Annotated in this window: 49 protein-coding genes, 1 pseudogene and 2 riboswitches; of the genes and pseudogenes, 27 read left to right on the plus strand and 23 right to left on the minus strand. The window is 37.6% G+C overall.

Annotated elements, in window-relative coordinates; translation table 11 throughout:
• Positions 1-52: 52 nt before the first annotated feature.
• Positions 53-478, minus strand: a complete 426-nt coding sequence (locus ACOMCU_RS22660) for a hypothetical protein (RefSeq protein WP_421051492.1) — start codon at positions 476-478, stop codon at positions 53-55.
• Between the two features lie 379 nt (positions 479-857).
• On the opposite strand from ACOMCU_RS22660, the gene ACOMCU_RS22665 reads away from it, so the two are divergent.
• Both ACOMCU_RS22665 and ACOMCU_RS22670 read left to right on the plus strand, forming a co-directional pair.
• Entirely contained in the window at positions 858-2,315 is a 1,458-nt protein-coding gene (locus tag ACOMCU_RS22665; RefSeq protein ID WP_421051493.1) for a PLP-dependent aminotransferase family protein, read from the plus strand.
• Between the two features lie 392 nt (positions 2,316-2,707).
• Positions 2,708-3,883, plus strand: coding sequence for an oxalate decarboxylase family bicupin (locus tag ACOMCU_RS22670; protein WP_421051527.1), 1,176 nt, complete (start codon positions 2,708-2,710; stop codon positions 3,881-3,883).
• Positions 3,884-3,937: 54 nt separating this feature from the next.
• Here ACOMCU_RS22670 and ACOMCU_RS22675 read toward each other — a convergent pair whose 3' ends face one another.
• Positions 3,938-5,089 carry an MFS transporter gene (locus ACOMCU_RS22675; RefSeq protein ID WP_421051494.1) on the minus strand — a complete coding sequence of 384 codons (1,152 nt, stop codon included), beginning with the start codon at positions 5,087-5,089 and terminating at the stop codon, positions 3,938-3,940.
• Between the two features lie 97 nt (positions 5,090-5,186).
• Here ACOMCU_RS22675 and yeiL point away from each other — a divergent pair, with 97 nt between their 5' ends.
• Together yeiL and ACOMCU_RS22685 are read left to right on the plus strand one after the other, a co-directional pair.
• Positions 5,187-5,852, plus strand: coding sequence for a transcriptional regulator YeiL (gene yeiL / locus ACOMCU_RS22680; RefSeq protein WP_010859401.1), 666 nt, complete (start codon positions 5,187-5,189; stop codon positions 5,850-5,852).
• Between the two features lie 389 nt (positions 5,853-6,241).
• Entirely contained in the window at positions 6,242-7,462 is a 1,221-nt protein-coding gene (locus ACOMCU_RS22685) for a DUF418 domain-containing protein (RefSeq protein ID WP_421051495.1), read from the plus strand.
• A gap of 183 nt (positions 7,463-7,645) precedes the next feature.
• On the opposite strand, the gene ACOMCU_RS22690 is transcribed toward ACOMCU_RS22685, so the two are convergent.
• Positions 7,646-7,966 (minus strand): hypothetical protein, encoded by a 321-nt coding sequence (locus ACOMCU_RS22690; protein ID WP_421051496.1) that lies wholly within the window; start codon positions 7,964-7,966, stop codon positions 7,646-7,648.
• Positions 7,967-8,248: 282 nt separating this feature from the next.
• Here ACOMCU_RS22690 and ACOMCU_RS22695 point away from each other — a divergent pair, with 282 nt between their 5' ends.
• Together ACOMCU_RS22695 and ACOMCU_RS22700 are read left to right on the plus strand one after the other, a co-directional pair.
• The gene (locus ACOMCU_RS22695; RefSeq protein ID WP_010859399.1) at positions 8,249-9,229 is read left to right on the plus strand and encodes a diaminopimelate dehydrogenase; all 981 of its coding nucleotides are present in this window, start codon (positions 8,249-8,251) and stop codon (positions 9,227-9,229) included.
• Positions 9,230-9,542: 313 nt separating this feature from the next.
• Positions 9,543-12,731, plus strand: coding sequence for a BTAD domain-containing putative transcriptional regulator (locus ACOMCU_RS22700; protein WP_421051497.1), 3,189 nt, complete (start codon positions 9,543-9,545; stop codon positions 12,729-12,731).
• Positions 12,732-12,786: 55 nt separating this feature from the next.
• Here the strand turns inward: ACOMCU_RS22700 and ACOMCU_RS22705 are convergent, their stop codons facing one another.
• Together ACOMCU_RS22705 and ACOMCU_RS22710 are read right to left on the minus strand one after the other, a co-directional pair.
• Positions 12,787-13,797, minus strand: coding sequence for a DUF4179 domain-containing protein (locus ACOMCU_RS22705; protein WP_421051498.1), 1,011 nt, complete (start codon positions 13,795-13,797; stop codon positions 12,787-12,789).
• Entirely contained in the window at positions 13,794-14,345 is a 552-nt protein-coding gene (locus ACOMCU_RS22710) for a sigma-70 family RNA polymerase sigma factor (RefSeq protein WP_421051499.1), read from the minus strand. Before ACOMCU_RS22710 ends, ACOMCU_RS22705 begins: the two co-directional genes overlap by 4 nt.
• A 344-nt stretch (positions 14,346-14,689) precedes the next feature.
• On the opposite strand from ACOMCU_RS22710, the gene ACOMCU_RS22715 reads away from it, so the two are divergent.
• The 12 genes from ACOMCU_RS22715 (at position 14,690) to panF (ending at position 26,367) form a co-directional block, all read left to right on the plus strand.
• On the plus strand, positions 14,690-15,889 hold the full coding sequence (locus ACOMCU_RS22715) for a substrate-binding domain-containing protein (RefSeq protein WP_421051528.1): 1,200 nt from the start codon (positions 14,690-14,692) through the stop codon (positions 15,887-15,889).
• Positions 15,890-15,990: 101 nt separating this feature from the next.
• The gene (locus ACOMCU_RS22720) at positions 15,991-16,767 is read left to right on the plus strand and encodes an ABC transporter ATP-binding protein (RefSeq protein WP_421051501.1); all 777 of its coding nucleotides are present in this window, start codon (positions 15,991-15,993) and stop codon (positions 16,765-16,767) included.
• Positions 16,742-17,449 carry an ABC transporter ATP-binding protein gene (locus tag ACOMCU_RS22725; protein ID WP_421051502.1) on the plus strand — a complete coding sequence of 236 codons (708 nt, stop codon included), beginning with the start codon at positions 16,742-16,744 and terminating at the stop codon, positions 17,447-17,449. Before ACOMCU_RS22720 ends, ACOMCU_RS22725 begins: the two co-directional genes overlap by 26 nt.
• A gap of 14 nt (positions 17,450-17,463) precedes the next feature.
• Positions 17,464-18,336: a branched-chain amino acid ABC transporter permease gene (locus tag ACOMCU_RS22730; RefSeq protein WP_421051503.1), complete on the plus strand. Its 873-nt coding sequence runs from the start codon at positions 17,464-17,466 to the stop codon at positions 18,334-18,336.
• Complete coding sequence (locus ACOMCU_RS22735; protein ID WP_421051505.1) at positions 18,333-19,346, plus strand: branched-chain amino acid ABC transporter permease; 1,014 nt, start codon at positions 18,333-18,335, stop codon at positions 19,344-19,346. The genes ACOMCU_RS22730 and ACOMCU_RS22735 overlap by 4 nt, the downstream gene beginning before the upstream one ends.
• Entirely contained in the window at positions 19,343-20,347 is a 1,005-nt protein-coding gene (locus tag ACOMCU_RS22740) for a 3-oxoacyl-ACP synthase (RefSeq protein ID WP_421051506.1), read from the plus strand. Before ACOMCU_RS22735 ends, ACOMCU_RS22740 begins: the two co-directional genes overlap by 4 nt.
• Before the next feature lie 12 nt (positions 20,348-20,359).
• A complete protein-coding gene (locus ACOMCU_RS22745) occupies positions 20,360-21,271 on the plus strand; it encodes an alpha/beta fold hydrolase (RefSeq protein ID WP_421051507.1) in 912 nt (303 codons plus the stop codon).
• Complete coding sequence (gene fabG, locus ACOMCU_RS22750) at positions 21,255-21,986, plus strand: 3-oxoacyl-ACP reductase FabG (protein ID WP_421051508.1); 732 nt, start codon at positions 21,255-21,257, stop codon at positions 21,984-21,986. The genes ACOMCU_RS22745 and fabG overlap by 17 nt, the downstream gene beginning before the upstream one ends.
• Before the next feature lie 18 nt (positions 21,987-22,004).
• The gene (locus tag ACOMCU_RS22755; protein WP_010859387.1) at positions 22,005-23,471 is read left to right on the plus strand and encodes an AMP-binding protein; all 1,467 of its coding nucleotides are present in this window, start codon (positions 22,005-22,007) and stop codon (positions 23,469-23,471) included.
• A gap of 136 nt (positions 23,472-23,607) precedes the next feature.
• The gene (locus tag ACOMCU_RS22760) at positions 23,608-24,123 is read left to right on the plus strand and encodes a DinB family protein (RefSeq protein ID WP_421051509.1); all 516 of its coding nucleotides are present in this window, start codon (positions 23,608-23,610) and stop codon (positions 24,121-24,123) included.
• Positions 24,124-24,658: 535 nt separating this feature from the next.
• Positions 24,659-24,922, plus strand: a complete 264-nt coding sequence (locus ACOMCU_RS22765) for a YhdT family protein (RefSeq protein ID WP_421051510.1) — start codon at positions 24,659-24,661, stop codon at positions 24,920-24,922.
• A complete protein-coding gene (panF, locus tag ACOMCU_RS22770) occupies positions 24,922-26,367 on the plus strand; it encodes a sodium/pantothenate symporter (RefSeq protein WP_421051511.1) in 1,446 nt (481 codons plus the stop codon). Before ACOMCU_RS22765 ends, panF begins: the two co-directional genes overlap by 1 nt.
• Positions 26,368-26,485: 118 nt before the next feature.
• Here panF and ACOMCU_RS22775 read toward each other — a convergent pair whose 3' ends face one another.
• Entirely contained in the window at positions 26,486-26,860 is a 375-nt protein-coding gene (locus ACOMCU_RS22775) for a nucleotide excision repair endonuclease (protein WP_010859383.1), read from the minus strand.
• A gap of 464 nt (positions 26,861-27,324) precedes the next feature.
• Positions 27,325-27,434: riboswitch (SAM riboswitch) on the plus strand.
• Between the two features lie 109 nt (positions 27,435-27,543).
• Here ACOMCU_RS22775 and metA point away from each other — a divergent pair.
• Complete coding sequence (metA, locus tag ACOMCU_RS22780; RefSeq protein ID WP_421051512.1) at positions 27,544-28,482, plus strand: homoserine O-acetyltransferase MetA; 939 nt, start codon at positions 27,544-27,546, stop codon at positions 28,480-28,482.
• A 155-nt stretch (positions 28,483-28,637) separates the two neighbouring features.
• On the opposite strand, the gene ACOMCU_RS22785 is transcribed toward metA, so the two are convergent.
• From ACOMCU_RS22785 to plsY, 6 genes are all read right to left on the minus strand, one after another.
• Positions 28,638-29,729 (minus strand): GerAB/ArcD/ProY family transporter, encoded by a 1,092-nt coding sequence (locus tag ACOMCU_RS22785; protein WP_421051513.1) that lies wholly within the window; start codon positions 29,727-29,729, stop codon positions 28,638-28,640.
• 33 nt (positions 29,730-29,762) lie between these two features.
• Positions 29,763-29,996: a hypothetical protein gene (locus ACOMCU_RS22790; protein ID WP_010859380.1), complete on the minus strand. Its 234-nt coding sequence runs from the start codon at positions 29,994-29,996 to the stop codon at positions 29,763-29,765.
• A gap of 6 nt (positions 29,997-30,002) precedes the next feature.
• Positions 30,003-31,199 carry a Ger(x)C family spore germination protein gene (locus tag ACOMCU_RS22795; protein WP_010859379.1) on the minus strand — a complete coding sequence of 399 codons (1,197 nt, stop codon included), beginning with the start codon at positions 31,197-31,199 and terminating at the stop codon, positions 30,003-30,005.
• Between the two features lie 21 nt (positions 31,200-31,220).
• A complete protein-coding gene (locus ACOMCU_RS22800) occupies positions 31,221-32,771 on the minus strand; it encodes a spore germination protein (RefSeq protein WP_010859378.1) in 1,551 nt (516 codons plus the stop codon).
• A gap of 152 nt (positions 32,772-32,923) precedes the next feature.
• Positions 32,924-33,214, minus strand: a complete 291-nt coding sequence (locus ACOMCU_RS22805; RefSeq protein WP_421051514.1) for a HesB/YadR/YfhF family protein — start codon at positions 33,212-33,214, stop codon at positions 32,924-32,926.
• A gap of 17 nt (positions 33,215-33,231) precedes the next feature.
• Positions 33,232-33,834 carry a glycerol-3-phosphate 1-O-acyltransferase PlsY gene (gene plsY, locus ACOMCU_RS22810; RefSeq protein ID WP_421051516.1) on the minus strand — a complete coding sequence of 201 codons (603 nt, stop codon included), beginning with the start codon at positions 33,832-33,834 and terminating at the stop codon, positions 33,232-33,234.
• A gap of 431 nt (positions 33,835-34,265) precedes the next feature.
• On the opposite strand from plsY, the gene parE reads away from it, so the two are divergent.
• From parE to ACOMCU_RS22845, 7 genes are all read left to right on the plus strand, one after another.
• Positions 34,266-36,242: a DNA topoisomerase IV subunit B gene (gene parE, locus ACOMCU_RS22815; RefSeq protein WP_010859375.1), complete on the plus strand. Its 1,977-nt coding sequence runs from the start codon at positions 34,266-34,268 to the stop codon at positions 36,240-36,242.
• A complete protein-coding gene (parC, locus tag ACOMCU_RS22820; RefSeq protein ID WP_421051517.1) occupies positions 36,239-38,668 on the plus strand; it encodes a DNA topoisomerase IV subunit A in 2,430 nt (809 codons plus the stop codon). The genes parE and parC overlap by 4 nt, the downstream gene beginning before the upstream one ends.
• 143 nt (positions 38,669-38,811) lie before the next feature.
• A riboswitch (TPP riboswitch) is annotated at positions 38,812-38,923 on the plus strand.
• Positions 38,924-39,167: 244 nt separating this feature from the next.
• Positions 39,168-40,163 carry an ABC transporter substrate-binding protein gene (locus ACOMCU_RS22825; protein ID WP_421051518.1) on the plus strand — a complete coding sequence of 332 codons (996 nt, stop codon included), beginning with the start codon at positions 39,168-39,170 and terminating at the stop codon, positions 40,161-40,163.
• Complete coding sequence (locus tag ACOMCU_RS22830; RefSeq protein WP_010859372.1) at positions 40,164-40,457, plus strand: thiamine-binding protein; 294 nt, start codon at positions 40,164-40,166, stop codon at positions 40,455-40,457.
• A complete protein-coding gene (locus tag ACOMCU_RS22835) occupies positions 40,454-41,224 on the plus strand; it encodes an ABC transporter permease (RefSeq protein ID WP_421051519.1) in 771 nt (256 codons plus the stop codon). Before ACOMCU_RS22830 ends, ACOMCU_RS22835 begins: the two co-directional genes overlap by 4 nt.
• Complete coding sequence (locus ACOMCU_RS22840) at positions 41,202-41,951, plus strand: ABC transporter ATP-binding protein (RefSeq protein WP_421051520.1); 750 nt, start codon at positions 41,202-41,204, stop codon at positions 41,949-41,951. The genes ACOMCU_RS22835 and ACOMCU_RS22840 overlap by 23 nt, the downstream gene beginning before the upstream one ends.
• The gene (locus tag ACOMCU_RS22845; protein ID WP_080647655.1) at positions 41,941-42,690 is read left to right on the plus strand and encodes a TatD family hydrolase; all 750 of its coding nucleotides are present in this window, start codon (positions 41,941-41,943) and stop codon (positions 42,688-42,690) included. Before ACOMCU_RS22840 ends, ACOMCU_RS22845 begins: the two co-directional genes overlap by 11 nt.
• Positions 42,691-42,727: 37 nt before the next feature.
• On the opposite strand, the gene ACOMCU_RS22850 is transcribed toward ACOMCU_RS22845, so the two are convergent.
• The 5 genes from ACOMCU_RS22850 to ACOMCU_RS22870 form a co-directional block, all read right to left on the minus strand.
• The gene (locus ACOMCU_RS22850) at positions 42,728-42,907 is read right to left on the minus strand and encodes a hypothetical protein (protein WP_010859368.1); all 180 of its coding nucleotides are present in this window, start codon (positions 42,905-42,907) and stop codon (positions 42,728-42,730) included.
• A 100-nt stretch (positions 42,908-43,007) separates the two neighbouring features.
• Complete coding sequence (locus ACOMCU_RS22855) at positions 43,008-44,552, minus strand: cation acetate symporter (RefSeq protein ID WP_421051521.1); 1,545 nt, start codon at positions 44,550-44,552, stop codon at positions 43,008-43,010.
• Positions 44,549-44,887: a DUF485 domain-containing protein gene (locus tag ACOMCU_RS22860; RefSeq protein WP_010859366.1), complete on the minus strand. Its 339-nt coding sequence runs from the start codon at positions 44,885-44,887 to the stop codon at positions 44,549-44,551. The genes ACOMCU_RS22855 and ACOMCU_RS22860 overlap by 4 nt, the downstream gene beginning before the upstream one ends.
• A 469-nt stretch (positions 44,888-45,356) precedes the next feature.
• Complete coding sequence (locus tag ACOMCU_RS22865) at positions 45,357-46,910, minus strand: cation acetate symporter (RefSeq protein ID WP_421051522.1); 1,554 nt, start codon at positions 46,908-46,910, stop codon at positions 45,357-45,359.
• Positions 46,911-47,246 (minus strand): DUF485 domain-containing protein, encoded by a 336-nt coding sequence (locus ACOMCU_RS22870; RefSeq protein ID WP_010859364.1) that lies wholly within the window; start codon positions 47,244-47,246, stop codon positions 46,911-46,913.
• 578 nt (positions 47,247-47,824) lie between these two features.
• On the opposite strand from ACOMCU_RS22870, the gene ACOMCU_RS22875 reads away from it, so the two are divergent.
• The gene (locus ACOMCU_RS22875; RefSeq protein ID WP_421051523.1) at positions 47,825-48,412 is read left to right on the plus strand and encodes an SCO family protein; all 588 of its coding nucleotides are present in this window, start codon (positions 47,825-47,827) and stop codon (positions 48,410-48,412) included.
• Between the two features lie 597 nt (positions 48,413-49,009).
• Here the strand turns inward: ACOMCU_RS22875 and ACOMCU_RS22880 are convergent.
• The 6 genes and pseudogenes from ACOMCU_RS22880 to ACOMCU_RS22905 all read right to left on the minus strand — a co-directional run bounded on the left by ACOMCU_RS22880 (position 49,010) and on the right by ACOMCU_RS22905 (position 55,362).
• Positions 49,010-49,966: an acetyl-CoA carboxylase carboxyltransferase subunit alpha gene (locus ACOMCU_RS22880; RefSeq protein ID WP_421051524.1), complete on the minus strand. Its 957-nt coding sequence runs from the start codon at positions 49,964-49,966 to the stop codon at positions 49,010-49,012.
• Positions 49,959-50,807 (minus strand): acetyl-CoA carboxylase, carboxyltransferase subunit beta, encoded by an 849-nt coding sequence (accD, locus tag ACOMCU_RS22885; protein ID WP_421051525.1) that lies wholly within the window; start codon positions 50,805-50,807, stop codon positions 49,959-49,961. The genes ACOMCU_RS22880 and accD overlap by 8 nt, the downstream gene beginning before the upstream one ends.
• 21 nt (positions 50,808-50,828) lie before the next feature.
• Positions 50,829-51,467 (minus strand): annotated as a pseudogene (locus ACOMCU_RS22890) (FadR/GntR family transcriptional regulator).
• Positions 51,468-51,769: 302 nt separating this feature from the next.
• Complete coding sequence (locus ACOMCU_RS22895; protein ID WP_157059193.1) at positions 51,770-51,943, minus strand: hypothetical protein; 174 nt, start codon at positions 51,941-51,943, stop codon at positions 51,770-51,772.
• A gap of 928 nt (positions 51,944-52,871) precedes the next feature.
• On the minus strand, positions 52,872-54,737 hold the full coding sequence (locus ACOMCU_RS22900) for an alpha/beta fold hydrolase (protein WP_421051526.1): 1,866 nt from the start codon (positions 54,735-54,737) through the stop codon (positions 52,872-52,874).
• A gap of 58 nt (positions 54,738-54,795) precedes the next feature.
• On the minus strand, positions 54,796-55,362 hold the full coding sequence (locus tag ACOMCU_RS22905) for a TetR/AcrR family transcriptional regulator (protein ID WP_036130195.1): 567 nt from the start codon (positions 55,360-55,362) through the stop codon (positions 54,796-54,798).
• Between the last annotated feature and the right edge of the window lie 72 nt (positions 55,363-55,434).

The raw sequence follows: 55,434 nt of genomic DNA on the forward strand, positions 1-55,434 counted from the left end.
ACTAAAAGAAGTAATATTGTAAATAAAAAGCTATTAGGATGAGTGAATTAATTTATTCTACTAAAGTTGCTGTGATAGTAGGAATACCCAAATTATTCATGCCATTATATGTACCGTAAACTGTAATTTCAGCACCATATTTTGTGTCAGTTAACGCGTAATTTTCAATGCCGTACATACCAGTCTCTTCACCTTCTGTAGTAAGTACAAATTCAAAATCAACACTTTTTTCCGTTACTAATCCAGATACTATGCCTTTAGCAAAAACTTTAGTATCAGCTTTAACTTTATTTTCGTTAACAGCAACAATATCTAATTCAATTGCTTCACTTTTCATTTTTGCGTTTAATTCTTCTTGTGTTGATTCAGTTGTCACCAACCCTGTTTCAACTTCTGTAGGTTCTGTGGCTGGTTTTTCTTCTTCGCAAGCTGTAAGTAGTATTGCTGATAATGCCCCTAAATATAATAATTTTTTCATATATAAACACTTCCTTTCTTTTACCATTTTAGGATATTTATTACCTAATGTACATAAAAAGAGAATGTTTAATGTATTCACTTCTCTAAACTTTAAACTATTTAGTAGCTAAAGCTTATTGAACTAACGAGGTGTTTTAATTAAATAATCCATAATAAGACCACTCTGTGATGTGTGGTCTTATTCTTATCTATAATAGAGAAATACCACCTTTTTACGGGTGGTATGCTACACAAAACACTACACAAGTGTAGTTGGGAAATAAGATTGAACCGTTGGTGTATAAGTGTTTTGTGTAAAATCCAAAAGGTTGTGCTATAACTAAAAGAAAACGACCAATTGGATGGTTTTTTACCCAACCAATTTAAGAGGTGACTACATGAGCTGGCAACCAACAAGACAGGGAGAGCTGACGTTACAACAACAAATTTCGACATGGATTACAGAACATATTGAGCGAGGCGATTGGGTTGCTGGCACAAAGCTGCCAACACAGCGGCAACTTGCCATGCAATTTGGTGTAAATCGAAGTACAATTCAGCAAGCATTAGAGGAGTTAAAGTCAGCTGGAATACTGGAGGCGAAGGTGGGCTCAGGAATATATGTCTCACATGATTCCTGGCATTCATTGATTAAACAAACCCAACCAAATTGGCAAAGTTATATTGATACAAGCCTTCATAAGCCGAATTATCATACCATTCAAATAATCAATGAATACGAACAACGCGATGATATTATACGGTTAGGCACTGGGGAGTTAGCACCGAGTTTATTGCCCACTGCTGAAATTGAAGCGTCATTGAAGGCGCTTTCCTTAAAGCCTAAAACTTTAGGCTACTCATCGCCCCAAGGCAACGATAGACTGCGAAAAGCTGTTTGCGATTATGTTGAAAAAAGAGGTATACATGCACAACCACACAATGTTTGTATCGTTTCGGGTGCACTACAAGCATTGCAGCTTATTGCGGTTGGCCTGCTTGAACAGGGTTCAATAGTGTTTCAGGAAAAAACATCTTACTTAAATTCAGTTCATCCATTTCAATCTGTAGGTATGCAGATGATGGCTATCGATCGTGATGAACAGCTTACTCAAACATTGGCGCAAAAGAAAAGAAAAAGACAGGCTGTATTTTATGCCGTGCCAACGTTAAATAATCCTACTGGCAGAGTTTGGACGACACGAGAAAAAAAGCACCTATATGAAGCATGTAAACAGTCTCGTATTCCCATTATTGAAGATGACGTTTATCATGAATTGCTCTTTCGTGAAGTAACGCCTCCAATAAAATCAATAGATGATAGTGGGCAAGTACTTTACATTGGCAGTGTATCGAAAACATTAAGTCCAGGACTACGCATTGGCTGGTTAATAGGACCAACAACCGTCATTGAACGGTTAGCGGATATAAAAATGCAAACAGATTATGGTTCAAGTGCCATCTCACAAGAAATTGTGTTGCATTGGCTACAATCTGGAAAGTATGAACAGTATATCGTGAGCTTACGCCAAAAATTACAACAAAGAGCAGATTTAGTAGAGGCTATTTTAATGGAGAAATTTGGTGATATTGCTGAATGGAATAAGCCAAAGGGAGGCTTCTATATTTGGCTAAAGTTTCATGCACCAATCGTTGATAAAGAGTTATTTACCAAGCTATTACATCGACTAGTCCTAATAAATCCAGGCTACATTTACAATCCACAAGATACCCAACACATTCGCTTATCGTATGCCTATGCAACAGACGAAGAATTAAAAAGCGGCTTACAAATATTACATGAAACTGTGGATGAAGCGATTGTAAAACATAAAAAACAAAACCTAGAGAAATAACTTTTTTAGAAAATGGCTCATTAGATTTTTGGTTAAATCATAATGGATTAATCGCAACAGAAATTTGTTTAACACCAAAATCTCTGCAATACATGACAAGAGTTTTAGTTAAAAAAGAGTTGAAAAAACAAGCATCTATTGATTCATCTTTTTGAACATGCGCTTCAGTTGTATTCTTCCAAATCAAGGGCGCAATCTAAATTTATTACACAACAATAGCGGCTACTTGCCCGCTAGTATGCCACAACAAATTGCTTGCCATTAAAGTAATAGAATAATTCACCTGTCGTTTCCATACATTTTAAAATGAGTATTCTTAAATACACAACGACTATGTTTGCTGCTAAAAGCAGTAAATTAATTTTTTAAAAAGAGGTGAATCATTGGAGAAAATGCCACAAGGCTATTATTACATTCCACAGCCCATTCGTGATGATGGTACTGGGGGTGTGGATAAAGGACCTAGAGATATTATGAGAGATATGCAAAATCCTGATATGCTAGTCCCTCCTAAAACAGATGCTGGACTTATTCCAAATCTTAGATTCTCATATTCCGATACCCATATGACATTAAATAAAGGTGGTTGGTCCCGAGAAATTACCGTTCGTGAACTTCCTATTGCCACAACATTGGCAGGTGTCAATATGAGCTTGACACCTGGTGGCGTACGGGAACTTCATTGGCATCAACAAGCAGAGTGGTCTTATATGTTACTTGGTCATGCTCGAATAACAGCGGTAGATCAAAATGGTCACAATTTTATTGCTGATGTCGGGCCCGGTGATTTATGGTATTTTCCACCAGGAATTCCTCATTCCATTCAGGGTCTCGAAGACGGGTGTGAATTTCTGCTTGTGTTTGACGATGGGAATTTCTCAGATCTTAATACATTTTCTATATCCGATTGGTTTGCTCATACGCCCAAAGACGTGCTTTCATCAAATTTTGGCGTTCCGATAAACGCTTTTAATCATATCCCTACTGAACAGGTATATATTTATCAAGACAGGGTACCAGGACCAATCGAAACGCAGGAAGTTCAATCACCTTATGGTAAAGTCCCTCGAAACTTCAAACATCGACTGCTTGCCCAAGCTCCTATGAAAACACCGGGTGGTAGTGTAAGAATTGTAGATTCCTCAAACTTTCCCATTTCACAAAATATCGCTGCAGCTCTTGTTGAGGTTGAACCTGGCGCAATGCGAGAAATGCATTGGCACCCAAATAATGATGAATGGCAATATTATCTAAAAGGAAAAGGACGCATGACGGTGTTTGCAGCTAACGGTGCTGCTCGAACATTTGATTATCGTGCAGGTGATGTAGGATATGTGCCATTTGCAAATGGTCATTACATTGAGAACACGGGAACAGAAACATTATGGTTCCTTGAAATATTTAAAAGTGATCGTTTTCAAGATGTGTCATTAAATCAATGGATGGCTTTAACCCCATCTGAGCTAGTACAACGCAACTTATGTGTAGGTCCTGAACTCCTCAACGTTTTAAGAAAGGAAAAATGGCCGGTTGTAAAATATCCTGGATTTTCTTATTATCCTAGGTGAACATAACAAAGCAGGTGGAAGAAGACAAATAGTCTTTCCCACCTGCTTATTTTTTTAAAATTTATAGTTATTTCTAGTCACCAGCAAGATACCGATTGCTGGAACGGTACAAATAAGCATGGCTGCAAAGGATAGTCCCGGCGAAATTTCATATAAATAGCCACCTAAAAACGTCAGGATTGCGGTACTTAACCCCATTGCTAATGCAGAATAGAGTCCCTGTGCATTTGGAATTTGTTCCTTTGGTAATGTTTTGGTTAAATAACCGATAAAGGCAAAATGTGCCAGTGCAAACGATAAAGCATGCAAGGTTTGAGAGGCGATAAACACCCAAACATTTGGGAACAAATAAATAAGTAACCAGCGTAAGGAAGACCCACTTGCTGCTAACAGTAATAATGAGGAAGGACGCCATTTTGTAAATAATGTATCAGCCTTCATAAAATATAAGATTTCACAAATCACGGCGATGTTAATAATTATCCCCATATAGAATGGATCAACCTGCAGATCCTCTAAATAGATATAGCCATAGCTGTAATACGAGGCATGTGCGCCTTGTAGTAAAATGACAATGAATAACACAATAGGGAAGCCTTTAATCTGCCATAATGTTTTCATCGATAATGATTTTGCACGCTGTTCTTTTGTAGGTACAACGAGTAATTCCTTCGGTGTCGCTAATTGCTGCATCAACAGCATACCAATAAGACCGATAATCATGCTCCAAAAGATTACGTTTTTACCAAGGACACCAGTTAACATACTGATAATTAACACCGCTATAACGAATCCAACTGAACCATAGGAGCGGCTTTTTCCATAGTGGACATTGCCATGCTGCACAAGTGTTGCTGCGCTACTTTCAACGGCAGGTAAAAGAGCAGGGTAAAAGACACTAAATAATATTGTCACGACAAGGAGCATGATGAAACTTGTACTCGGTATGTAAAGTAATGTTGTCATCAAAGCCCCAACTGCTAAAATCGTAATAAGTCTTTTGTTGTGTACATATTTTGCTAGCGTTGGGAAGAAAAAGAGGTTAGAAGTGGCCCTTGCTAAAAGACCACAGCCCATCACAACGCTTGCCTGAGAGACCGTTAGTTGTTTGGCGTCCACCAGCCAACCTGTCCAATAAGGTAAGAAAATACCCCACGTAATAAAAAATGTAAAGAAATTTTGAGAAAGCCATCGTTGATTGTTCATAAAATTATGTACCTCCATTAACTATGTTGAATGATAGCACGATAGTCGTTACAATAATGTGAGATATCTCATATTTTGAATAGGAGAGAATAAAAAGATGCAAATACTGACAGGGGAAATACGCCAATATTATATAGATAATTATCCGATTAATGATTTTTTCTCTTTCAACATCTATCCATTTTTAGAAGTCCGTCAATTCGATAAAGGGGAATGGATTTTTCAAGAAGGATCATACCCAGATACGATGTATTACATGATCGAGGGGAAAACAAAGCTCTATATGACGCATAAGAATGGAAAAGTATCGCTCATTGAATATTTAGAAGCACCACGGTTTATGGGGGAAATAGAATTGCTCAATGAGGCTAGATATACAAAGGGGATTCAAACGGTGACAAAAACAGTTTGTCTATCAATTGCAACACAGCCATGTAAAGAAAGGCTACTCGCCGATGCACTTTTTTTACGCAGATTATGTGTATTTTTAGGAGAAAAAGCCACTACTATGACTTCGAAATACACACAAAATCAGGCATATCCACTGGAAAACCGTCTAGCTGCCTTTATCCAATTATCATCAGATCAAGGTATCTATAAAGAAAAGCATACGGAAATCTGCGAATATTTAGGCGTTTCCTATCGCCATTTATTATATGTCCTCGCCCAATTTTGTGAAGAAAACATCCTTGAAAAGCAAAAGAATGGCTACCACATTATCGATGTGCAACGCCTTAACCAATTGGCGCAGGAGATTCAATAAAGATGGAGGATGCTGCGCCATTTATCCTGTTAGATATTCCAATAGGTTCTATCATCTCGTCATAAGTATCGTTGTCTATTATTTTAGTTCCTTTTTGATAGTTTTTTAAAGAGGCTTAACATCGAGGTCATTAGAAGTCGTTGAAACAACGGGTCTTAAGGACTAAAATGGATGTCCAACTTAAAGACAAGCACTTTATTTTTTCTAGTTCTACATAAATACATAAAGAAAGATGAAATTTTTCTAAGGAAATATTTTATAAAATTATAATATTTTAGTTTTCCTTATAAAATCTTGATAATTATAATTTAAAGTTTTATTAGTAAAGTTTTATCAGCAATAACCAAGTTGTTGAAGAAACTAAATAACAATCAAAAGGATGAATATATATGAAACAAAAGCTTTCACCCATTTCTGCCAAAGAGCGGATAGAAACACTCGATATATTAAGGGGTTTCGCATTATTCGGAATCATACTAGCAAATATTGTTTGGTTCCTTTATCCTGTCTACATGCAAGAAGATCCAAGTTTTAAAAATGAATGGACTTCTTTTTGGAATCAAGCTGATTACACCGTCAAAACTCTTCTTTCTATGTTTGTCGATGGGAAATTTGTCATGCTCTTTTCCATGCTGTTCGGTTTTGGAATGGTTATCATGCAGGAAAGAGCAGCTGCAAAGCAATTAAACTTCTGGGGAATATATTCTCGACGACTTTTTGCTTTATTTATTTTCGGTTGTATCCATGCCTATTTCATTTGGTTCGGAGATATTTTAACAGACTACGCAATTTTAGGATTATTACTCCTTGCCATGCATAAGTTAAAATCTAATGCCATGTTAATCATTAGCATTACTTTATATTGCTTATTTTTCGGACTATTAACATTAGGAGCGCTAACCTCCGATTCTACGATGACCATGACAATGTCAGAGGAAAATCGTCAGCTCACGCAAGCTACGATAGAGGCCCATCAAAATGGAGGCATTCAAGAATTAATGGATGCAAATTTTATGGAAAGAACTTTTTATACAATGCGTAATGGGTTGTACGTCCTTTATTTAGGTAACCCTATATTTTATTTATTGACAAATCTTCCGTTCTTACTAATGTTTTTATTCGGGTCAGCTATTGCGAAGAAAAAATGGATTCATCGTTTTGAAGAATATCGAAAAGGCTTTTTCATTACTTGGTTATTGACATTGATTTTTGGTGGAACGTTAAGCTGGATACTACCTTTCTTTTTAGAAAATTCATCAGCTGCTCAACTAATTCAATATATTAGCTCACCACTTCTGACCATCTCTTATGCTATTAGCTTAATCTTTATCTATCACACGGTTAAAGGAAAGAAAGTTTTACAGTGGTTAGCGTTCCCAGGAAGAATGGCATTTACAAACTATATTGGTCAATCTATCATTTGTACATTTTTATTTGGGCCGTTTGCATTGGGCGTATACGGGAAGCTACATTTAACAACAGCCATCATCATCGCCATTGGCATTTTTGCGCTCCAAATAATTATGAGTAAATTATGGCTATCGAAATTTCGCTTTGGACCATTAGAATATGTTTGGAGATCCATCACTTATTTAGGCATAAAAAAATAATTTATTAACTAGGTTTCAAAGTGGAAAAAGAGAGATTCCATACCTACATCGACAAAAGTGCATCAATTGGGAGCACATATCATTTGTAAAAATTCAAACACCGAATAAATAATTCAATCATGATAGGATGCATATCGAGGATGCAGAAGCGCAATAAAAAGGTTAAATTCATTATGACAGACTTCAAATAAAGAAGTCTGGACGAGGCTTGTTATATTCACTTTTTTTAATGAACCAGCGTGCAATTTCCTTGCCACTATGGTAGTAGTCAATCGCATTGACCTTGTGTTTTTTGATGGAGATGTCTAGGGTTTCTTGCATAACGTCAAAAGGTAAAATCCCAATACATAGGTGTTTGTAGGGTGAATATCTTTGGTGTTTTACCTCATCTGGAATTAAATTACTGTTGGCACTATGAGCTTCAGCAGATTTATGTGCATTCTGGAATGCAAATAGTTCCTCTTGTGCCAATGCTGTGCTTGGTGAGTGACCCGTACTTTTCATTCAACATGCCCCCTTTGTCGTTAGTTTTATTGTACAAGACCTGCCATGGAAAAAGTCTTCATTTACAAGGCTTTTACGAAAACTTAATGGTTCGTTTTTGACGTTTTGTATATGTAACCGTATTCATGCCGTTGACGTATTGAAATTATACAAAACTTATATAGATTACGAAGAAAAACACATACTCAAACTATTGTGAATTTTTCTAACACACAGTATTATTGTAATTAGATTTAACGTGAAAATTTTCACAAAGTCACGTTAACGTGAGGAGGAATTTTAATGAGTGCAATTCGAGTAGGTATTGTAGGTTATGGAAATTTAGGACGCGGTGTGGAATACGCAATTTCACAAAATCCAGATATGGAATTAGTAGCTGTATTCACTCGTCGTGACCCTTCAACAGTAAGCGTTGCTAGTAACGCAAGCGTATATTTAGTAGATGATGCTGAAAAATTCCAACAAGACATTGATGTAATGATTTTATGTGGTGGCTCTGCAACTGATTTACCAGAGCAAGGACCTCACTTTGCACAATGGTTTAATACAATTGACAGCTTTGATACTCATGCGAAAATTCCTGAGTTTTTCGAAGCAGTTGATGCTGTAGCTCAAAAATCTGGTAAAATATCAGTAATTTCAGTGGGCTGGGATCCAGGTTTGTTCTCATTAAATCGTATACTTGGAGAGGCAGTATTGCCGGTAGGCACAACTTATACATTCTGGGGTGATGGTTTAAGCCAAGGACACTCAGATGCAGTGCGTCGTATTGAGGGCGTAAAAAATGCAGTGCAATATACGTTGCCAATTAAAGATGCGGTAGAACGTGTTCGCAATGGCGAAAACCCTGAGTTAACGACACGTGAAAAACATGCACGTGAATGTTGGGTTGTTCTAGAAGAAGGGGCAGATGCAGCAAAAGTGGAGCAAGAAATTGTGACAATGCCAAACTACTTTGACGAGTACAACACAACAGTAAACTTCATTACCGAAGAGGAATTCAAAGCGAACCACACTGGTATGCCACACGGCGGTTTCGTTATTCGCAGTGGTGATAGTGGTGCAAACGATAAACAAATTCTTGAATTCTCATTAAAACTTGAAAGTAATCCAAACTTCACATCGAGTGTGCTTGTAGCTTATGCTCGTGCAGCACATCGTTTAAGCCAAGCTGGCGACAAAGGTGCTAAAACAGTATTTGATATTCCTTTCGGTCTGTTATCACCAAAATCAGCTGCGGAGTTACGCAAAGGTTTGCTCTAATTTATGGTCAAAATCCCGATTATCAATTAATGATAATTGGGGTTTTTTGAAGTTTAACAATTTTTCATTGAACACGTTATTTGTTGTTGATGTTTAAATAATTTATGGGGGCTTATCGCTCTTAGCAGGAGATATCTCTAAGATATGGAGATGTCTCCTTTTATATTGCTGTAGGGTTGAATTCTGTAATATCACATATAATATATGGTAAACTGTCAATAATTTAACTATATTATGTTTGGAATTGAGATGTAACTAGGAGCTCCGTTCAGTAACCTACTAATCGTCAGTAAAATGGGGAGGTTATCATTTAATGACAACAGATATTATTATTCAGTCGAAATGTATTCCACCAAAGCCTTCAAATCATTGTATTAGTCGAGCTTTGCTAATGAAAAAGCTAAAAAAAAGTTTTGACCTGACATGTACATTTATCCATAGTGGCGCAGGATATGGGAAAACCACGATTCTCACACAATTTCTCCACACGGAAACCACTAGATTTTCTTGGTATTGCGCTTCCGAAGAGGACGATAATATCCTCCCATTTCTAAGATATTTGTTTCATAGTCTTCAACGAGTCATTCCCCATTTTGGAATAGGGTTCGATACATGGGATCAGCTATCACGCTTTCCAAAAATAGAAGAATTAGATCGTTGGTATAAACTTTTCGTTAATTGTTTATGTGAGACAGAAGAGCCCTTTGTAATTGTTATTGACGATTACCATTTAGTGGATCATGAATTTCATATTAACTATGTAATGGAAAAAATAATTGAATTTTCACCACCTAACATCCATTTCATTATTGCCTCTAGAGCTTTACCGAATTGGGATATCATTAGAAAAATGAAGTTGCAAATGCAATTGTTGATTATTGCTGAAACAGATTTAGCCTTTTCTGCCGAAGAAGTCACTGTTTTTTTTGAAGATTATGTAAATGTTCACTTATCGGAGGAAGAGACTTCAAAAGTAATCGAAATTACAGAAGGTTGGGCTATCAGTATTTCATTATTGGCCGAGCAATGGCATAGTGAGGTGCTTGACCACTGGCTAAACAGTCACACAAATGATTTGTTCTCCTATTTATCAGAAGAAGTTTTTTTGAAGATGAGTAAATTTGAGCAAGAAGCATTACTGCAATTTGCGATTTTCCCTACGTTCTCAGAGCCATTAATCGCTCAATTTTATAACATAGAAGTAGCAGAAGCACTAGAACAATTCGTCCATAAGCATTTATTTATTCAACCAATAGCTAGTAATGGATTATATCGATTCCACTCTTTATTTAGTCGATTTTTAGAAATGAAATGGCAACAAAACGCTACACAATATACTATTTTACATAAAAAAGCGGCTTTGTATTATGTAAATAAGAAAAACGTTCAGGCGATTCTACATCATGCATTTAAAACGAATGATCCAGATTTTTGTGGAGAATTATTACAAAACTATGCTGATAGTCTAGTACAAGCTGGTCAATTTGAGTGGCTATTAGAAAAGATCAATCGTTTTTCGTCAAATGAGAAAATGAAATTTTACAAATTGTATTATTTTGAAGGGGAATGTCATCGCTATCGTGCATATTATGAAAAGGCAAAGCATGCCTATGAAATGTGTACAAGCATCGCCAAAAGTGCAAATGATGTCCTCTTTATGACGAAAGCACAAGCAGGATTAGCACATATTTACCTTGATACGATTCAGCCAGCGTTAGCCGAACCGTATTTGAAACAGGCATTAGCGTTAGTGCATGACAATTTACTAAGTACAGAAGAACGCTTAGAACTTCAACGACAGTATGCTGAAAATCTTGTGAATTTAGGAAAAGCAAAAGAGGCAAAACAATTTATTGAAAAAGTGACTTTAAACGAAAGCGTTGTGCAACGGGCAAATGTTGATGTACGTATATTGTTAAGAACTGGTCAATTATTTGATGCCAAAAATTTGCTGACGAAAAGACTGGAACTACCCCCACAATTGCTATCGACGCACAGGGAAAGCGAATTGCTAGCATCCTTTGTTTATGCACTACTAGGACAAGGGAAAGAAGCATGGTACGCTGCCCAGCAAGGAATTCGAAGGGGAGTCCGTGAAAAATCAGTTTTTATAGAAGCTGTTGGCTATATTCGTAAGGCACATGCTTTGTTAATAGTAGAATTCCCAGACTATGAAGGCGCATGTCACGCTTATGACAAAGCTATTTCGCTAATGAATAGGATGAATATTTCTCGTGTTAAGGCTGAACCGTATATGGGGCTTGCCATTGTCAAACATGCACAAGGGGATATTGTATCCGCCAAAAAATATTTGGCATTAGGCTTGCAGGAAACGGAGCAAGTACATGATGCTTGGATGACTGCCCTTATTTTACTTGCTGAAGTGAAAATAATTCTTTCGCAAAATGAATTTGATGAGGCAAAGCAACTATTATTGAAGGCACAGCGGTTATTTCAGGTCTGTGGCGATCAAAACGGGGACATGCATGTTTTATTCTACCAATCGGTTATTGCTTTCAAAGAGAATAATGCACAACTCTTTATCGCTTATTTTAATCAATTTGCCAGCCAATGTATCGACAATGGCTATGAATACTTTTTTCAACGTAGAACCATTTTAGGACCGTCGAATGCCATCATTTTTTATGAGCTTTTACAATATAGCTATACCTGTGCAAGTGAAAACATAGCGATTCAAACGATGCGCAACTATTTCCAAGTGGAGGTCACAATGGCTTATCCAGCACATGAAATCCAAGTAAATCTTTTTGGAAATTTAAATTTAATCCGCAATCATCGGCAACTTGAGGACAAAGAATGGCAACGGGAAAAAGCCAAGGAGCTTTTCGTCTATTTATATTGTCATCGTTATCGGTATATTCCCAAGGAAGAGATTGCCCAAACGTTGTGGCCAGAACGATTAGTCGATACACTTGATCGTGATTTTAAAGTTGTCTTAAATACACTATTAAAGGTTCTTGAACCAAATAGAAATGCACGCCAGGAAAGTTTTTTTATTCATCGAAAAAATAATATGTATCAATTGCAGCATATTCGTTTTTTGCAAATCGATGTGGAACGTTTTCTTTTTTATTTTGCGTTAGGACTGGAAGAATTTGATCCACAATATTCGAATGAATGGTTGCAACTTGCGGAGTCGAGTTATACTGATTCGCTTTATGTGGAAAAAAAACAAGTAGATTGGCTGACGCAAGATCGAGAGAAGTTGCAGACTTTATACATTGAAGTACTCGAAAGATTAGCGCAAAATGCCACAAGACAACAAAACTTTAAGCAATCGGTTTACTATGCAGAAAAAATGATTCGTGAGGATGCACTGTGGGAAGAAGGCTATCGACTTTTGATGTATAGTCACTACCAATTGCAAAACCGCTCCCTCGCGTTAAAATGGTATGAAAAATGTGTACAGCAACTTCAAAAAGAGCTGAACGCAACACCAATGGAATCGACAATGGCCGTTTATGATTTAATCATGGGTTAGCCTACAATTAGTAAGGTACAACACCCCGAGCGCCATAGCGCTTGAGGTGTTGTTTTCACTTCTGGGAATTATATTCATTTAAGTGAATTTCGACTGTTTCTAGTTGTTTTTTTTCGATTTTCTCCCACTTTACGCCCGTTGTATGAATAGTTGGTGTAATAAATATTGACGTGGCACTAGAATTGAAATCGTTTATTACCACAGTTCCTGTAGAATATTTATCTGTTACTTTCATTGTTGTAGTTGGAGCTTCCTCATAGTGGTTTCCGAGGTTGTCTGTAATGTCTAAGGTTACGATTTCAGTGGCAAAATCAAGGTCACCGCTAAAGTAAATCACGGTTGCATATTTTGTAAAGGAAAGGTAATCAATGACTAATTCATGCGGGTTTAACGATATTGTTTGATTTACAGTTAATTCATTTCCTTGAATTTTATTTAGTTCAATAGAGAAATTCCAATCTCCAGAAGCAAGCGTATTTCGATTAATATCTAAGAAACTGCCAGGCTCCCAAGTTAATTCAATAGAAGAAGGAGATGGTATAGTGTTATTCAACGTTATTGTTAAAAAACCAATATAAGTATCCTCATTTATTTTTTTAAATTTGAATCCACCATCACTTCCATCTTCATGTCCTGCTAATTTAGGAAGATTCTCCATGAAAAGTAGATTATCCAATGGTTGCTCCGATTCTAACGAAAAACTGAGAGAAACCAAATTCCCATCATATAGGGCATCTTCTACTTTCATAGTTATCCCATTACTCACTGATGTTGTTGCAACAATACTCGAGTTGTCAGCAAAACGTGAGAGTTGTTCGTCTTTTGAAAAGTAAGAAAGGAACTGTTCAACAATTGGTAATTTTGATGCTACTGTCGATATACTCATAATTCCGACTGAGCTAATGCCAATTGCAATCAGTGCAGCTACAACCCATTTAGGTAGCCTAAATACCTTTATTGGCTTTTGTAAAATATGCCTAATCACAGCTTGCTTTTCTTCCTTGGCAACCTCAATAGACGTAATTTCTTCTATGTCAATTTGCAAGAAATCTTTTTCATTTTTCAAGTCAAACACTCCCTTAATTTTAGATTTTTAGCAAGCTTTTTCTTTCCTCTATACAAACGATTCTCTACTGCAGATTTTGAAATATGTAAGATTTCTGCTATTTCACCATTTGTGTAATCTAAATAATATTTCATTAAGAATAATTCTCTATCTGATTGTGTAAGTTGCATGATTTCAAGAAGAAGTAGTTCTTTTTCATAGGATTTTTCTAGTTGTTTTTCGATATTATTTGTAGCTATTAGGGGCGGTACATTTTCCATAGGTAGTGTAGCATGTGATTTTTGCATTTTACGATAAATATCAATCGCTTTGTATTTAGCTATCATCCCAATCCATCTCTTAAAATCCGCATCTTCTCCTATAAAATAGTTACTTTTTTGCCAAACTAATAGAAATACATCATTCACACATTCTTCGACCAACATGTAATCGGAGGGCTTTTCCAAAATTTTTAATGTAATTGCTTTCACATAACCTAGATAGTGCTCTACCACATATCGAAGTGCACTTTCATCTTGCCGTTGTAGGCGCTCGATAAAGTCTTTCATTTTGTCACTTCCTTTGACTGTTATACATACTATAACGAATTTTTATTGGAACACTCGTGCAAAAAAGGAAAGTTTTTCTTTTTATTGTAATGATGTTCCTTTAAGACTGCTATTTTGTGGCTGCTATTTCGTTTTCGCTACAGAAAATTTGGTCGCTGCCGTTACGCTACGCGCAGAAAAATGAGTTGCCCAAATCTGGGGCAACTCATTTTTTGTAACTAATTTGTAACTGGACTTTTGTATAGTTAGGGCATAGCTACGAAAGCGCTTTCGTTAAATTTTTATGAAAAGGGGGTTTGATTGTGAAAAAGTATTGGCTTACGTTGTTCTTACTCGTTTTGACAATGATGATCGTGGCATGTGGGGGGGAAGATACGAAGGATAATGGCTCAGACAGTGCGTCTCCTGATGAAGGACAAGAAACGAATGCGTCAGGCGAAGGTGGCACGATTAAAATCGGTGTACTTGCCTCGTTAACAGGTGCACTTGAATCGTATGGGAAGCAAACACAGCGTGGCTTTGACTTGGGCATAGAATACGCTACGGATGGCACTATGAAGGTAAATGGTAAGAAAATCGAAATCGTTTATGAGGATACCGAAACAAAACCTGAGGTCGCTGTACAGAAGGCTACCAAACTTTTAGAAGATGACAAAGTAGATTTCTTAGTAGGTTCTTCAAGCTCTGGTGATACGTTAGCGGTACTGCCACTTGCGGAGGAATACGAAAAAATTATGGTTGTTGAGCCTGCAGTTGCTGATAGTATTACAGGTTCAGAATTTAATGAGTATATTTTCCGCACAGGACGAAACTCCTCTCAGGATGCCTATGCAGCAGCGGCAGCAATTGCTGGTAAAGACGTTAAAATCGCAACGTTTGCGCCTGATTATTCGTTTGGGTGGGACGGAGTAACGGCATTTAAAACAGCTGCAGAAGCTCTAGGTGCAGAAATTATCTTAGAGGAATATGCAGATCCAGCAGCCACAGATTTTACATCGAATCTACAAAAAGTAATTGATGCAAAGCCCGATTATTTATTTGTTGTCTGGGCGGGGGCAAACTCTCCGTGGAATCAAATTGCCGATTTAAAGATTCAAGATAAGGGCATTAAAATTTCTACTGGTGCCCCCGATATTATTGCACTGCAATTTATGAATCCGTTAATTGGCATGGAAGGATTCTCTGTTTATTATCATACATTACCGCAAAATGATGTGAATAAATGGCTAGTAGAGGAACATCAAAATCGCTTTAATGAAGTGCCTGATTTATTTACCCCAGGTGGCATGTCAGCTGCGATTTCTATCGTAGAGGCCTTAAAAAAATCAGAAGGTGATGCTGATGCTAAAAAACTGATTACGATTATGGAAGGCATGTCATTTGAAACACCAAAAGGCACAATGACATTCCGAGAAGAAGATCATCAAGCCCTGCAATCCATGTATTCCATTCGTTTAGAAAAACAAGATGGTGTAGATTATCCAGTGCCGGTGCTGATTCGTGAGCTTAGCCCTGAAGAAACAGCTCCACCCGTATTAAATTAGTTCAATTTGAGACAGAATGACCAACCGATTCTGTCTCTCTTCAGCTATTTTCATGCAAGAGTGGCTGAAGAGAGATAGAAGTACCTGAAAGGAGATTTACGATGGAACCTATTTTAAGAACAGAAAACTTAACGATACGTTTCGGCGGGCATACTGCCGTTGATCATGTGAATTTTAATATGCCAGAAAAACATTTGAAATCGATAATTGGTCCAAATGGTGCGGGTAAAACAACCTTTTTTAACTTAATCAGCGGGGAGTTGAAGCCGACTGCAGGAGATGTGTTTTTTAAAGGACAATCACTTTCTCAAAAATCATCCATTGCCAGAACACGCATGGGACTGGGGCGGTCGTTTCAAATTACTAACGTTTTTCCAAATTTGACGGTATTAGAAAATGTCCGATTAGCTGTGCAATCAAAAGAAAAAATACGCTATCAATTGTTTCGTCATTATAAAAGTTATCAAGCTATTACAGAAAAAGCAGAAGAACTTTTAACGCTTGTTTTACTCGATAACAAAAGAGAGGCGCTCACAACAATGTTGTCGCACGGTGAAAAAAGAAAGCTTGAAATCGCCATGTTGCTCGCATTGGATACTGAAATTCTACTACTTGATGAACCTACAGCAGGCATGTCTTTAGAAGAAGTCCCTGCCATTTTAGAGGTTATTCGTACGATAAAAAATAAGGGCGATAAAACCATTCTGCTCATCGAACACAAGATGGATATGATATTAGATTTGTCAGATTCCATTATGGTGTTATTTAATGGCCAGCTCCTTGCAGATGGAACACCCGATGAAATCATGCAAAACGAAACCGTACAAAATGCTTATTTAGGAGGGCTGTACGATGAACACCTTACTGAAGTTAAATGACGTCCATACGCACATCGGTCAGTACCATATTTTACAGGGTATCAATTTTGAAGCAATAGAGGGGCAGGTTAGTGTGCTTCTCGGTCGTAATGGCGCTGGAAAAACGACTACCCTAAAAACCATTATGGGCTTAACGCCGGCCTCTAAAGGAGAGGTGGAATTTCGAGCGCAATCTATAAGGAAGAACCCTACTTACAAAGTTGCCAAACTAGGCATTGGCTATGTACCAGAAAATCAAGGGATTTTTGCGAATTTAACTGTTGAAGAAAATATGAAGGTGGCCATGCGTAAAGAGGATACAGCAACCCTAGAACGACAAAATTATGTGCTTGAACTGTTTCCGGATTTAAAAAAATTTTGGAAAAAGGCTGGCGGTCATCTTTCTGGTGGTCAAAAGCAAATGCTGTCAATGGCAAGGGCCTTTATAAATGATAGTAAATTGATTTTGATTGATGAGCCATCAAAGGGATTAGCTCCGATTGTTGTAGAGAAAGTAATGGAGGCCATCGTTGAAATGAAGAAGCAAACATCCATTGTTCTTGTAGAGCAAAACTTCATCATGGCTAGCCGTATAGGCGATACGTATACATTGATTGACGATGGCAGGACTGTGCATGCGGGCAAAATGGAAGATCTTGTCCATAACGAAGAACTGAAACGTAAATATTTAGGAATTGGATAAAGGAGGTGTTTTCATTGGAATTAATGGTGAATTTGATTATTAACGGCTTGGCGACAGGCATGTTAATCTTTTTACTTGCGGCTGGACTTACGTTAATTTTTGGCTTAATGGACGTATTGAACTTTGCACATGGTGGGTTATTTGTGTGGGGTGCCTATGCAGGGATATTTACGTATATGTACACGGAAAGTTTTTTAATTGGCATTTTAGGGGCCATTGGTACAGGTGCTCTTTTAGGTCTTGTAACAGAGAAGTTAATCATTACACCAGTCTATGGCAATCATATTCAGCAAATTTTAATTACATTAGGGTTAATGCTTGTTCTACAAGAAATGATAAAGGTTGTTTTCGGACCAAATGGTGTGCCAGTGAAGACACCAAGCTTTTTAGCGGGCAGTTGGGAAATTGGCGACGTCATTATTATTAAATATCGATTATTTATCACTGTAGTAGGATTTGTGATCTTCGGCATTTTCCAGTATATGCTGAAACGTACTAAGATTGGGCTGATTGTTCGCGCAGGTGTACAAGATAAGGAAATGGCACAGGCACTTGGTATTCATATAAAGCAAGTATTTTTATATGTCTTCATGGTTGGAGCGGCACTTGCAGCACTGAGCGGCATGTTAATGGCACCCTATTCAGGGGTAATTTATGCAGAGATGGGCATGGAATATGCCATATTAGGCTTTATTGTTGTAGTGATTGGGGGAATGGGGAGTTTCTCTGGTTCTCTACTTGCAGCCATTTTAGTTGGTCTAGCTGGTAGCTTTATGGCGTATTATGTGCCTGTTTTATCGCTTGCGGTCAACATGATATTAATGGCCATTGTGTTAATATTCCGTCCACAAGGTTTATTTACGATGAGAAAGGAGAGATCGACATGAAAATACCTTTGAAACATGTAAGTTTTTTACTGATTCTATCTAGCCTCGTCATTCTCCCTTTCGTCAATGATTCACGGACACTCATTATTTTATTAACGCAAATCTTTATCTTTGGTATTTTAGCAATGAGCTACGATATTTTACTAGGCTATACAGGCATCGTGTCCTTTGGTCATGCGATGTTTTTTGGAATAGGCGCATATACAACGGCTGTCATGCTGAAACAACTAGATGCAACGCTGGCAATGTTCTTTTTGTCCATTGTGGCTGGGATGTTTTTTGCGGGCATCATCAGCTTCCTCGTCGGATTACTGACGCTACGTTTAAAAAGTCACTTTTTTGCCATGCTCACATTAGCTTTTTCTGGCTTATTTTTAGTCGTTGCAGAAAAATGGCGTTCAGTTACGTATGGCAATGATGGCTTTACTTTTAGAGCTCCTGACATTTTTAAAGATCGCATCGCGTTTTATTTCTTTGTTTTAGCGTGTTTAGTGGTAATTTTTATAGCACTGTATCGCTTTGTAAATTCGCCAACAGGACGGATTTTAATTGCTGTTCGTGAGAACGAACAACGAACAAAATCTTTAGGCTTCAACACCTTACACTATAAGGTGATTGCTTCTGTAGTGGCAGGTATCGTGGCAAGCTTAGCTGGATCATTATATTCACTATCACTGCGCTTTGTTAATACAAGTGTAATGACGATGGATATTACACTGGATGCATTATTAATGACAATTATCGGAGGCGTGGGCACATTAGTAGGACCATTACTCGGAGCGGCAGTTATTGAGTATGCACAGCATGCGTTATCAGGGTTGGCACGTGACTATCCAATATTTGAACGTTGGATTATTTTCTTTGGGATACTGTATATTTTAGCAGTACTCTTTTTCCCGAAAGGTATCATTGGCTCTATACGTATCATGTTTTGGAAATGGCGTTCGAGACAAAAAGAAAGAAGAAAGCCACCAGCTGCCCTTCCACATAAAAAGGAGCGATTTGAATGACTGTAGGTATTGTTAGCACAGGAATCTATATTCCTCAAACGAAAATGACATCATCAGAAATTGCGGTACTTTCTAGTATTCCGGAAGAAATTATTCGGCAGAAAATGGGCATTCACGAAAAGCCGATTCCTGGGAAACACGATCATACCGTACAAATGGGCATATGGGCTGCACAACAGGCATTACAAAAGGCCAATATTGAACCAAAATCCATTGATGTAGTGATGTATATGGGGGAAGAGCATAAAGAATATCCTCTGTGGACGGCTTCCATAAAAATGCAAGAGGAACTTGGTGCAGTAAATGCTTGGGCATTCGATGTTCAGCTAAGATGTGGCACGACCATTATGGCACTTAAACTAGCAAAGAGCTTAATGGAATCGGATGACTCCATACACACGGTTCTGCTTGCAGGTGGCTACCGCAATGTTGACTTTATAGATTATACAAATCCGAGAACACGCTTTATGTATAATTTAGCAGCTGGCGGCGGGGCAATTGTTTTGCAAAAAAACTATGAAAAGAATCATTTATTAGAGGCGGATATTATGACAGATGGTTCTTTTTCAGAGGATGTCGTTGTGCCAGTCGGTGGCACTAAGAAGCCACTGACACCAGAAGATTTAAAAAATAATCACTATCAATTAGACGTTTTAGATCCAGTCGGCATGAAGGAACGCCTTGAGCAAAAATCATTAAGTAATTTTTTAAAGGTAATTCGGTCGTCTTTAGCGAAAAGTGAACGTAGCGAAGAAGATATTAACTATTTAGCAATGCTTCATATGAAGAAATCTGCCCATGATTACATCCTTTCAGCGCTCGGATTACAGGAAGACCAATCAATCTATTTACAAGATTATGGACATATCGGGCAAATCGATCAAATCTTATCGCTACAGCTTGCATTAGAGCAAGGGCGTATTCAGGACGGGGACACTGTAACATTAGTCAGTGCAGGCATTGGCTATGTATGGGGAGCAATTACAATTCGTTGGGGATAGGGAGGAAGAGCAATGCTACAAACAGTTCAACTATTGAATGGGGAATCCATTTCATATCGAAAACGTGCTGGTGGATCACATGTTTTATTGCTGATTCATGGCAATATGACCTCTTCTAAGCATTGGGATGTACTAATCGCGTCTTTAGATACTAAATACACCATTTATGCAATGGATTTACGGGGATTTGGTGGTTCGTCTTATCGTCAAGCAATCACTTCTATCAAAGATTTTAGCGAAGATGTGAGGCTTTTTGTTGAGGCAATCCAATTGACACAGTTTGACATGATTGGCTGGTCCACAGGTGGGGCTGTAAGTATGCAATTTGTTGCAAATTATCCTGGCTATTGCCAGCGACTCATTTTACTGGCCTCAGCTTCCACGAGAGGGTATCCATTTTATAGTGATTTAGGTACAGGCAATCAAGCATCCTTAAAAAGAGCATCCACTTACCAGGAGGTACTCGTTGATTCGTCTAAAACGAAATTAGTACAAGGTCTCTATGATACGAATAATGTGGAAGGCTTACAGTCGATTTGGAACGCTTTGATTTACACACATCTACAGCCTGACACAGCACAGTATGAGGCATATGTAGCGGATATGCTTAGTCAACGAAACCTTGCGGAAGTGTACCATGCATTGAACATGTTCAATATAAGTGCCTTTGATCATGAGGTGGCAAAAGGGACGCATGAAGCCCAGCAAATTGATATTCCGACGCTCGTGTTAAGGGGAGATCGTGATTACGTGATAACAGAGCAAATGAATGATGAAATCATGCAAGATTTAGGCCAATGTGCGGAATTTATATGTTTAGAAAATTGCGGGCATTCGCCATTAATTGATGATTTGCCCCAGCTTATATCGAAAATAGAAACCTTTTTAGAAATTGGAGGAAAGAATTATGCGCTTAAACAATAAAGTGGCCATTATTACGGGTGCGGCCAATGGGATAGGTTATGCTGCTGCAGAACGTTTTATAGAAGAGGGGGCGAGCGTTTTTATAGCTGATTTTGATGAAAAAACGGGTGCTCTAGCAGCAGATAAACTTGGTAATCAAGCAACCTTTGTGCAAACAAATGTCGCTGATAAGGAAAGTGTTAAAAGATTAGTCGCAGCTGTGATAGAGCAAGCTGGTCGAATTGATATTTTAGTCAATAATGCAGGAATAACACGCGATGCTATGCTCATTAAAATGACGGAAGATCAGTTTCAACAGGTGCTTGATGTCAACTTGTCAGGAGTTTTTCATTGTACACAAGAAGTCATCCCGCATATGATTGCAGCCGGTCATGGCAAAATTATCAATACGTCTTCTGTTAGTGGGATATACGGCAATATTGGTCAAACAAACTATGCCGCAACGAAGGCAGCTATTATCGGTATGACCAAAACTTGGGCCAAGGAGCTAGGGCGAAAAGGCATCAATGTCAACGCAGTTGCACCTGGCTTTACAGAAACTGAAATGGTAAAGAAAATGCCAGAAAAAATTCTTGAACAAATGCGCTCTATCGTGCCGTTACAACGATTAGGTACCCCACGAGATATTGCCAATGCCTATCTATTTTTAGCATCTGATGAGGCATCCTATGTACATGGCCACACGCTTCATGTGGATGGCGCCATTATGATGTGATAGAGGAGGGCGTTCAACATGTTTATGGAGCAAGCTTGGATAGTAAAACGCGCTTCCTTAACTCCTACTCGATTAGCATTGATCAACTTAGAAACGAACGAACAATGGACCTATCAACAGTTAACAACTGAAATTGCAAAATGGAGTCATTTCTTTGAACGTCAAAATTTGCAACAAGGAAGTCGAGTAGCTATTTTTGCGCGCAATAACATTGTCCTCTTTGCCATATTATTTGCCTGTGGGTTAAGGGGACTGATTTATGTACCGTTAAATTGGCGTTTGAGCCTGGAAGAATTAAATCAAATTATGGCTGATGCCACGCCTTCCTTACTTCTTTACGATGAGGGTATTTCCTGTCCACTGACATGTGAAAATAGACAGTCCATCCAACAAAGGATTGAACCGGCCGCTTCTCCTAGTGTTACGCAAATGGATATGAATGCTCCGTGGCTCATGATCTACACAGGTGGTACAACGGGAAAAGCGAAAGGGGTCGTCCTTTCATTCAATTCAGTTAATTGGAATGCTATTAATACGATTATTAGCTGGGGACTGCGTGAAGATGATTGTACTTTGAATTATATGCCGATGTTTCATACTGGTGGCATAAATGCCTTATGTATCCCTTTACTCATGGCGGGTGGTACAGTGGTTATAGGTGATAAATTTGAGGCAGAAAACGCGCTGATTGCTATCAATCAATATAAAACGACCATTTCTCTTTTTGTCCCAACAATGTATCAGGCAATGATTACGACTACGTATTTTCAAGAAACTCATTTTCCAACTGTCAATGTGTTTTTATCGGGAGGGGCCCCATGTCCACATCCCATATACGATGCTTTCTTTAAGAAGGGATTATTCTTCAAAGAAGGATACGGATTAACGGAAGCAGGGCCGAATAATTTTTATATTTCACGCGAAGATGCCTATCGAAAAAAGGGGGCAGTTGGTAAAAGCATGCAGTTCAATGACACTAAAATTGTCAATACAACGGGAAAAAGCTGTGTACCAAATGAAGTAGGAGAGTTGTTCATCAGAGGGAAGCATATGTTTGAGTTTTATTGGAATAATCCACTTGAAACGGAGAAAACCATTGACAATGGCTGGTTAAAGACTGGCGATTTAGCAAAGATGGATGAGGATGGGGATTTCTATATTGTTGGTAGGCTTAAAGAAATGATTATTAGTGGTGGTGAAAATGTCTACCCACAAGAAGTAGAGCAATGTATTTTACGGCACCAGTTAGTCAAAGAAGTTGCAGTTATTGGGGCACCAGACGATTATTGGGGAGAAATCGTCACGGCATTTATAGTGTGTAGCCATAAAACAGCTGTTATTTCACAAGAAATAACAGCACTTTGTAAGGAATCTTTAGGGCGCTATAAAATGCCTAAAAAAATTATTTTCATAGAGGAGCTACCAAAAACGATTGTTGGCAAAATTGATAAAAAAGCATTGCAATTATACCTTACAATTTCTTAAGTCGAGCACCATACGAACTTTTAATCGCTCAGTAAAATTTATATGTTGAGGGGTAAAAAGGAAAATGTCTTCATCATCAAGAATATAGATAGAAGACGCATCTAGCTAAGCACTTTAGGATGAAGGGGGTATTTTAATGAATAAATTAGTACATGACAATCTAGCAGAAACGAGAAATAACCTAGTAACGGAGATTACTTTATTAGGTGAGGCTCAATTTAATTATAAGCCTGATACGAATACGTGGAGTGTCGCACAGGTTTGCCATCACTTAGTATTAGTTGAACAAGCAACTCTAAAGGCGATTGCATGGGGATTACAAGAGAGTGATAGTACGCTACAGGAACGTAAAAAAGTACATCTACTAATATTGGATAGAACGAAAAAGATTAATGCACCAAAGATTGTAGAACCAAATGTAGAACCGTTTGAAGTACAACAAATAGTCGATTTGTTAAACGATTCGAGAAATAAATTGGTGACTTTTCTGAGCACTATTGAAGATCCATCCTTATTAGCGAAAAAATCAGTGAAGCATCCTGCTTTAGGTGATCTGCATCTCGATCAATGGGTTGAACAGATTTATTTGCATGAACAGCGGCACATAGAGCAAATAAAAGAAATAAAATTACTTGTAGACGCGACAAGTTAGCTGAAGTTGCATAAGTTTGTTAAGTTATGAAATTATAATTATGACTATATTGCTAAAGCACAGTAAGATTTGTGCAAATGTCAGACTGTCTACAAAATACCCCGAGAGTTTCACCTCTCAGGGTATTTTGTCGTTTTTGAAGGTAGTTGAATTCAAATTCCCCCTGAATTTTATGTATGAAAACAAAATCCTAAACCAACGATATGCCATATTCGTTTCGATCTTTTTTATTGTTGGGCGCGTCGAATTTTCATCCCCTAAAGTATTTTTAGCAGGTTAGGAGTAGAATAGGCTATCAGTAAGCGATACAAGTTGATTGGAAAGGAAGGCGCGACACTTCTGCAGGAACAGCACGTGCGGAAAATCCACTTTTGCGGCGACCCGACGCAAAAATTAGTTGGTGCCGTGCCTGTAGAAAGGGAGCGCCTGGAACGGAAATAACGGTTTCTGACTATTTATTTCCACCTATTTCTACACAAAGCTTCCCATAATACGTCCATATCAGTAAAATAGAGTAGGTTAGGGGGATACAACTTTGAAAGATTACCGATTTAAAATTGCGCATCGGGAGGCGCTGATTGGCATTGCACTTGTCATTGTCAATTTTGCTATTTGGTACGGCTTTGCGTATGGGCTTGGTGCTGGTGATCCAGTTAATTATACGTATGTTTTGGGCTTCCCGTCTTGGTTTTTCTACAGCTGTATGGCGGGGACCGTCTTTATGATTGTGCTTATCTGGCTCGTCATGAAACTCTTTTTCAAAGAGGTGCCATTTGATGATGAGGAGGTGGATGAGTAATGCATTGGCAGGTCATTTTACCACTTTTCTTATTTTTAGTAATCATTTTTGGTATAGGGATATGGTCGAATAAGCATGTACGCACATCTAATTCATTTTTGCAGGAGTATTTCCTAGGTGGTCGTGAAATGGGTGGATTCATCCTCGCGATGACCATGATTGCCACATACGGTAGTGCAAGTAGCTTCATTGGAGGACCCGGTGTGTCATACAATAAAGGACTTGGCTGGGTACTGCTGGCGATGGCGCAATTACCAGCTGGGTATTTTGTGCTCATGATATTAGGCAAGAAATTTGCCATTATCGCAAGGCGTTATCAAGCTATTACGTTAATTGATTTTTTACGCGAACGCTATAAAAGCCATTTCATCGTTATTTTATCTGCTATTAGTATTATCGTCTTTTTATTTTCTGCGATGATGGCACAGTGGGTTGGTGGTGCGCGTCTAATCGAATCGTTAACTGGACTAAACTATACAGCTGCACTCTTTATTTTTGCGGTTTCTGTATTGATTTATGTGATTATTGGTGGTTTCCGTGCGGTGGCGTTAACAGACACTGTACAAGGTTCAATTATGGTCATAGGAACTGTCATTTTACTAATTGGGACAATCATTGCGGGTGGTGGAATTGATAATATTATGGCATCACTAGTCGCTGAAAACCCTAATCTTGTGTCACCATTCGGAGCAGATGGGGACTTAACGCCATTATACGTGTCAACATTTTGGATTTTAATTGGTGTAGGGGTAGTAGGGCTCCCACAAATTGCTGTACGTGCCATGAGCTATAAAGATTCAAAAAGCATGCATTTAGCAATTATTATTGGCACTATTGCGATAGGGACGATAATGTTTGGTATGCATTTAATTGGTGTCTTAGCACGACCAGTAATGCCGGGTATCGACATTGGCGATAAGGTAATGCCAATGCTCACGTTAAAAGTATTACCACCGTTTTTAGCGGGTATTGTGTTAGCTGCTCCAATGGCGGCAACGATGTCTACGGTCAATGCTTTGTTAATGCTAGTCAGCTCAACGGTTGTAAAGGATATTTATTTAAACTATGTGAAACCAACTGCAAATGATGCAGAAATTAAACGGGCTAGCTTTATCGTCACAACGGTAATTGGCTTAGCTGTCGTTGTATTTGCCTTAAATCCTCCAGATTTACTCGTATGGTTAAATTTATTTGCCTTCGGGGGATTGGAAGCAGTCTTTATATGGTCAGTAGTACTAGGGCTTTATTGGAAAAAGGCAAACAAATATGGAGCGATTGCATCAATGATTACCGGCATGACGTTGTATATTGTCATTGACCGTTTTTATCCTTCTGTGTTTGGCATGCATACCGTAACCATTCCAATTATCGCCTCATTCATTGTTTTTGTTATCGTTAGTCTCTGTACAGCGCATAAATTTAAAAATGAAAAACTATTTATTTAGAAAGCAACGCCGTAAATGTACTATCTACGGCGTGTTTTTTTAGAATGAATTTTACCAAGAACCTACAGTAGTAATAGAAGAAGGACTTACTCAAATAATTGAGTAAGTCCCTAATTTTTTATTCAAAAAATACTTTATCAAGATTGTATTTTGCACGGAAAGTGTTGATAGCGTATGTTTCGTAAATTTCACGTTCCATTGGATCTTCAATTTCGTACACTTCAATTTTGAAAATTTCATCGCGGTATTTTTTCATAGGAGATACATTGTCTTCAAAGTGTTTTTTTATACGTTGACGAATTTTACGTGCTTTCCCTACATATAAAAGTTCGTTTTTCTCATTGTAGAAAAAGAAAATGCCGCCATTTTCGCGTGTGATCTTGTGGAAGTCGATAAATCCATGGTAAGGCGTGATAGGCACATCACCTGGTTTTAACACTTGTTCGCGCTGACGAATTACTAAATCTGGTTTTGGTAGTTCAATTTTAATCAAAATATTCACGTTCCTCTCTGTTACATAAGGTATATCTTAACATAATTCATACGTGGTAGCTATTATCAATTTCTCTTATGACAAAATGCGAAAATGAGTGTTGTCCAATAGAGTAAAGCTAGTATGAGCACAATGGCAAAAAATTTAAACGTAAGCATGAAAATATTTGGTAGCCCGTGCTACAAAGCAAATGACAAGCATACGCAGACGAATCCTACTCTCGACTGTGGAATGATTCAGTTTATGATACATAGAGGCAGCATCTTGAGCATATATTGTGCAAATAATCGTCATCAATGCGAAAAAAGAGCATCGAAAATGATATAAAACACCCAACCGAGTGTACTATTATATGGATAATGTAAATTTAAAAATTTTAACGACATAGAAAACATATAAACGAAATATTCTATGTATTATTGAAATTCTTAATTGTTCATGATACAATTCTCATTAATTAAATAATCTTATCAAGAGAAGCTGAGGGATTTGGCCCTATGACGCTTCAGCAACCTCTAACTTCGTTAGAAAGGTGCTACTTCCAGCAAAGGATTCTTCCTTTGAGAGATAAGAGTGAACGTGATGATAAATCCTTCTCATTCTTGCTCGTATGGAATGAGGGGGATTTTTTGATTTTTATATACAGAGAAAAAAATAAAATGAAATGAAATGGGGAATGCAACATGCCAATTAATATTCCGAAAAACTTGCCAGCTGGCGAACATTTACGTGAGGAAAAAATCTTCGTGATGGAAGAAGACCGAGCAAAAACACAACAAATTCGTCCGTTAAATATTTTAATTTTTAATCTGATGCCAGAAAAAGAAAAAACGGAGCTCCAATTACTGCGTCTACTAGGTAATACTCCTTTGCAAGTAAATATTACGTTTTTAAATACGGCAACCCATGAATCGAAGAATGTCAGTAAATCACATTTACAGTTATTCTACTCAACGTTTAAAGAAGTTCGGCATCGTCGTTTTGATGGCATGATTATTACAGGTGCACCTGTTGAAAAAATGGCATATGAAGAGGTGAATTATTGGGAAGAAATCTCAGAAATAATGGATTGGTCAAAGAAAAACGTAACTTCTGTAATGCACATCTGTTGGGGTGCTCAGGCTGCACTTTATCACCATTACGGAATTGGTAAATTCGAATTACCAGAAAAATGCTCGGGTGTATATTCGCATGTGATTACGGATTTAACCGTGGATTTAGTACGTGGATTTAGCGATTTATTTACAGCGCCACATTCACGTTATACTTCCGTATCAATTGATGAAGTGCGTAACCATCCTGATTTACGTTTACTATCCTATTCTGAAGAAGCGGGCGTTTTTATTGTCCAATCCAAAGACAATAAAAATATTATGATTACGGGACATCTTGAATATGATGCGACAACACTAGCAGACGAATATAGTCGTGACGTTGCTAAAGGATTAGATATTATGGTACCGGTTAATTACTTCCCAAATGATAACCCATCAAATGAACCGATGAATACATGGCGAGCACATACGCATTTATTATTCTCAAACTGGCTAAATTACTATGTCTACCAAGAAACACCATATGAATGGGATTTTGCCGAAGATCATATAGAATTTCATATTTGATGTGAGTTATCACAACTGAAACGTTTCTATTGCGGAATTATCAGCGGGCAAGTCTATACGAGACATGCTCATGATAATTCCTTTTTCTGTCACTGGAGAATTGTTTGTAAATTGTTTGCGTGCCAGGCACCCTCAACCCTGCGTGCCAGGCACCCTCAACCCTTAATTTTTCGTATTTTAGCAACCAAAAGTAACAGTAGTGGCAAGAAAATTGCGAACACGGATGAAAAAAGAGGCCAGGTTTCCTTATTGTAATTATTAGAGTGAACGATATCAGGATGCACAATTTGAGAAATGACCATGGCAATCATACCAAGTGGTAATATGAGTGGGCGATGATCCTTTATTTTTAGGATTTGTGCTATACCAATGACAGACGCATAAAAATACATAAAAGTTCGTATATATATGGAGCACAGCCACATAAAAGCCATGACAATCTCAATTCGTTGTAAAAAGTTCCCTATCGATATCCTTTGTGCTAGTGCATAACTTGGAAATGCACGTTGGGCTGTATTTGTTGACCCAAGGACAAGAATCGATAAAGCAATAATAATAATAAGCACCATACCGCCAATAATTGTGCCAATGTAATAACCTTTTTTAGCTGATTTATGCACATTGACAGTAGCGGGGAAAATCATTAATAACACAACCAACGGAAATGAAAAAATACTCATAAATAAAACTATACTAGAGGCCATTGATTTGGAACTTGCTTCGAAGATCGGCTGAATATTTTTGATATCCACTTCCGGAGAGATACAAACGACAAAGATAATAAAAATAAACATAAACATAGGGAATAATATCTCGGCTGAACGTGCAAAAACTTCAATCCCCAAGTACGTGGCAAATACAATAATTATACTAAATAGAAGTGCAAATGCCATGGTAGGTGTCTCTGGCATAACTTCCGTTTTCATAAAAATGCCAATGAAATATAATAATTCACCTGCCGAAAGAAAGGTGAGTGAGATAAAACCAATGGCTGTAAATTTACCGAAGAATTTGCCTAATATTTTTTCATTGGCCTCCACAAAAGTTAAGGTGGGGGTCCTATCTGCTAAAGAAATGAATAGCTTTACGAGTAAAAGACTTAAAACGACACCTATTATGGCAACAATCCACGCATCTTGCTTAATATCTTTTGTAATACTTGCTGGAATAATTAATATACCTGTACCAATTGAATAGAGAAGGGTAATGATTGTAAACTGTCTTGAACTGATTATTTGTTTGCCCATAAACAACCACCCTTTCTTTTCATTGTGAAATAATTATTGGAACAGCGTGATAATTAACTCTCTGATTGGTTTAAAAATAAAAGAAATCAAGTCTGCTGGGCTCGGTATTGATACATTTAAACTAAGGGCAATATTTAAAGCCGTTCCGAGTACTAAAAAAATTGAAAAGACTACAATGGTTTTAGTCTCGTGTTTTTTCTTTAAAGGAGGGATGACAAAATATGCAATAATGGCAGCAATAATTAATATACCTAGCGTCATAAACATCGATTATTACTCCTTTGCTCTGTGTAATAAAGAATTTTGCATCGTCCCTAACCCCTGTGTTGTAACACGAACTTCAACATTTACTGCTAATTCTGGAAATATGGTTGACCATTCGCCTTGAATTCCCTTCCATTTTTTAGCATCTTTTCGATAAAGTACTTCGCCAAATCCTAAAATGTCTAACTGGTAATTTTTTTGAATCGTCATCAGTGTTTGTTTGATGCGTTCCTCAATCAACTCGGCTGTTTTTTTATTAATGTAAGCAATCGTTTTGTTTTCTGTTAGATTAATATCACATTCAACTTCGCCCACATTTTGCTCTACATCGATTTGAACATTCATTTGTGGCGTGTCATTTTTAAATTGTCCTTTCACCTTGGTTGTTGACTGTGTAATTTCAGTTGTTAATTGTCCTTGCTCAGGGCAAGCAATAATTTCAACAGTACTTTCAATTTTTCCATTTAAAAAATTAAAGCTTCTACTTTCTTCTTCTGTTAAAATCCCTTGTAATTTATCTTCTTTAAATACCGCTAAACCTACAAACTTCAAGACTACGGGGGTTTTAATGCGTTCGACATTCGTTTGATCAATTCCTAATTTCTTATCCCCATCTAGTTCGATGGCTGTTAATACTGCGCTTTTTTTATTACTATTTAGTGTATTTACTAATTCATCGATACTAACAGATAATGTAGAACCCCAAGCTTTTTGTGAAACTTTAATAGAATTTAGCATTTTATTTGCAGGTACTTTTTCTATGGGGGTAAGTACATTTAACACTTCTTTGGCAGTGGACTTAGACGATACGATGACATCAAAATCATTTCTGAATTCATGGTCTCGTGCGATAAAGTCTAATGTATCATTTATCCCATCTGCAGCTAATTCTTCACCTAATACCACCACTTGCAGATGAGAAAAATAGGCCTTCCTTGGTGTTAAGGTTGTCATCTTCCTAATCGCTTCAAACGCAGTTTCTCCCTTGGCGTGGTAGGTAACAACAGGCGATCGACCGCTAGAAGGTTGTTTTGTTGAAATCTCACTAGGGTCCACTACCTGTACAGATATTTCATATTCATCGTCTACTTTATCGACCCCTAATGCAACGACAATGGCTAATTCATTCAGTTCACGTTTACTCCAACAGCCGCTTAATAATAAAGTAACAATGAAAAGTAAAAATAACGATTTTGTTTTGGTCATATTGACTTCCTCATTTGCAGGTTAATCATCATTTCTTTTTTTTTGAGCAATAAATTTATGGCCTCGCGTAGTATTGTTTTTACTTACTAACCGAGGTCGTGTTAATAAAAAACTGCGTGGAAACAATACCATTGCATCTTTTTGGTCATTAACAATTAACGGCCCAAAAGGACTCATATAAGGAACACCAAATGATCGTAAACTACATAGGTGAAGGATAATTATTATAATGCCAAACATTACCCCGAATAAACCAAACATAGCTGCTAAAATCATAAGTGGAAAACGTAAGACACGCACGGTGTTAGACAAGCCATAAGCCGGGAACAAAAAACTACAAATAGCTGTTAATGCGACAATAATGACCATTACGGCTGATACTACACCTGCTTCAACAGCAGCCTGACCAATAACCAATGTGCCTACAATTGATACTGCTGGTCCAATGGTTCGCGGCATGCGAAGACCTGCTTCTCGTAATACTTCAAAGGCAATTTCCATGATGAGTGCCTCAACTACCGCAGGAAACGGCACACCTTCCCGCTGAGAAGCGATGCTAATCAACATGGGTGTTGGTAACATTTCCTGATGAAAGGTAGTAATTGCCACATAGAGCGAAGGTGCTACTAAAGCAAGGCTAATACCGAAAAACCTTAATAGACGAATAAGTGAACTAATAATCCAATGATGATAGTAATCTTCGGCTGATTGTAGAAATGATGTAAATAAAGCAGGCACAATGAGCACAAAAGGTGTACCATCCACTAAAATAGCAACTTTTCCTTCTAATAATTCTCCAGCAATCACATCAGGGCGTTCGGAATTATAGATTGTAGGGAACAATGAAAACTTAGAATCCTGAATAAAATCCTCAATATACCCGCTCTCCAAGATCCCGTCGATGTCGATACGATCTAAGCGAGAAAGAACTTCTTCTACAATTTCGTCATTCGCAATGCCATGGATATACATGATCGAAACGTCCGTTTGCGTTACTTCTCCAATAATCTTTGTTTTTATCCACAGATTTGGACTTTTAATCTTTCGACGAATTAAAGCTGTGTTTGTGCGTAGTGTTTCTGTAAAGGATTCTCGAGGACCTCTGATAACTGATTCGGTAGAAGGTTCGGCAATTGCTCGATCTTTTGCACCTTTTGTACTTGCTGAGATAGCAGTGGCTAAACCATCAAATAATATGACTGTTTCACCATTAAGTACGGAACTGTACAATGTAGTAAAGTTTTCAATATCTTTTACATCACAAATTGTTAAACAATTTTTCTTTAAATATTGGTTCACTGTTCCTAATTGAACTTCAGGTATATCCTCTAATTCCAACATCAGCGTTTCCATGATGAAGTCAGTAATCGCCGTTGTATCGGATAATCCATCTATATAGATAAGCGCTATAACCTGTTTCACCTTTTTGCCTATAGTAATTTCACGAACAATAATGTCGTCACTATTACCCAGTGTTGTTTTTACGGCTTGAATATTTTCTAAAAGAGAAGTAAAAAGTGGGCTCTGTGTAGAAATTGGTTGGGAGGTGTCGTTATTCTCTGTATTAGGCATTTTTATTCCTCCTCCATGTAAGCATGATGACTAATAAGAGGATATACAAATTTAAGAAGAGATAAACAAGTTTGCAAATTAAATGAAACAATAATTATTTGCTGTACAAAAAAAACAGTGTTTCCCTTCAACATTTGAAAGGAAACACTGTTTTATTTTGTATAGTCGTACTTTAATTCATCCATTGTAGGGTCAATATCTACATGTAAGTTATGATCATTAAAGAACCATAAATCTTTTTCATCGATGTAGTAGGTAATGCCTTCTATTACCGATTGCACACCAATTTCAATTGGCTCCTCGCGTGTCATACCAAGGGAAAAGCCTTCATGGAATGGACTTGAGCCTCCATACCTTGCGTAAAATCGAATGGTATCGCCGGTTTCAACTTCCATCTCGCGTTTAAACCATTGCAGCGCATTGTCTGTTAATGTGATATTCATGATGTACTCCCTTCTTGTTAAAGCCATTTCACCTTTGGTTCCGTACCGTTTTTGATACGAGAAATATTCGTCCGGTGGCGATAAACAATAAAGCTAAATAAAAACCCTACTAAAATACCTAACGCAAAATCCCCTGTAACAATATAATAGACGATTGAATAAATAAGTGCTACTAAAGCGGCTATCATCGATGTTAAGCTGACAATTTTCGTTAGCTTTAAAGTGATAAAGAATGTAATAAATAGCAAGATAAATAGTGGCCAAGAATAACCGAGCAATACGCCTGCAGAGGTAGCAACAGCTTTTCCTCCACGGAAACTTGCAAAGATAGGGAACATATGACCAATAACTGCTACAATCCCAAGAATTAATGAGTGGATTGACACTTCAGCAAACACAGGTAGAGTCACTAATAATACCGCCGCTGTTCCTTTTAAAACATCCATAATCGTTACGACTAAACCAGCTTTTTTTCCTAAAATACGGAATGTATTGGTAGCACCTAAGTTGCCGCTACCATGCTCGCGGATATCTGTTTTATAAAAAATTTTGCCTACCCATAACCCAGAAGGTATAGAGCCGATCACATAAGCACATAAAATAATAAGTCCATTTAGCATAGGTGGACTCCTTTCATCCAAAATTCATCACTTGGTACTAATAGTTTGTAATAAGTATTTTACACTTTTTCTCACTATTCTTCAATGTCATGAAGGAGATTTCATCACTTGCCTTGAATTCAATATCAAATGGGGAATATTTCTTCACTGAACTGATAAGTAACTCACCCACTTGAGGTACAATAAGGGAAGATATATTGTCACAATCTATTTAAATGAACTTTTGCTCATTTTTAAAATATAGGTAAAATGGCAATTTTGTCAATCACACATTCCTTTGGTAGAATAGAAGTCTATCTTTAATTTCCAAGCGAGGCTAAATTATAAAAAAAATTATTTGTGCCTGTTACTAGCTATTGACAGGAAATGCTATTATTATTAGGAAGAGAACGTAATCAGAACATGCGTTTGTTTTTTGGAGGGGAAATTTTTTGGCGAATAAACAGTCACCTAGCGTCTATAATGATGACGCCATTCAAGTATTAGAAGGATTAGAAGCGGTACGAAAACGACCCGGCATGTATATCGGTTCTACAGACGGCCGAGGACTTCATCACCTTGTTTATGAAATCGTGGATAATGCGGTGGATGAAGCACTCGCTGGCTTTGGTTCTCATATCATTGCCACAATTCACAAAGATCAAAGCTTAAGTGTTCGAGATTTTGGACGTGGTATGCCAACAGGTATGCACAAAATGGGCAAGCCTACTCCAGAAATTATTTTTACTGTGCTACATGCAGGTGGTAAATTTGGACAAGGCGGCTATAAAACGAGTGGAGGTTTACATGGTGTAGGTTCATCTGTAGTCAATGCTTTGTCGACATTTTTAGAAGTAACGATTCATCGAGATGGCAAAAAATATCAGCAACGTTTTGAAAACGGTGGACATCCTGTTACAACACTTGTAGAAATTGGTCAAACTAAACAAACAGGCACACTCGTACATTTCCTACCAGATGACACAATATTCTCAGTCACAAAATTCAACTATGATACACTTGCGGAACGTTTACGTGAGTCTGCGTTTTTATTAAAAGGCTTAAAAATTGAATTAATCGATGAACGCGAGGAAGGTAAAAGTGATGTTTTCTTTTATGAGAACGGCATTGAAGCTTTCGTTGCGTATTTGAATGAGGAAAAAGATGTACTCCATCCCGTGAAATATGTGGAAGGTATACAAGATGATATTGAAGTAGAATTTGCCTTCCAATACAATGATGGCTATTCTGAAACTATTTTGTCGTTCGTGAACAACGTACGTACGCGTGATGGGGGAACACATGAAACAGGTGCTAAAGCTGCCTTGACACGTGTTTTTAACGAATATGCACGTAAAATAGGCTTACTTAAAGATAAAGATAAAAACCTTGAAGGAACAGATATTCGTGAAGGGTTGGCTGCGATTGTTTCAGTCCGCATTCCTGAACATTTACTGCAATTCGAAGGACAAACAAAAGGAAAGCTCGGTACAAGTGAAGCTCGTTCTGCGGTAGATTCCGTAGTATCTGAGCAGATATTGTATGTTCTTGAAGAAAACGCAGAGCTGTCAGCATCACTAGTTCGTAAAGCTATACGTGCCCAGCAAGTACGTGAAGCGGCGCGTAAAGCCCGTGAAGATGCCCGTAACGGCAAGAAAAATAAAAAAGCGAGCACCATTCTGTCTGGTAAGTTAACGCCTGCCCAGTCACGGAACGCTGCTAAAAACGAATTGTATTTAGTCGAAGGCGATTCTGCTGGTGGTTCAGCTAAGCAAGGTCGAGATCGTACGTTCCAGGCGATTTTGCCGTTGCGTGGTAAAGTGATTAACACGGAGAAAGCGAAGCTCCAAGACATTATGAAAAACGAAGAAATCTCAACCATTATCCATGCTATTGGCGCTGGCGTTGGCACAGATTTTTCCGTTGAGGATTCAGCCTACGATAAAATCGTTATTATGACCGATGCTGATACAGATGGTGCTCATATCCAAGTATTGCTATTGACGTTCTTCTATCGTTATATGCGTCCATTAATCGAAGCAGGGAAAATTTTCATCGCGTTACCACCTCTTTATAAAGTATCAAAGGGTACAGGTAAAAAAGAGGTCATTGAATATGCTTGGACTGAAAATGATCTACAACATGCCATCAACAAAGTAGGGAAGGGCTATATTATTCAACGCTACAAAGGTCTTGGTGAGATGAATGCTGACCAACTGTGGGATACAACGATGAACCCTGAAACACGTACATTAATTCGTGTGACGATTGAGGATGGCGCACGTGCTGAACGACGTGTAACAACGTTAATGGGCGACAAGGTAGAACCACGTCGTAAATGGATCGAAGCAAATGTAAACTTCGGTATGGAGGATGATTCGAATATTTTAGACAATGAATTCATCCAACAAGAGGAGGACCAAGCATGAGTAGTACGGAAAAGTTTCAAGATTTACCATTAGAAGAAGTAATGGGTGACCGTTTTGGTCGCTATAGTAAATATATCATCCAAGACCGCGCGTTGCCTGATGCACGCGACGGTCTAAAGCCTGTACAAAGACGTATTCTATTTGCCATGTATACAGAAGGGAATACAAATGAGAAACCGTTCCGGAAGTCGGCTAAAACCGTCGGAAACGTTATCGGTAATTACCACCCACATGGTGATAGCTCTGTCTACGAAGCGATGGTACGGATGAGCCAAGATTGGAAAGCACGTCATATGCTGATTGAAATGCATGGTAATAACGGCTCAGTTGATGGCGATCCACCTGCGGCAATGCGTTATACAGAAGCAAGACTTTCTGCAATTGCAGCGGAGATGTTACGCGATATTGGCAAAAAAACGGTTGAATTTGTGCCAAACTTTGATGACCAGGATATGGAGCCTACTGTTTTACCCGCTCGCTTCCCAAATCTACTTGTCAATGGTTCAACAGGGATTTCAGCCGGCTATGCTACAGATATCCCACCGCATGCCCTTGACGAGGTGCTAGATGGAGTTTTAATGCGTTTAGATAACCCCAAGTCAACGGTTGATGAGCTGATGACGGTCATCAAGGGGCCTGATTTCCCAACTGGGGGCATCATACAAGGTGTAGACGGTATTAAAAAAGCGTATGAAACAGGGCGTGGCAAAATTATCGTACGTGCCCAGGCAGTGATTGAACCTTTAAAAGGGGGCAAAGAGCAGATTGTTATTACCGAGTTACCGTATGATGTCAATAAAGCGAACCTTGTGAAGAAAATTGATGAGCAACGTGTCGATAAACGTCTTGAAGGGATTGCGGAAATTCGTGACGAATCGGATCGTACAGGTTTACGCGTTGTTATTGAATTGAAAAAAGATATTCCTGGACAAGGTATTTTACATTACTTATTTAAAACAACTGATTTGCAAGTAGCTTATAATTTTAATATGATCGCTATTCATAATCGACGACCGACGATGATGACATTACCTTTATTGCTTGATGCTTATATCACACATCAAAAGGAAGTTGTCACAAATCGTTCTATTTATGATTTACAAAGAGCCAAGGATCGCTCTCATATTGTAGAAGGGCTTATAAAAGCGCTGTCAATTTTAGATGAAGTGATTGCGACAATTCGATCTTCTAATGATAAACGTGACGCTAAAACGAATTTACAAGTGAAGTTTGACTTTACTGAAGTGCAATCAGAGGCGATTGTTAGCTTACAATTATATCGTTTAACCAACACAGATATAACGGAACTTCGCACAGAACAGGAAGAATTAAATACACTTATCGCAAAGCTTGAAGGCATTCTTAATAGTGAGGCAAAGCTCGTGCGTGTCATAAAGCAAGAATTACTCGATATCAAAAAACGCTTTACTGAACCACGTCGTTCAAAAATCGAACATGAAATTGAAGAAATTAAGATTACATTAGATGTGCTTGTCCCTAGTGAAGAAGTAGTTGTTACGGTAACGAAGGATGGCTATATTAAGCGTACCTCTACACGTTCTCATGCTGCGTCAAATGGCCAAGATTTTGCTATGAAGGATTCTGATTATTTACTGTATGAGGGTAATTTAAATACGCAACATCATGTGCTGCTTTTCACAAATCGTGGCCATTATATTTATCAGCCCGTGCATGAATTACCAGATATCCGCTGGAAGGATCTCGGCCAGCATATTTCAAGTATTGTACCGACTAGTGAAGACGAGTCGATTATAGCAGTATATGGCTTCGAAACATTTGAACAGCCAAATACCTATATTTTAACGGCGACCAAAGATGGGCAAATTAAGCGTTCTCCACTAGCAGATTATGCGGTAACGCGTTATTCGAAGCCAATTAAAACGATGAATGTGAAGACTGGCGATGAAATGATTTTTGCCGATATCATCACTGACGAAGCAGAGTTATTATTAATAACAGATACAGCCTATGCGATTCGCTTCCCGATAGAAGAATTGCCTGTTACGGGTGTGAAAACAGGTGGGGTTAAAGGCATAACGCTGAAAGAAGGCGAAGCTTTAGTAGGTGTAACAATCTTAAAGCCAAGTGACACGGAATACGTTGTGATTGTGACACAGCGTGGGGCAGCGAAGAAAATGAATGTCGCCGAGGTAGATCTGGCAAGTCGTGCAAAACGTGGACTAAAAGTATTAACAGAATTAAAAGCTAATCCGCATCGTATTGTGGCGGTTATCCGAGCTACTGATGAAGAGCAAATCCTGGTAGAAACGGAAAAGGGTGTACAAGAAGTAATTGATGTGAAAGGGCTAACGCGCTCAGATCGTCACTCAAATGGCTCCTTTAAAGTCGATATAGCGACTGACGGTGCGATCGCCCATGTTTTAAAAGTAAAAAATGATAAATAAAATTAGGTAAACAATCTAGCCCATGTTCTTACCGAGAACTGGGCTTTTTGTGATTTCATAGTTCACAATCCGCTCTGTACATAAATAGAGTCTTGTCATTTCCATTGAGATATGGGTATAATAGTCCTCGAAAAGTTCATAAGTTAAGAATGTAGGGGGGCTGGTAGTTGCCAGCTGAGATTGTGTCCGTTAAGACGCTGACCCTTTGAACCTGATTTGGCTCGTACCAGCGTAGGGAACATCTATTCAAAAATAGTGTATGTTATTTTTTTGATACCGATTTCAAACGTCTGGGATGACTCCTAGGCGTTTTTTTATGTCTTGGTATTCGCGCACACGCTCGTGTCGCTTCAAATTCATATGTGACAGACAGGTACATGTACCCCAGTCATTTTGGAATACTTAGCGCTATTTACGTGAAAACGGAGCGAATGCGTTTTTCTTCTGGTAAATCATTCAAACATGGACACTTTCACACTACTTACTGGGAGGATTCAGCATGAAGAGATGGTTATTGATTCTTGTTGCAGCGCTATTAACCTTAGTTGGCTGTAACGAAAAAGAGGATAAAAAAGAGTCGAATGCATTAAAAAAAGTATCGGTCGTACTAGACTGGACACCTAATACAAATCACACAGGGCTTTACGTAGCTAAAAAACTTGGCTACTTTGAGGAACAGGGCTTAGACGTAGACATTCTATTACCTGGCGATGCAGGGGCTGATCAACTCGTTGCATCAGGCAAGGCTGAGTTTGGCGTAAGCTACCAAGAAGCGATTACACAGGCACGTGTCCAGCAAGTTCCTTTAGTTTCGATTGCAGCCGTTATTCAGCATAATACGTCTGGTTTTGCGTCACTTGCTGCGAATGGTATAACTTCTCCAAAAGATTTTGAAGGCAAAACGTACGGCGGTTGGGGTGCGCCTCTTGAACAGGCTGTACTGCAATCATTAATGCAAACAGAGAATGCAGATGTCAATAAATTAGATATCGTCAATGCCGGTGATTTAGATTTCTTCACCATGTTGCAGAAAGATATTGATTTTGCCTGGATATACTATGCTTGGACAGGTATTGAAGCGGAACTACGTGGGGAAAAACTCAACATGATGTACTTAACAGACTATAGTGAACAACTTGACTACTATACACCCGTACTTGCAACCAATGAAAAAATGATTTCACAGAATCCTGATACGGTAAAGGCATTTATTGCGGCAGCTGCAAAGGGCTATGAATATGCTATCAGCCAACCGAAAGAAGCGGCGGATATACTACTTGAAGCGGCACCAGACTTAGATAAAGAGCTTGTACATAAAAGTCAGGAATGGCTAGCAGACAAGTATCGAGATGATGCCACACAATGGGGTGCGCAAAAATTAGCCGTATGGAAAAACTATGCTGATTGGATGACAAGTAATAAAGTCTTAGAAGGGGAGTTCAACCCAGAAAAGGCGTTTACCAACGATTTTTTACCTACTAAGGAGGCAAAGTAAATGGCAAATTCATTAATAAGTGTACAAATCATACCGAAAACTGAAAAATATGAGGACGTTATTCCTTTTGTTGATGCGGCTATCGCTATTATTGATGCTTCAGGAGTGAAATATGAGGTACATCCACTTGAAACGACAATGGAAGGCGAGCTCTCTACCTTGCTACAAATCATAGAAGAAATGAATAAAAAAATGATTGCGCTTGGGGCTATAAACGTTATTACACAAGTGAAAATTTTATATCAACCAACAGGTATAACAATGGGGACATTAACGGAGAAATATCGAGCATGAAACAGGCGATAAAGCAAGGGAGGACGATCATTTTTATCGTCTTCCTCTTATTCGTCTGGGAACTAATTGTTCAATTTGCACAAATTCCGCATTGGCTATTACCAGCACCGAGTGCCATTTTAATAGAAGCGATTCAATCGTATCAAGCATTTTTACCACATGTCTTAGCTACTGTCCAATTGGCACTTTTAGGTCTAGCTATTGGGATATTGTTTGGGTTAAGTGTCGCAGTATTGTTACATCGTTCAGCTATGATTCGGGCATTGTTCTATCCCATTCTAATTGTGTCACAAAATGTACCTATACTTGTCTTAGCACCTCTGTTAATCATCTGGTTTGGCTTTGGCTTATTACCTAAACTCATCATTATTTGTTTGGTTTGCTTCTTTCCAATTGTTATTGCAGCTATGGACGGATTTCGGCAAACCTCACCTGAGTTAAAACATTATTTTGCGATGATCGGAGCAACGAAAGCGCAAACATTTTGGAAACTTGAATGGCCAAATGCCTATCCTGCTATTTTCTCAGGTATAAAGATTGCAGCTACCTATAGCGTTATGGGTGCCGTGATTGCAGAGTGGCTTGGTGCTAAAAAGGGCATTGGTGTCTATATGACACTTGCACAATCTTCCTTTCGTACGGACCGTGTATTCGTGGCCATCTTTGCGATTGTCTTATTAAGCTTATTGTTATTTAGTGTTATTCGTATGCTCGAAAAACTTGTTGTGAAAGGGAGGGGATTACATGCTGAACATTCAAGACATTGATAAAGCCTTTGGTTCACTGCAAGTCATACAAAATCTGTCCTTCGAAGTAAAGAGAGGCGAATTTGTTGCGATTATCGGCCCATCTGGTAGTGGAAAAAGCACACTTTTTCAGTTAATTGGTGGTATTTCAGCTATAGACGAGGGAGCTATTTTGTTAAACGATGAAGACATACAGCTAAAAAGAGGAAGCATCGGCTATATGCCACAGCAACCATGTTTACTCCCTTGGCGTACAATTTTAGAGAATGTTACGATTGTTGAGGAACTACAGCATAAACCAAATATAGAGCAGGCAAGGGCTTGGCTTGAAAAGGTAGGACTTGCACAGTTTGAAAATGCCTTTCCAAACGCGCTCTCTGGAGGCATGCAGCAACGTGTATCGTTTATTCGGGCAATCGTAAGTGAGAAACCTATTTTATGCTTAGATGAGCCTTTCTCAGCGCTTGATGAGTTTACGAGACTTGAAATGCAGGCATGGCTGTTATCTATTTGGGAAAAACATCGAAAATCGATTTTGTTTGTCACACATAATATCGAAGAGGCTCTATTTTTAGCAGATCGCATTATCGTGTTAACGAAGCGCCCAGCCACTATCAAGAAGGAAATAATCGTACCGTTTGCTAGACCCCGTTCAGAGGACATTCGCCATACAGCAAGCTTTAATGCGTTAAAACAACAGTTATTTAACTATTTAAAAGAAGAAAAGGACGATGCTTATGTTGATTGACGCGCATATTCATTTAGATCAGTATAAGGAACATGAAATTCCGTTATTGCTGAAAGAGGCTAAGCAGGTAGTGGCTGTTAGCACAGACTTAGAATCTTGTGAAAAAACATTAACCTTGGCGCGAGCCTATCCTCAGGTTAAAGCTGCTTTTGGCTTTCATCCTGAACAAGCTTTACCTAATTCTGAAGAGGAAGACGCTCTTTTCACTTGGATACGTCTACACGCAGAAGAGATGGTGGCAATCGGTGAGGTAGGTCTACCTTATTACTTAAAGCAAGAAAATGCCGTTGATTATATACCTTATATTTCGTTATTAGAACGATTTATCGTGCTTGCAAAAGAACTAGAAAAACCAATTGTGTTACATGCTGTTTATGAAGATGCCTCCATGGCATGTGATCTACTTGAAAAGCATGGCGTCACCAACGCACATTTCCACTGGTTTAAAGGCGATGACGAGGTTATTCAACGTATGATACATAACGGTTATTTTATGTCCATTACACCAGATTGTACGTATGAAACGGAAATTCAACAGCTTATCAAAAAGGTCCCAATAGAACGCATGATGGTAGAAACAGATGGACCATGGCCGTTTGATGGTCCTTTTACAAATAAACGCACATCACCACAAATGATGCACAAAACGATAGAGGTCATTGCAACACTTAAGGGTCTATCCATGCAGGAAGCGGCTACTAACATTACTCAAAATACGGAAGCATTTTATAGGCTATAAGAATATGGATACGAAGAAGCAACAGCGTATAGAGCGACTACTCGTCTACATGCTGCTGCTTTTTATACTTTGTAAATTTACGGTCGATGGATTCTCGTTTCGTTTTTGTTACACGTTCATGCGTACTGAACGGGGAAGACTGACGATTTTTCTCTACATCCTTACCTTTTGTACGTTTGATATGCATTCGCTTCTTTTTTGCCCCAGATTGTGTCATCGTTCTCTACCTCCAACTGTCTTTACCCATAATAGTACCGAATAGGGGAGAAAAAGTAAAACCTCGCAAGCTAGAAGCCTACGAGGTTACTGTCATTCTATTAGTGTGATACGTCTTGTACAGAAATACCTGTGTTAGCTTTAACATCCACTTCACGGTATTTTGCATCGTTAGATTCTTTAGAAAGTAACGTTCCAATGAATCCACCTAAGAATCCAAGAGGTACTGAGATTAAGGCTGGGTTTGTTAACATGATTAACGGATCACCAACGAAAATCGCTTTACCTTCAACCGGATTCCATACGTTAGGAGATACTGCTACTAGAATTAAAGCTGAAATTAAACCTGTTAACATTGCTGTCACAGCACCGGCTGTATTGAATTTCTTCCAGTAAATTGTGTAAATAATAACTGGTAAGTTTGCAGAACCTGCAATACAGAATGCTAGGGATACTAAGAATGCAACGTTTAATGTTTGTGCACCAAGTGCAAGTAAGATAGAGATAATAGAGATTGTGATTGAACCAATACGAGCTGCAAGTACTTGCTCTTTCTCTGTAATTTTTCCTTTTTTAATAATTTGACCATAAATATCATGTGATAGGGCAGAAGCACCTGACAGTACCAGACCAGCAACTACCGCTAAGATTGTTGCGAATGCTACCGCACAAACGAATGAGAATAGGATGTCGCCACCAAGTGCTTCCGCAAGAAGTGGAGCAGCCATGTTACCAGCAGCGTTTGCCGCGATAATCTCTTCTTTACCTACGAATGCAGCTGCACCGAAGCCTAAGAAGATTGTTAAAACGTAAAACAGTCCTACAATCCAAGTTGCCCAAATTACTGAAGAACGAGCTGTTTTTGCATCTTTTACAGTGAAGAAACGCATTAAAATATGTGGTAGCCCCGCAGTACCTAATACTAACGCAATTAACATCGAAATCGTGTCAATGCCATTTGTGTATTTAAGACCAGGGTTTAAGTACGCTGCACCGCTTTCAGTTACAGTTGTCATTTCTGTAAACATTGTTGAAATACTGAAGCCAAACTCTTTTAATACTAGGAATGAGATAATTACTGTACCTAACATTAAAAGACAAGCTTTAATAATTTGTACCCAAGAAGTGGCAGTCATACCGCCGAATAAAACGTAAGTAGTCATCATAACACCTACGATTAAAACTGCAATCCAATAGTCGATTCCTAGAAGTAATTGAATAAGTGCGCCTGCACCAACTAGCTGTGCAATCATGTAGAATAAAACAATTGTAATTGTACTTAAAGCTGCTGTACCACGAACCTTTGCGTTGTCGAAACGTGCAGTGATCATGTCAGCTAAAGTGAATTTACCTAGGTTACGTAATGGCTCAGCCACAATATAAAGTACCACTAAGTAAGCTACTAAATAACCAATAGAGAAGAAGAATCCATCAAATCCGAATAGTGCAACAGCACCAGCGATACCTAGGAAAGAAGCTGCTGATAAGTAGTCACCAGCGATAGCTAGTCCATTTTGCCAACCTGTTAAACCGCCGCCTGCAGTATAGAAATCGCTTGCAGATGAAGTACGTTTAGATGCCCACCATGTAATGACTAATGTAAGACCAACGATTGCTACGAAGAAAAATATTGCTATAAAGCTCATGGACGGCCACCTCCGTTTTCATATTCAGCGATAATTGCTTTTGCTTCTCTGTCAAAACTATTTGCTTTCGCAACATATAAGTGACATAAGCTCCAAGTCATAATGAATAGTCCTGCTGCGTAAATCCACACCCAAGTAATTTCCCCAAATGCCTTCTGGTGTAAGATTGTTGTGTATGAAGTAAGAATTGGAAGCAACATGTAAGCCGCTAAAAAGAATGCAGTCATTGACCAAAGAAATGCATTCTTTTTTCTTACAAGTGTTTTAAACGATTCTTGATTTGCAATTGCATCATAGTCGATAACGACGCTTTTGCTTGCTTGATTGTTCGCCATAAACATTCCCCATTTTGTGTTTATTTTTACTGCTTTAATGCTTGATTTTGCTACTTTAGTGAATTCACATCTTAATTTTATGAGAGAGTTCACAAAATTGCAATACATTTCAGAAAAATTATGCAAAAAAAATTTTCTGAAAAATAGACTTTAAACAGAAAATTCGTGACAAAGCCTAGAAATTAAAGGGTTTTGGAATATTCAGATAAATACAAGAAACTAGGATAATCCTAGCTTCTTGACAAAAAACAGAGTTTCAAAACCGAGAAAAAAAGCGTTTTTTACAGAAAAAATAAACACTATTTAACTAGTGAAAAATGGGTTTTTGCTGATATTTGGAAAAGAAATAGTATTGTTCGATAAGTAAAATACTTGAATTTTTATAATAATAAACAGAAAAAACCCGACCGAAGTCGAGCTTTTTAGTTGCAATTTTCACTTAAAAATAGATGATGGAAATGTCAAAAAATCAATGAGAAATATCTGAAACAGAAACACCTGTATTTGCTTTTACGCGAATTTCTTTGTAAATACGTTCTGCTTCTTCTTGTGACACTTTGTTAGCAGTAAGAACAGAGCCTAAATAACCTGCTATAAAGCCAAGCGGAATGGTAATAATGGCCGGAACAGCTAATGGTACTAGTGGATCACCAACAAAGATAGCAGCGCCTTCTATAGGGCTCCATACGTTTGGACCCATTGCACCTAATATTAAACATGAAACCAAACCTGTTACCATGGCCGTAACAGCGCCTGTAGAGTTGAATTTTTTCCAATAGATTGTGTAGAGAATAACTGGAAGGTTAGCAGATGCACCTATACAGAAAGCAAATGATACTAAGAATGATACATTTAAGCTTTGTGCAAATAATGCAAGAATAATAGAAACAATGGCAATAGAAATAGAGCCTGTACGAGCTGCTAAAACTTGTTGTTTCTCTGTTAATTTACCGTCTTTTATGATTTCACCATAAATATCATGTGAAATAGCAGATGCACCTGTTAAAACCAAACCAGAAACTACCGCTAAGATTGTTGCAAATGCTACCGCACAGATGAACGACATTAACACGTCACCACCCAGGAATTCGGCAAGTAGAGGAGCTGCCGTGTTACCAGCTTTACTCTCAGCAATAATGTTATCAAGACCTACAAAATGCATAGCACCGAAGCCCAGGAAAATAGTTAAAGAGAAGAAGATAGCTGTAATCCAAGTTGTCCAAGAAATAGACGCACGCGCTGTTTTTGCATCTTTTACTGTGAAGAAACGCATTAAAATATGTGGTAAACCAGACGTACCTAATACAAGGGCCATCATCATTGAAACAGAGTCAATTGAACTTGTGTATTTTAAACCTGGCACTAGGAATTGTTCGCCGTGGTCTGCAGAAATTGTATCGAACATTTTGACTAAAGAGAAGTCAAACTTAATCAGTACAAGTGTAGCTAGTAAGCCTGTACCAAATAATAGAAGGCCAGCTTTAATAATTTGTACCCAAGATGTAGCTGTCATGCCACCAAATAATACATATGTCGTCATCATGACACCGACAATTAACACCGCAACCCAGTACTCAATACCAAATAATAATTTAATCAATGCGCCCGCACCAACTAATTGAGCAATCATGTAAAGAATAACGATAATAATTGTACCTGTGGCCGCAACACCACGAACACGCTTTTCATTGAAACGAGCTGTTAACATATCTGCTAAAGTATAGCGACCTAAGTTACGCATAGGTTCAGCAATTACATATAGAAGAACGAGGTTTGCTACTACATAGCCAACGGAGAAGAAGAAACCATCAAAACCCGTCAGCGCAATGGCACCAGAAACCCCAAGAAAAGCAGCAGCCGATAAATAATCACCAGCAATCGCAAAACCATTTTGCCATCCTTTCAGACCTCCTCCAGCTGTATAGAAGTCACTTGCGGAAGAAGTACGCTTCGCTGCAATATACGTAACTACTAGTGTTAAGCCAACGATGCCTAAGAAGAATCCAACTGATACTAAATTCATTTATTTTCCACCTTTCGCATGATATTCTGCTAAAACTGCAGCTGCAGCTCTATCGAATGAAGTAGCTTTTTTTACATATACTGTACAAAGAACAATGGTCATGATGAATAATCCCGCTGAGTAAACCCAAACCCCCGTAATACTACCAACAACTTGTTGTTGTAGTACAGGTTGAAAAGCAAGGATTGGCAATAAGATATAAAGAAATAAAAACCCTGCTGTCATCGAAAAAAGGAAAGTATTTTTCTTTTTAACGAATTTGTTGAACGATTCCATAGCTTCAATTGCATTATAGTCAACTGATTGCACGTTTTTGTTCTTAGTAATATTAGCCATTATTATTCCCCCTAAAGTTATATATTGCTGTTTTAAACGACATATTTCTTTTTGTTTCGTCGTTATATTCACTTATTTTATGAGGAAGATTCCTATAATGCAATACTAAATTTTGAGTTTTTTTAATTTTTAGTCTTATTAATCAAGCGGAAATAATGTAGAAATAATAAGGATTTAATAGAAATAATACGCATAGAAGAGAAAGGGATTAACGAGTGAAATAGTATTATTGAAATAACTTAGTGATAATAATTTTGAATGTAGGAGAAAATATAGACACGAAAGAGAATTTTGAGTATTTCGTTTATTTTACTATTAAATTAACGAAAGGAGAGATAAGCAAAAATAAATTGTTATATAACAATTTTATGACCCTTGGGAAATAACCAAAATAATAAAAAATTTTTTTAAAGAATCCTTTATTTTCTGGAATATAAAGGATTAATTGTTACCGAAATTATACAAAACCCAGCTAGAAACTAAAAAGATTTTAAAGTTCAAGTCCGTTATCTTGTATTTAGATTCTATAATTTATACAATTAACAGCGATGATAAATTAAAGGGAAGTGAATAAATCGATGAAAAAGAGAAGTATCATGCTGATTGGGATACTTATAGTAAGTAGCTTATTGGCAGCTTGTGGAAGCTATAAATTTGAACCTGAGTTAAATATAGAGGTGCAGGATTTTTCGCTTACAAATCAAAACAATAAGGAAGTTAGCTTAGATGATTTAAAAGATAAGCCGTGGTTAGCAATGTTTATCTTTACAAATTGCACGACAGTTTGCCCGCCTATGACATTTAATATGACAGAGATTCAAACGGCTCTCCAGAATGAAGACATTGAGGACTATAACATTGTAGCGTTTAGCGTGGATCCTGATGTAGATACGCCAGAAGTGTTAACAAATTATTTAAATTCTTATTCGGTTGCTGATAGTAGTAAATGGCAGCTATTAACCGGTTATAAGCAAGAATATATTGAGCAATTTGCAAGAAAATCATTTAATTCTTTAGTGAAAAAATCTCCAGGTAATGACCAGGTCGTACATATGTCGAGCTATTATTTAGTCAATGCAGATGGCCAAGTCGTTAAAGATTACGACGGCGCTACAAATGTACCGGTAGAAACAATCGTTGCAGATATGAAAGCTTTAACTAAATAAAAAATAAGCTCAGAAGTCTACATGGCTATCTGAGCTTATTTTTGCATTTTTGTCTCAATATTATAAGTATACTTAGCAATGAAACATAACTTCCTATAATTTATATTATGTAAACTAAAATTATTTGGCGTGGAGGAGGGCTTGGATACGTCAACTCCCCATAATATCTGTTGTATATGGACAAGAATCTACAGACATTTTGGACAAGAATGTCCGGACATAATATAATTCCCTACTTTTTGGGCAAGAATGTCCAGACAACGCACATTTTTCCGACTGTCTTAATATTTCTTCTCCATGTGCTCGTACTGTTCCACAGTTATGCACATTAGTGTTGGTTGCGAACGTTGATTTTATAATAGTTAGAAGAAACCCACGTATTTTGAAAAAAGTTTGATCAAAATGAATGGGTTTTATTTAAATGCGAAGTTATTTTTATCAAACTATATTACAAATTATCGAACTTTATTTTAAATGACCAATCTTTTTTACAAACTACAACCTTTTTTTCTTCCAGTAATAGGCTATTATTTTATTTAAGAAACAACGTTTATCTCTTTACGAGCAAATACACATGTCCAAAACCTAAAAATGAATTTAAGCTTCTGTATATTGTCCAATCTTTCTGAATTTCTCATAACGATCCTCAATCAATTGTTCGCCATTTAAAGAATTCAATGCTTTTAGTGTGACGCTTATACAATCTTTTATATAAATTGCTTGCTTCGCAACATTACGGTGTGCTCCACCAGTTATTTCAGGAATTATTCCATCAATAACGTCGAGCTCTTTTAAGTCAGGTGCTGTTATACGCATTGCTTCTGCTGCTTGCTTCCCTAGACTACCATCTCGCCATAAGATCGATGCAGCACCTTCAGGCGAGATAACCGAATACGTTGAGTTCTCTAACATAAAGACGCGATTAGCTACCCCTAATGCAATTGCACCACCACTTCCGCCTTCTCCAATAACAATACTAATAACTGGTACTGTTAGAATCGTCATTTCAGCAAGAGTTCTGGCAATGGCTTCACTTGGGCCGCGTTCCTCGGCTGCCTTACCTGGATAGGCACCTTTCGTATCAATAAAACAAATAATTGGGCGCTTAAATTTCTCAGCCTGCTTCATTAAGCGTAATGCCTTACGATATCCTTCTGGGTGTGGCATACCAAAATTTCGGCGAATATTTTCTTTAGTTGATTTTCCGCGCTGGTGTCCAACAATTGTTATGGGCTGTCCTTCAAAGAGAGCGATTCCTCCAAGAATAGCCGCATCATCACCAAACGAACGGTCTCCATGTAACTCTATAAAATTTTCACAAATAGCTTCTATATATTGTAATGTTGTTGGACGTTCAGGATGTCTAGCAACCTGTACACGATCCCATGGTCTCATATTGGTATAAATGGATTGTTCTAGCTGAGTAAGGCGTGTTTCAAGCTTTTCGATTTCGCCTGTGATATCTACATTCGCTTCGGTAGCAATTGTTTTTAACTCATCAATTTTTTCACGTAATTGTACTACTGGTTCTTCAAAAGCTAAATTTTTAGACATGTTGCATGCCTCCTTTCGTATGCATTTTTACAAGCATTGCTACTTGGTTTCGTAAATCTTTTCGATGGAAAATTGCATCAAGCTGACCATGCTCTAGTGAAAATTCTGACTTTTGGAAATCATTCGGTAGTTTTTCTCTTAATGTTTCTTCTATTACACGGCGACCAGCAAAGCCAATCAATGCTTGCGGTTCAGCAATATTAATATCTCCAATAGAAGCAAAGCTTGCCGAAACGCCACCGTATGTAGGATGCGTCATGATAGAAATAAACAATAGTCCTTCTTCACTATGATGTTTTAATGCCGCACTCGTTTTTACCATTTGCATTAATGATAGAATACCTTCTTGCATGCGCGCTCCACCACTAGCAGTAAAAATAATAACCGGTACACGTAATTCAATAGCTTTTTCAACGGCACGTGTGATTTTTTCTCCTACAACGGAGCCCATTGAGCCCATACGGAAATGAGAATCCATAATGGCTACAACAATTTCTTCTCCATCAAGAGTACCTAACCCAGTCAGTACAGCTTCGCTTAATCCCGTTTGTTGTTTAGCCACTGAAATTTTTTCTACATAATCAGGGAAATTAAGTGGATTACTTGTTTGTAAATGATCATCCATTGAAACAAATGAACCTTCATCTAAGAGATATGCTACGCGCTCCTGTGCAGTCATTTTGAAATGATGGTCGCATTTTGTACACACTTTATGATTTTTTTCTAATTCCTTTGTTAACTGAATGTGACGGCATTCTGGACATTTTGTCATAAGTCCTTCTGGAAATCCCTTTTCCTGTCCGTCCTCTTTCTTTTTACTAAATAAGCTACGTATTACCATGTTTTACTCCCCCTTTGTTGTCTAAATGCCTTGTTCAGCATTCATCCACTGTTCGTAAGCTTTTAATGCTTCTTTTTCATAGCCAAGCTGCATCGATTTCAACATAGTTTGAATGATTAATTTTTCTTCTTCTGTTGAGTTTCGATTTAAACGGTCACCGGCATAAACTGCTAACTGAAACCAGACTTTTAGTGAAAGACGATTTCCTGACGTGATGATTATTTCTCGTAAAACATCCCGACAATTAATCGTACTTTCTATCTCTAGCTTTACAAAAAAACTGCCCCACACTGGTAGTGTTCGCAGAGTCTCTGTACAACTTATAACGCGAATGGCTTCCTTTTCATGAATTTGTCGCGTTAATTCGACATCCTTTTTGATTTTTCATCTTCTAATATAAACATCGACAATATTTCTACGAGCTGATGCTTTTGTAGAAGCTAGAAACGTACCTTCCCCATGTCTCGTTTCAATAAGACCTAATAACTCTAAACTTCGCAATGCCTCTCTCACAGAGGATCGCCCGACACCTAGACGTTCTGAAAGGACTCTTTCGGAAGGTAACTTTTCACCAGCCTGTATTTTTTCTATTTTAATAAGTTGTCGTAATTGTTGGACGATATCTAAAAACACTTTCTTTTGTTCGGTTTTTTTATCCATACGATCAACTCCTCGGTCAATCTATTCGCCTTGGAATAATTATTGCTGTCGCTTTCCTTTCGCGCAGATAAACAATGCATCCAAAGGCTTTATCTTCATTCAGTATCTTCATTCAGTAGGTGTTTGGATACCTACTAAAAAGAAACAAAATCCACCACCTTCAGATGATGGCGTCTCTTACTGAATGAATTCAAAAGTGGTCTGGCCACTTTTGAAGTTGGCTTTATCTTACAAAATAATTATTTGAAAGTAAAGAAAAAACTGCATAAAAATTTATGCAGTTTCTAAAATTCCCTTCAATTTCATATTCTTTTCGTCGTTTGTGCATATTTTATTTTCACTTGAGGTCTACCAAAGCGCTTTTCAAGCGTTCTCTCAATGTAAAGCAATTCATCTTCTAGTAAAAGCTCTTGAACAAGATGAAAAACTTGCGGGAATAAGGTTACAGAAACCGTTCCAAACTCATCCTGAAGCATGTAAACGGCGACCTACAAGGAAAGCACGTACCTGGCATCGTCCGGACGTGGCCCACTGAGCCAATACCCAGGGTTATTAATCGTAACTTTTTTATAATCGTCGCGACTTTATTTTAAACATCGTATCCTTTTTATAAACATCGCAACTTTATTTCAATTCTACAAAAAGTTATAGTAATTTAAACTTTTGTGTCTTTAGTTTCATTGATCCTACTTTTTGGACAAGAATGTCCAGACTTTTAATATTAAACAAATAAAATACTATAGCCAAGTGTTTTAATTAAGTTGATTCAATAAATTATTCACTTACATCTCTTTCTGATGCATATACCTTATGTTCATATTAAAGAAGTAAACCTACTCATTATGGTACATTCTGAGTAGGTTTAAATATTAAGAAGCAAAATTAAATAACTATTGATTTAATCTCTTTTTTAAAAGCTTCATAATTAGATTCTTTTAATTCGAACAAATTAGTATTGTTCCAATCGCTTATATCAGATAAAAATTCGCTTATATTACCTGTAATATTTTTTACCCTTTTTAATTCTTGTAAAGGTTGTATTTTACTTATTTCCTGTGTTATTTTGCTAATCATATATAATTAATCAGCACTAGGGATTTAATGGCTCGACTACATGCAACATAAAATAATTTGTTTGTTTTTTGAAAGATTATTACGTTCTTTCATGGGAGTTTAAGTATATTTCTTCACAAGGTGATTACATGCCATGCGTAAGGAGCAATACTTTGTTCAATTCGCATTTTACTACCTCAGGATACTGATATGTACGCTGTAATTGATTAGCTGTTAGATTCTTAAGTAAATATATCCAGCGTTCATGTAAACAATCTTTTTTTCAAACAGTACGACTTTATTTCAAAGACACAACGAATTTACTACACGCTTTTTATTTATCCCACACTCTCATCTGCTAGTACTACTATTTTTTATTACCAAATTAGCCGTTTCACTCGGATGGTTTAGAGGAAAATGATGACCATATGGAACAAAATCAACCTTACCAAGATGCGAAGGAGCAGAATAGCCTCTGTCATAATCCCCCCAAATAATGCGAAGATTATACTTTGTTACTTCATTTACTTCATTGAAATCACCTTGAACGTTTTTAAATAGTAAACTGTTAAGCTGAACCGTGGTATTTAAAATTCTAGGAGAAGTAAAACTGTTACTTATTTTTTCAATATAATGTTCAGGGATGCTCTCCGTACTTTCAAATAAACCATTACTTAATAAATAACGCTCTATCAAATTAGTAGTTGCCAATTTCAATGTCCATTTGTTCAAAAATTGAGGAACATTTATCGATTTAGCATTTTTTTTAGCAACAGGTGGCTGAAGTAAAGTAATTGTATACTTCTTATCTATGTACTTTTGTACTAATGCTTCCAAAAGAATATACGCACCAAATGAATGGCCAATTAGATGGGCACCATTAGTAGCTTTCTCCAACAACTTTTTCACTACATTCAAATAGATATCTAGAAGATTTTTCTCTCGTTTAAAAGGAGAACGTCCCAAACCTGGAAGATCCAAGATCCATACAGGTTGACCCGTTTTTTCATGAAGCTCTTGTCCTAAAGGAAATAAATCCTCTCCATCACTCAATAAACCATGTAATAAAATAAACGGTTTACCCTCTCCTTGTAATTGGTAAATGGTAGTGTTATCGCATAATGTTCGTTTAAATAAATGATTATGCTGGCCATTTGGATACATCATTCGATAATCCAGATCAGCTACTACGGCAGGGAAAAATTTCATTACACTCGTCTTCTTAAACCAATCTTCTCCCATAATTTTTTTCGCTGAACCATTTGAAAATGTTCGGTTTGTAATAAAATTCAGCCCATCAGCAGGAATTTGTGTTATTTTACTTACTCCACTATTCATAATTGTTTTCATAAGTGGCATTGGGACAGAGATTTTAGGTGCCCTTATATTCATACTTTCCGATATAACACTTAATAATTCAGAAATGTTCTGATCATGCTGTTTGTCTTCAACAAGTGTATATGTTTGAATAGTCGGTTGCCCCAATCTGAAAACCTGGACAATAAACTTCGCAAGCTCATCATTTGAAATAAGTGGTAAACTATATCCCTTACCTCCAGGAATCACTGGCATTAGCCCTTTTCGCATACTCTTCACAAGCAAGCCTAAGCCTCCTGTTTGCTCCGTACTCCCTGTTTTACTACTACCAACTACAGTTGGTGGATTAATTACTGAAAGCGGATAACCTACTGTTGATGCCTGCTGACGGATATAAAGATCTGCTAAAAATTTTGTTCTCTCATATGGATTTTTTATTTTCAAATAATGGTTTCCTTCTTTAAACACATCAATCGCAATCTTGCTATTTTTATCATCAAAGGGACTCATATAACCTACAACATGAATAAATTGTTGCAATCCCTTCAATTGATGAATATTTTTAGCGAATTCACTAATATGTTGGGCACCATTCAAAAATACGGAAGCTGCCTCTTTGCTTGTCGCTTGAATATCCATGGGGCCTCCTGCGTGAATAATCGCATCCGTTTTCAATACCCTCTCCTTATCTTCAGCACTTAGACCTAAGTCTATTTTCGTCAAATCACCTTCAATAAAGTGCATAACTGCCTCTTTTAAGATACCTCTTTCTTGATAAATGCGTGTTGCTTTACTTTTCGACCTCACTAAAAGGAGTATTTTAACATCCTCTTTGGCTAATTCTTTCACTAATTGCTTTCCAATAAAGCCTGTTCCACCAGTTAAAAATACTGTTCTCATATAAAATCCCCTTTTTAGTACTATTCAGTACTAATTTGATGTAAAAAAAATGCTTCTTTTATCGAAGCAAGTTAAAAAAATGATCTGCTGTTTTCATGATTACAGTTGCATCCTTCAGTGTTTCTGAAATAAATAGCGCTCCTTCAAGATTTGTAATAAAAAGAGATGCAACCTCGTCAATATTAATTGTCTTTCTAAATTCACCATTCTCTACCCCTTGTTTAAGTAATAGAGAAACTTTCGTTTGTAATCCTGCAAAAAAAAGACCTATTTTTTCTTTTACTTTTGTGGCATTTGTAGGGCTTTGAATATAAAGCGTAATAAATGGACAGCTCCCCTTATATTCTCTCGTCTGAACTCCTTGTGATAATTGCTTTAAAAACAGTTGGATACGATCTTCAACTAATAATTGGTTTTGAGATAGTAAGCCATCAATTGCAGATTGATACATTTCAATCCAATAATCAACGACCCCTTCCAACAATTCTTCCTTATTAGAGAAGTGATAATACACATTAGACTTTGAAACTTTGCTTACACGAACTAATTCATCCATGCTTGTATAAGCAAACCCTTTTTCTAAAAATAATGTTGCAGCTACTTCAATCACACGTTTTTGATTCATTAATTTTACCCTTGTCATAATTAGTACTGTACAGTACTATAATAGGTGTTGCAAGTATTTTTGTTAGTTTAA

The sequence above is a fragment of the Lysinibacillus sp. UGB7 genome, from assembly GCF_049058285.1.
GTDB classification, from domain to species: domain Bacteria; phylum Bacillota; class Bacilli; order Bacillales_A; family Planococcaceae; genus Lysinibacillus; species Lysinibacillus sphaericus_B.

Excerpts from the sequence above, each read along its gene's own strand:
- ACOMCU_RS22805 (WP_421051514.1), bottom strand. The coding sequence starts at position 33,214 with ATGAATATCACATTAACAGACAATGCGCTGCAATGGTTTAAACGCGAG.
- ACOMCU_RS22685 (WP_421051495.1), top strand. The coding sequence starts at position 6,242 with ATGAAACAAAAGCTTTCACCCATTTCTGCCAAAGAGCGGATAGAAACA.
- ACOMCU_RS22835 (WP_421051519.1), top strand. The coding sequence starts at position 40,454 with ATGAAACAGGCGATAAAGCAAGGGAGGACGATCATTTTTATCGTCTTC.
- ACOMCU_RS22795 (WP_010859379.1), bottom strand. The coding sequence starts at position 31,199 with ATGACCAAAACAAAATCGTTATTTTTACTTTTCATTGTTACTTTATTA.
- ACOMCU_RS22740 (WP_421051506.1), top strand. The coding sequence starts at position 19,343 with ATGACTGTAGGTATTGTTAGCACAGGAATCTATATTCCTCAAACGAAA.
- ACOMCU_RS22905 (WP_036130195.1), bottom strand. The coding sequence starts at position 55,362 with ATGAATCAAAAACGTGTGATTGAAGTAGCTGCAACATTATTTTTAGAA.
- ACOMCU_RS22870 (WP_010859364.1), bottom strand. The coding sequence starts at position 47,246 with ATGGCTAATATTACTAAGAACAAAAACGTGCAATCAGTTGACTATAAT.
- ACOMCU_RS22840 (WP_421051520.1), top strand. The coding sequence starts at position 41,202 with ATGCTGAACATTCAAGACATTGATAAAGCCTTTGGTTCACTGCAAGTC.
- ACOMCU_RS22720 (WP_421051501.1), top strand. The coding sequence starts at position 15,991 with ATGGAACCTATTTTAAGAACAGAAAACTTAACGATACGTTTCGGCGGG.
- ACOMCU_RS22825 (WP_421051518.1), top strand. The coding sequence starts at position 39,168 with ATGAAGAGATGGTTATTGATTCTTGTTGCAGCGCTATTAACCTTAGTT.
- ACOMCU_RS22715 (WP_421051528.1), top strand. The coding sequence starts at position 14,690 with ATGATGATCGTGGCATGTGGGGGGGAAGATACGAAGGATAATGGCTCA.
- ACOMCU_RS22745 (WP_421051507.1), top strand. The coding sequence starts at position 20,360 with ATGCTACAAACAGTTCAACTATTGAATGGGGAATCCATTTCATATCGA.
- ACOMCU_RS22850 (WP_010859368.1), bottom strand. The coding sequence starts at position 42,907 with ATGACACAATCTGGGGCAAAAAAGAAGCGAATGCATATCAAACGTACA.
- ACOMCU_RS22755 (WP_010859387.1), top strand. The coding sequence starts at position 22,005 with ATGTTTATGGAGCAAGCTTGGATAGTAAAACGCGCTTCCTTAACTCCT.
- ACOMCU_RS22875 (WP_421051523.1), top strand. The coding sequence starts at position 47,825 with ATGAAAAAGAGAAGTATCATGCTGATTGGGATACTTATAGTAAGTAGC.
- ACOMCU_RS22670 (WP_421051527.1), top strand. The coding sequence starts at position 2,708 with ATGCCACAAGGCTATTATTACATTCCACAGCCCATTCGTGATGATGGT.
- ACOMCU_RS22845 (WP_080647655.1), top strand. The coding sequence starts at position 41,941 with ATGTTGATTGACGCGCATATTCATTTAGATCAGTATAAGGAACATGAA.
- ACOMCU_RS22800 (WP_010859378.1), bottom strand. The coding sequence starts at position 32,771 with ATGCCTAATACAGAGAATAACGACACCTCCCAACCAATTTCTACACAG.
- ACOMCU_RS22895 (WP_157059193.1), bottom strand. The coding sequence starts at position 51,943 with ATGCTTCAGGATGAGTTTGGAACGGTTTCTGTAACCTTATTCCCGCAA.
- ACOMCU_RS22785 (WP_421051513.1), bottom strand. The coding sequence starts at position 29,729 with ATGGGCAAACAAATAATCAGTTCAAGACAGTTTACAATCATTACCCTT.
- plsY (WP_421051516.1), bottom strand. The coding sequence starts at position 33,834 with ATGCTAAATGGACTTATTATTTTATGTGCTTATGTGATCGGCTCTATA.
- panF (WP_421051511.1), top strand. The coding sequence starts at position 24,922 with ATGCATTGGCAGGTCATTTTACCACTTTTCTTATTTTTAGTAATCATT.
- accD (WP_421051525.1), bottom strand. The coding sequence starts at position 50,807 with ATGGTAATACGTAGCTTATTTAGTAAAAAGAAAGAGGACGGACAGGAA.
- ACOMCU_RS22695 (WP_010859399.1), top strand. The coding sequence starts at position 8,249 with ATGAGTGCAATTCGAGTAGGTATTGTAGGTTATGGAAATTTAGGACGC.
- yeiL (WP_010859401.1), top strand. The coding sequence starts at position 5,187 with ATGCAAATACTGACAGGGGAAATACGCCAATATTATATAGATAATTAT.
- ACOMCU_RS22735 (WP_421051505.1), top strand. The coding sequence starts at position 18,333 with ATGAAAATACCTTTGAAACATGTAAGTTTTTTACTGATTCTATCTAGC.
- ACOMCU_RS22675 (WP_421051494.1), bottom strand. The coding sequence starts at position 5,089 with ATGAACAATCAACGATGGCTTTCTCAAAATTTCTTTACATTTTTTATT.
- ACOMCU_RS22855 (WP_421051521.1), bottom strand. The coding sequence starts at position 44,552 with ATGAGCTTTATAGCAATATTTTTCTTCGTAGCAATCGTTGGTCTTACA.
- ACOMCU_RS22880 (WP_421051524.1), bottom strand. The coding sequence starts at position 49,966 with ATGTCTAAAAATTTAGCTTTTGAAGAACCAGTAGTACAATTACGTGAA.
- ACOMCU_RS22900 (WP_421051526.1), bottom strand. The coding sequence starts at position 54,737 with ATGAGAACAGTATTTTTAACTGGTGGAACAGGCTTTATTGGAAAGCAA.
- metA (WP_421051512.1), top strand. The coding sequence starts at position 27,544 with ATGCCAATTAATATTCCGAAAAACTTGCCAGCTGGCGAACATTTACGT.
- fabG (WP_421051508.1), top strand. The coding sequence starts at position 21,255 with ATGCGCTTAAACAATAAAGTGGCCATTATTACGGGTGCGGCCAATGGG.
- ACOMCU_RS22690 (WP_421051496.1), bottom strand. The coding sequence starts at position 7,966 with ATGAAAAGTACGGGTCACTCACCAAGCACAGCATTGGCACAAGAGGAA.
- parC (WP_421051517.1), top strand. The coding sequence starts at position 36,239 with ATGAGTAGTACGGAAAAGTTTCAAGATTTACCATTAGAAGAAGTAATG.
- ACOMCU_RS22790 (WP_010859380.1), bottom strand. The coding sequence starts at position 29,996 with ATGTTTATGACGCTAGGTATATTAATTATTGCTGCCATTATTGCATAT.
- ACOMCU_RS22700 (WP_421051497.1), top strand. The coding sequence starts at position 9,543 with ATGACAACAGATATTATTATTCAGTCGAAATGTATTCCACCAAAGCCT.
- ACOMCU_RS22760 (WP_421051509.1), top strand. The coding sequence starts at position 23,608 with ATGAATAAATTAGTACATGACAATCTAGCAGAAACGAGAAATAACCTA.
- ACOMCU_RS22665 (WP_421051493.1), top strand. The coding sequence starts at position 858 with ATGAGCTGGCAACCAACAAGACAGGGAGAGCTGACGTTACAACAACAA.
- ACOMCU_RS22865 (WP_421051522.1), bottom strand. The coding sequence starts at position 46,910 with ATGAATTTAGTATCAGTTGGATTCTTCTTAGGCATCGTTGGCTTAACA.
- ACOMCU_RS22660 (WP_421051492.1), bottom strand. The coding sequence starts at position 478 with ATGAAAAAATTATTATATTTAGGGGCATTATCAGCAATACTACTTACA.
- ACOMCU_RS22830 (WP_010859372.1), top strand. The coding sequence starts at position 40,164 with ATGGCAAATTCATTAATAAGTGTACAAATCATACCGAAAACTGAAAAA.
- ACOMCU_RS22860 (WP_010859366.1), bottom strand. The coding sequence starts at position 44,887 with ATGGCGAACAATCAAGCAAGCAAAAGCGTCGTTATCGACTATGATGCA.
- ACOMCU_RS22710 (WP_421051499.1), bottom strand. The coding sequence starts at position 14,345 with ATGAAAGACTTTATCGAGCGCCTACAACGGCAAGATGAAAGTGCACTT.
- ACOMCU_RS22725 (WP_421051502.1), top strand. The coding sequence starts at position 16,742 with ATGAACACCTTACTGAAGTTAAATGACGTCCATACGCACATCGGTCAG.